Origin of the sequence: Janthinobacterium lyxosi (genome assembly GCF_051380665.1) — a bacterium.
Taxonomy (GTDB): domain Bacteria; phylum Pseudomonadota; class Gammaproteobacteria; order Burkholderiales; family Burkholderiaceae_D; genus Janthinobacterium.
On record NZ_JBNYXM010000029.1, the window covers coordinates 1 to 56,710 of the forward strand.

At 62.4% G+C, this 56,710-nt stretch carries 53 protein-coding genes (1 of these 53 cut by a window edge); 34 read left to right on the forward strand and 19 right to left on the reverse strand.

All coding sequences use genetic code 11. The features are described from left to right. Window positions 1-144: 144 nt before the first annotated feature. From ACQ4WP_RS23315 to ACQ4WP_RS23360, 10 genes are all read left to right on the forward strand, one after another. A complete protein-coding gene (locus ACQ4WP_RS23315) occupies window positions 145-1,032 on the forward strand; it encodes a LysR family transcriptional regulator (protein ID WP_436524791.1) in 888 nt (295 codons plus the stop codon). 292 nt (window positions 1,033-1,324) lie between these two features. After that, window positions 1,325-2,269, forward strand: coding sequence for an ABC transporter substrate-binding protein (locus ACQ4WP_RS23320; protein ID WP_436524900.1), 945 nt, complete (start codon window positions 1,325-1,327; stop codon window positions 2,267-2,269). 231 nt (window positions 2,270-2,500) lie between these two features. After that, complete coding sequence (locus tag ACQ4WP_RS23325) at window positions 2,501-3,304, forward strand: cytochrome C assembly family protein (protein WP_436524793.1); 804 nt, start codon at window positions 2,501-2,503, stop codon at window positions 3,302-3,304. Then, complete coding sequence (locus ACQ4WP_RS23330) at window positions 3,301-3,561, forward strand: PP0621 family protein (RefSeq protein WP_436524795.1); 261 nt, start codon at window positions 3,301-3,303, stop codon at window positions 3,559-3,561. The genes ACQ4WP_RS23325 and ACQ4WP_RS23330 overlap by 4 nt, the downstream gene beginning before the upstream one ends. 114 nt (window positions 3,562-3,675) lie before the next feature. Continuing rightward, window positions 3,676-4,737 carry a sigma 54-interacting transcriptional regulator gene (locus ACQ4WP_RS23335; protein WP_436524797.1) on the forward strand — a complete coding sequence of 354 codons (1,062 nt, stop codon included), beginning with the start codon at window positions 3,676-3,678 and terminating at the stop codon, window positions 4,735-4,737. Continuing rightward, a complete protein-coding gene (ampD, locus tag ACQ4WP_RS23340; RefSeq protein WP_436524902.1) occupies window positions 4,737-5,348 on the forward strand; it encodes a 1,6-anhydro-N-acetylmuramyl-L-alanine amidase AmpD in 612 nt (203 codons plus the stop codon). Before ACQ4WP_RS23335 ends, ampD begins: the two co-directional genes overlap by 1 nt. Window positions 5,349-5,730: 382 nt before the next feature. Continuing rightward, window positions 5,731-8,694 (forward strand): ribonucleoside-diphosphate reductase subunit alpha, encoded by a 2,964-nt coding sequence (locus ACQ4WP_RS23345; protein WP_436524799.1) that lies wholly within the window; start codon window positions 5,731-5,733, stop codon window positions 8,692-8,694. A 118-nt stretch (window positions 8,695-8,812) separates the two neighbouring features. After that, a complete protein-coding gene (locus ACQ4WP_RS23350; protein ID WP_436524801.1) occupies window positions 8,813-9,964 on the forward strand; it encodes a ribonucleotide-diphosphate reductase subunit beta in 1,152 nt (383 codons plus the stop codon). A 783-nt stretch (window positions 9,965-10,747) separates the two neighbouring features. Then, window positions 10,748-12,022 (forward strand): transcriptional regulator, encoded by a 1,275-nt coding sequence (locus ACQ4WP_RS23355; RefSeq protein ID WP_436524803.1) that lies wholly within the window; start codon window positions 10,748-10,750, stop codon window positions 12,020-12,022. An 83-nt stretch (window positions 12,023-12,105) separates the two neighbouring features. Beyond that, window positions 12,106-12,639, forward strand: coding sequence for a YggT family protein (locus tag ACQ4WP_RS23360; protein ID WP_436524805.1), 534 nt, complete (start codon window positions 12,106-12,108; stop codon window positions 12,637-12,639). A gap of 50 nt (window positions 12,640-12,689) precedes the next feature. On the opposite strand, the gene ACQ4WP_RS23365 is transcribed toward ACQ4WP_RS23360, so the two are convergent. The 8 genes from ACQ4WP_RS23365 to ACQ4WP_RS23400 form a co-directional block, all read right to left on the reverse strand. Continuing rightward, window positions 12,690-13,628 (reverse strand): carbohydrate kinase family protein, encoded by a 939-nt coding sequence (locus ACQ4WP_RS23365; protein ID WP_436524807.1) that lies wholly within the window; start codon window positions 13,626-13,628, stop codon window positions 12,690-12,692. An 11-nt stretch (window positions 13,629-13,639) separates the two neighbouring features. Then, a complete protein-coding gene (locus ACQ4WP_RS23370) occupies window positions 13,640-14,863 on the reverse strand; it encodes a DUF3426 domain-containing protein (protein ID WP_436524809.1) in 1,224 nt (407 codons plus the stop codon). 8 nt (window positions 14,864-14,871) lie between these two features. Further along, complete coding sequence (gene prmA, locus ACQ4WP_RS23375; RefSeq protein WP_436524811.1) at window positions 14,872-15,816, reverse strand: 50S ribosomal protein L11 methyltransferase; 945 nt, start codon at window positions 15,814-15,816, stop codon at window positions 14,872-14,874. Continuing rightward, a complete protein-coding gene (gene accC / locus ACQ4WP_RS23380; RefSeq protein ID WP_436524813.1) occupies window positions 15,813-17,228 on the reverse strand; it encodes an acetyl-CoA carboxylase biotin carboxylase subunit in 1,416 nt (471 codons plus the stop codon). Before accC ends, prmA begins: the two co-directional genes overlap by 4 nt. A gap of 101 nt (window positions 17,229-17,329) precedes the next feature. After that, window positions 17,330-17,788 (reverse strand): acetyl-CoA carboxylase biotin carboxyl carrier protein, encoded by a 459-nt coding sequence (accB, locus tag ACQ4WP_RS23385; RefSeq protein ID WP_436524815.1) that lies wholly within the window; start codon window positions 17,786-17,788, stop codon window positions 17,330-17,332. Between the two features lie 90 nt (window positions 17,789-17,878). Further along, the gene (gene aroQ / locus ACQ4WP_RS23390; RefSeq protein WP_034746628.1) at window positions 17,879-18,316 is read right to left on the reverse strand and encodes a type II 3-dehydroquinate dehydratase; all 438 of its coding nucleotides are present in this window, start codon (window positions 18,314-18,316) and stop codon (window positions 17,879-17,881) included. An 82-nt stretch (window positions 18,317-18,398) separates the two neighbouring features. Further along, a complete protein-coding gene (locus ACQ4WP_RS23395) occupies window positions 18,399-18,953 on the reverse strand; it encodes a TlpA family protein disulfide reductase (RefSeq protein ID WP_436524817.1) in 555 nt (184 codons plus the stop codon). A 19-nt stretch (window positions 18,954-18,972) separates the two neighbouring features. Beyond that, window positions 18,973-19,611, reverse strand: coding sequence for a hypothetical protein (locus ACQ4WP_RS23400; protein WP_436524819.1), 639 nt, complete (start codon window positions 19,609-19,611; stop codon window positions 18,973-18,975). Window positions 19,612-19,726: 115 nt separating this feature from the next. Here ACQ4WP_RS23400 and mpl point away from each other — a divergent pair, with 115 nt between their 5' ends. The 7 genes from mpl (at window position 19,727) to mtgA (ending at window position 26,947) form a co-directional block, all read left to right on the forward strand. After that, window positions 19,727-21,115, forward strand: coding sequence for a UDP-N-acetylmuramate:L-alanyl-gamma-D-glutamyl-meso-diaminopimelate ligase (gene mpl, locus ACQ4WP_RS23405; protein ID WP_426072046.1), 1,389 nt, complete (start codon window positions 19,727-19,729; stop codon window positions 21,113-21,115). Then, window positions 21,112-21,696: a YqiA/YcfP family alpha/beta fold hydrolase gene (locus ACQ4WP_RS23410; RefSeq protein ID WP_436524821.1), complete on the forward strand. Its 585-nt coding sequence runs from the start codon at window positions 21,112-21,114 to the stop codon at window positions 21,694-21,696. Before mpl ends, ACQ4WP_RS23410 begins: the two co-directional genes overlap by 4 nt. Continuing rightward, complete coding sequence (locus ACQ4WP_RS23415) at window positions 21,693-22,307, forward strand: chorismate--pyruvate lyase family protein (RefSeq protein WP_436524823.1); 615 nt, start codon at window positions 21,693-21,695, stop codon at window positions 22,305-22,307. Before ACQ4WP_RS23410 ends, ACQ4WP_RS23415 begins: the two co-directional genes overlap by 4 nt. Window positions 22,308-22,309: 2 nt before the next feature. Further along, complete coding sequence (locus ACQ4WP_RS23420) at window positions 22,310-24,397, forward strand: RNB domain-containing ribonuclease (RefSeq protein ID WP_436524825.1); 2,088 nt, start codon at window positions 22,310-22,312, stop codon at window positions 24,395-24,397. Between the two features lie 137 nt (window positions 24,398-24,534). Then, window positions 24,535-25,392: an energy transducer TonB family protein gene (locus tag ACQ4WP_RS23425; RefSeq protein ID WP_436524904.1), complete on the forward strand. Its 858-nt coding sequence runs from the start codon at window positions 24,535-24,537 to the stop codon at window positions 25,390-25,392. Continuing rightward, window positions 25,389-26,231: a shikimate dehydrogenase gene (gene aroE, locus ACQ4WP_RS23430; protein ID WP_436524827.1), complete on the forward strand. Its 843-nt coding sequence runs from the start codon at window positions 25,389-25,391 to the stop codon at window positions 26,229-26,231. The genes ACQ4WP_RS23425 and aroE overlap by 4 nt, the downstream gene beginning before the upstream one ends. Continuing rightward, entirely contained in the window at window positions 26,228-26,947 is a 720-nt protein-coding gene (mtgA, locus tag ACQ4WP_RS23435) for a monofunctional biosynthetic peptidoglycan transglycosylase (protein ID WP_436524829.1), read from the forward strand. Before aroE ends, mtgA begins: the two co-directional genes overlap by 4 nt. A 64-nt stretch (window positions 26,948-27,011) precedes the next feature. Here the strand turns inward: mtgA and ACQ4WP_RS23440 are convergent, their stop codons facing one another. Further along, on the reverse strand, window positions 27,012-27,170 hold the full coding sequence (locus tag ACQ4WP_RS23440) for a hypothetical protein (protein ID WP_436524831.1): 159 nt from the start codon (window positions 27,168-27,170) through the stop codon (window positions 27,012-27,014). On the opposite strand from ACQ4WP_RS23440, the gene corA reads away from it, so the two are divergent. Then, window positions 27,169-28,134 (forward strand): magnesium/cobalt transporter CorA, encoded by a 966-nt coding sequence (gene corA, locus ACQ4WP_RS23445; protein WP_034746658.1) that lies wholly within the window; start codon window positions 27,169-27,171, stop codon window positions 28,132-28,134. The two genes, ACQ4WP_RS23440 and corA, sit on opposite strands and share 2 nt — an antisense overlap. 307 nt (window positions 28,135-28,441) lie before the next feature. Next, the gene (locus ACQ4WP_RS23450; protein WP_436524833.1) at window positions 28,442-29,158 is read left to right on the forward strand and encodes an HAD family hydrolase; all 717 of its coding nucleotides are present in this window, start codon (window positions 28,442-28,444) and stop codon (window positions 29,156-29,158) included. A gap of 5 nt (window positions 29,159-29,163) precedes the next feature. Here ACQ4WP_RS23450 and hemL read toward each other — a convergent pair whose 3' ends face one another. Beyond that, window positions 29,164-30,453: a glutamate-1-semialdehyde 2,1-aminomutase gene (gene hemL / locus ACQ4WP_RS23455; RefSeq protein WP_436524835.1), complete on the reverse strand. Its 1,290-nt coding sequence runs from the start codon at window positions 30,451-30,453 to the stop codon at window positions 29,164-29,166. A gap of 64 nt (window positions 30,454-30,517) precedes the next feature. Next, window positions 30,518-31,375 (reverse strand): bifunctional hydroxymethylpyrimidine kinase/phosphomethylpyrimidine kinase, encoded by an 858-nt coding sequence (thiD, locus tag ACQ4WP_RS23460; protein WP_436524837.1) that lies wholly within the window; start codon window positions 31,373-31,375, stop codon window positions 30,518-30,520. Window positions 31,376-31,471: 96 nt separating this feature from the next. Between thiD and ACQ4WP_RS23465 the strand changes: the two genes are divergently transcribed. The 7 genes from ACQ4WP_RS23465 to ACQ4WP_RS23495 all read left to right on the forward strand — a co-directional run bounded on the left by ACQ4WP_RS23465 (window position 31,472) and on the right by ACQ4WP_RS23495 (window position 41,451). After that, window positions 31,472-31,624, forward strand: coding sequence for a rubredoxin (locus ACQ4WP_RS23465; RefSeq protein WP_010401308.1), 153 nt, complete (start codon window positions 31,472-31,474; stop codon window positions 31,622-31,624). Between the two features lie 86 nt (window positions 31,625-31,710). Further along, the gene (locus tag ACQ4WP_RS23470) at window positions 31,711-32,133 is read left to right on the forward strand and encodes a response regulator (RefSeq protein WP_436524839.1); all 423 of its coding nucleotides are present in this window, start codon (window positions 31,711-31,713) and stop codon (window positions 32,131-32,133) included. Window positions 32,134-32,168: 35 nt separating this feature from the next. Further along, window positions 32,169-32,534 carry a response regulator gene (locus tag ACQ4WP_RS23475; RefSeq protein WP_436524841.1) on the forward strand — a complete coding sequence of 122 codons (366 nt, stop codon included), beginning with the start codon at window positions 32,169-32,171 and terminating at the stop codon, window positions 32,532-32,534. 11 nt (window positions 32,535-32,545) lie between these two features. Then, window positions 32,546-33,178: a chemotaxis protein CheW gene (locus ACQ4WP_RS23480; RefSeq protein WP_436524843.1), complete on the forward strand. Its 633-nt coding sequence runs from the start codon at window positions 32,546-32,548 to the stop codon at window positions 33,176-33,178. Further along, entirely contained in the window at window positions 33,178-35,415 is a 2,238-nt protein-coding gene (locus ACQ4WP_RS23485) for a methyl-accepting chemotaxis protein (protein WP_436524845.1), read from the forward strand. Before ACQ4WP_RS23480 ends, ACQ4WP_RS23485 begins: the two co-directional genes overlap by 1 nt. 73 nt (window positions 35,416-35,488) lie before the next feature. Beyond that, entirely contained in the window at window positions 35,489-40,771 is a 5,283-nt protein-coding gene (locus ACQ4WP_RS23490) for a hybrid sensor histidine kinase/response regulator (RefSeq protein ID WP_436524847.1), read from the forward strand. A gap of 35 nt (window positions 40,772-40,806) precedes the next feature. Continuing rightward, window positions 40,807-41,451, forward strand: a complete 645-nt coding sequence (locus ACQ4WP_RS23495; RefSeq protein ID WP_436524849.1) for a hypothetical protein — start codon at window positions 40,807-40,809, stop codon at window positions 41,449-41,451. Between the two features lie 39 nt (window positions 41,452-41,490). Here ACQ4WP_RS23495 and ACQ4WP_RS23500 read toward each other — a convergent pair whose 3' ends face one another. Beyond that, the gene (locus tag ACQ4WP_RS23500; protein WP_436524851.1) at window positions 41,491-42,954 is read right to left on the reverse strand and encodes a cryptochrome/photolyase family protein; all 1,464 of its coding nucleotides are present in this window, start codon (window positions 42,952-42,954) and stop codon (window positions 41,491-41,493) included. Window positions 42,955-43,407: 453 nt separating this feature from the next. Here ACQ4WP_RS23500 and ACQ4WP_RS23505 point away from each other — a divergent pair, with 453 nt between their 5' ends. The 6 genes from ACQ4WP_RS23505 (at window position 43,408) to ACQ4WP_RS23530 (ending at window position 48,090) form a co-directional block, all read left to right on the forward strand. Then, a complete protein-coding gene (locus tag ACQ4WP_RS23505) occupies window positions 43,408-44,010 on the forward strand; it encodes a YqgE/AlgH family protein (protein WP_035822086.1) in 603 nt (200 codons plus the stop codon). Beyond that, window positions 44,007-44,405, forward strand: coding sequence for a Holliday junction resolvase RuvX (gene ruvX, locus ACQ4WP_RS23510; RefSeq protein WP_217916667.1), 399 nt, complete (start codon window positions 44,007-44,009; stop codon window positions 44,403-44,405). Before ACQ4WP_RS23505 ends, ruvX begins: the two co-directional genes overlap by 4 nt. A 39-nt stretch (window positions 44,406-44,444) precedes the next feature. After that, entirely contained in the window at window positions 44,445-44,969 is a 525-nt protein-coding gene (gene pyrR, locus ACQ4WP_RS23515) for a bifunctional pyr operon transcriptional regulator/uracil phosphoribosyltransferase PyrR (protein ID WP_436524853.1), read from the forward strand. Further along, on the forward strand, window positions 44,962-45,927 hold the full coding sequence (locus ACQ4WP_RS23520) for an aspartate carbamoyltransferase catalytic subunit (protein ID WP_034746695.1): 966 nt from the start codon (window positions 44,962-44,964) through the stop codon (window positions 45,925-45,927). The genes pyrR and ACQ4WP_RS23520 overlap by 8 nt, the downstream gene beginning before the upstream one ends. 24 nt (window positions 45,928-45,951) lie before the next feature. After that, the gene (locus ACQ4WP_RS23525; RefSeq protein WP_436524855.1) at window positions 45,952-47,253 is read left to right on the forward strand and encodes a dihydroorotase; all 1,302 of its coding nucleotides are present in this window, start codon (window positions 45,952-45,954) and stop codon (window positions 47,251-47,253) included. Between the two features lie 87 nt (window positions 47,254-47,340). Further along, complete coding sequence (locus tag ACQ4WP_RS23530) at window positions 47,341-48,090, forward strand: lysophospholipid acyltransferase family protein (RefSeq protein ID WP_436524857.1); 750 nt, start codon at window positions 47,341-47,343, stop codon at window positions 48,088-48,090. Here the strand turns inward: ACQ4WP_RS23530 and ACQ4WP_RS23535 are convergent. From ACQ4WP_RS23535 to ACQ4WP_RS23565, 7 genes are all read right to left on the reverse strand, one after another. Further along, window positions 48,080-48,844, reverse strand: coding sequence for an ABC transporter permease (locus tag ACQ4WP_RS23535; RefSeq protein WP_436524859.1), 765 nt, complete (start codon window positions 48,842-48,844; stop codon window positions 48,080-48,082). The two genes, ACQ4WP_RS23530 and ACQ4WP_RS23535, sit on opposite strands and share 11 nt — an antisense overlap. Window positions 48,845-48,846: 2 nt before the next feature. Continuing rightward, window positions 48,847-50,091, reverse strand: a complete 1,245-nt coding sequence (locus ACQ4WP_RS23540; protein WP_436524861.1) for an ABC transporter substrate-binding protein — start codon at window positions 50,089-50,091, stop codon at window positions 48,847-48,849. A gap of 17 nt (window positions 50,092-50,108) precedes the next feature. Next, window positions 50,109-50,918, reverse strand: a complete 810-nt coding sequence (locus ACQ4WP_RS23545; protein ID WP_436524863.1) for an ABC transporter ATP-binding protein — start codon at window positions 50,916-50,918, stop codon at window positions 50,109-50,111. Beyond that, window positions 50,915-52,000, reverse strand: coding sequence for an acyl-CoA dehydrogenase family protein (locus ACQ4WP_RS23550; protein WP_436524865.1), 1,086 nt, complete (start codon window positions 51,998-52,000; stop codon window positions 50,915-50,917). The genes ACQ4WP_RS23545 and ACQ4WP_RS23550 overlap by 4 nt, the downstream gene beginning before the upstream one ends. Before the next feature lies 1 nt (window position 52,001). After that, the gene (locus tag ACQ4WP_RS23555) at window positions 52,002-52,556 is read right to left on the reverse strand and encodes a carboxymuconolactone decarboxylase family protein (RefSeq protein WP_436524867.1); all 555 of its coding nucleotides are present in this window, start codon (window positions 52,554-52,556) and stop codon (window positions 52,002-52,004) included. Window positions 52,557-52,685: 129 nt separating this feature from the next. Beyond that, window positions 52,686-53,606, reverse strand: a complete 921-nt coding sequence (locus ACQ4WP_RS23560) for an AraC family transcriptional regulator (protein ID WP_436524869.1) — start codon at window positions 53,604-53,606, stop codon at window positions 52,686-52,688. 93 nt (window positions 53,607-53,699) lie between these two features. Further along, complete coding sequence (locus ACQ4WP_RS23565) at window positions 53,700-54,539, reverse strand: symmetrical bis(5'-nucleosyl)-tetraphosphatase (RefSeq protein ID WP_436524870.1); 840 nt, start codon at window positions 54,537-54,539, stop codon at window positions 53,700-53,702. Between the two features lie 455 nt (window positions 54,540-54,994). Here ACQ4WP_RS23565 and ACQ4WP_RS23570 point away from each other — a divergent pair, with 455 nt between their 5' ends. Next, window positions 54,995-55,303, forward strand: a complete 309-nt coding sequence (locus ACQ4WP_RS23570; RefSeq protein WP_099666551.1) for an H-NS histone family protein — start codon at window positions 54,995-54,997, stop codon at window positions 55,301-55,303. Between the two features lie 93 nt (window positions 55,304-55,396). Next, window positions 55,397-56,710, forward strand: the 5' portion of a protein-coding gene (locus ACQ4WP_RS23575) for a phosphomannomutase/phosphoglucomutase (protein WP_436524872.1). It continues 81 nt past the right edge of the window; 1,314 of the gene's 1,395 nt are visible here — the first part of the coding sequence; its start codon is at window positions 55,397-55,399; its stop codon lies off the right edge, out of view.

A 56,710-nucleotide genomic window follows, 5' to 3' on the forward strand; every position in this document is an offset into this window, starting at 1 on the left:
GGGCTTGAGTCATGAGATGGCGGCTGATTAAGGTTGTGCAACAGTGTACGCAAAACGTGTCTGGCTTTGAATAGCGGCCAGCTACGAAAGGGTACATAATCACACGACTCCAGACACATAGACGTCATTAATTGATGGGTATAAATGGAAAATCTTGGTTCTCTTGATCTCTTCGTACGCGCGGGGGAGGCCCGCAGCTTCACCGCTGCCGGGCAGCAGTTGGGCATCTCTGCATCCGCCGTCAGCAAGGCCATCGCGCGGCTGGAAGAGCGCCTGGGGGTGCGCCTGTTCCACCGCTCTACGCGCACCATCAGCCTGACATCGGAAGGGGCGTTGTTCCTGGAGCGCTGCCGCCGCATCCTTTGCGAAGTGGAGTTGGCCGAAGCCGAACTCTTGCAAACGCAAAGCGCCCCGCATGGCAAGCTGCGCATCAGTCTGCCATCGGTCGGCACCTTGTTCATGCCCAAGTTGGCGGCTTTTCAACGGTGCTTTCCCGCTGTCGCGCTGGACATCGACTGCACGGATCGCCTGGTGGAAGTGATCGAAGAAGGCTTCGATGCCGTGATCCGTACCGGAGAGCCCAGCGATTCCCGGTTGATGGCACGCACGCTCGGCGCTTATCGAAGAGTCATCGTCGGCGCTCCCAGCTATTTCCAACGGGCTGGACTTCCGCAGCAACCTGAAGACCTGGCCAACCACGCCTGCCTGCTGTACCGCTATCCCACTACGGGCAAAATGGACGCATGGCCGTTGAGTAGGAACAGTCAGACCCTTTCCATGGATCTGCCGGGCAGCATGGTAACGAATTCGCTGGACCCACAGATCTGCTTTGCCGAACAAGGCCTCGGTATTGCCTGTGTGCCTGACATCGCCGTGCGTCGTCAGTTGGATGAAGGCCGACTCGTCACTGTGCTGGACGAATACAACCAGGACTGCACCACATTCCGCATATTGTGGCCCTCCAGCAAACATCTCTCGCCGAAGCTCAGGGTGTTCGTGGACTTCATCGTGCAGAACTTGTTTCCGCTTTGACAGTGGGCATGGCGTGATGTGCAGGGCTTTATCTATGTCGTCATACTGGGCAAATGTTGAACTCGCTTAAGTCATTGATAAACCTGGTGTGTCTGGCTGTGGCGTAGTCCAGCGAATTTCCGTGTTGGAGTCATCGTGAAATAAAAAAGATTGCTCCTGGCTCAACACACGGTACTATCTCCCCATAATAAAAAAAGCTGTGTTTTATGCCCTTGCGGGCACACACCAACCACCACAGGAGAACCCGATGCAGACAAAATCAACCTTGAAAACCGGTATCGCCGCCGCCCTGATGCTGGCGTTCAGCGTGGGCGCCGTCCAGGCGCAGGCGCAGGAAGTCGTGCGCCTGGGCAACTTGAAATTTGCCCATTACGGCGCCGTGTCGTACATCAAGGAAATCGCGCCCAAGTGCGGCATCAAGGTCGAAGAGCATATCTTTGCCAAGGGCCTTGATGTCATGCAGGCCATTATCGCGGGCGAGCTGGACGTGGGGGCGACGGCGTCCGAGGCGGCCATTTCCGGCCGCGCGGGCGGCGCGCCCATCTATGTGGTGGCCGGCTTTGCCAAGGGCGGTGCGCGCCTGGTGGGGGGCATGGGGCAAAAGATCGCCAGCGTCAAGGATTTGAAGGGCAAGCGCGTGGGCGTGACGCGCGGCGGCATCCAGGAAGTGCTGCTGCTGGCCGAGCTGTCGCAAGCGGGCCTGACATATTCCGAAACCAAGGGCAAGGACGTGCAACTGGTGTTCCTCGCCTACGCCGACTTGAACCAGGCGCTGATGGGCAAGAATATCGACGCCATGATGCAGTCGGAGCCGCAATCGTCGCAGGCGATCAACAAGGGCTTCGGCACCGAAGTCATCAAACCGTACGACACGCCGATCGGTGAACCCGTGCGTACCATGGTGATGACGGAAAAGTTTTACAAGGAACGTCGTCCCGTGGCGGAAAAATTCATGCGCTGCTTCGTTGAAGCCACCAAGACCTTTATCGAGAACAAGGCGACGGCGGAAAAGTATGTGCGGGAAGTCGTGTTCCGCGGCCAGATCACGAAGGATGACTTCGACGACGCGATCAGCAATTCGCCGTATTCATATGACATCTCGCCCGAACATATCCAGGTGACCACCGATGTGATGGTGAAAACGGGCGTGGGCCGCATGAGCAAGCCGCCCGTGGCCAAGGACTGGGTCAAGACGGACTTGCTGGAGCAGGCGAAAAAGAGCCTGAACGTAAAGTAAACCGGATGTTGGCAGTGCCGATGGCCCGCTTAAGCGGGCCATCATTTTTTTGCGGCATACTCTTATATATGTAGGCGGCGCGAAAGATTGCCGAAATCTTGAGGGTGCGCCACCCCGTCATGCCTCAGGCGCGATATCATGGCAGGCTTGCGGCATTGGATGGCGGCGTCGTGCCTGTCACCCAGGCTGTCGCCTGAATCGCGCTTGTCGGCTATGGTGTAAACTTAAACTATGCAGATCTATTTCTTTTTCATCGCCGCCCTGTTGTACGCGGCGTGCGCGGTGCTTCCCTCGTCCCGTGCCCGGCTCATTGCCGGCCTGACCGGCGTCGCCTGGCTGGCGCACGCCGCCACCCTGTGGTTCGACCTGATGGCGCCTGGCACCTTGCGTTTCGGTTTTTCCGCCATGCTGTCGGCCGCGCTATGGGTCTCGGTGGGCGCCTACTGGATCGAGAACCGCAATTTCAGCCTGGACGGATTGCGCCGCATGGTCATGCCCAGCGCCGTCATCGCCATCGGCCTGGCCTGGGCCTTTCCTGGCAGCCAGGTCAGCATGGAAGGCAAGTCCGCCGTCTTCGGCTGGCATATTGCCGTGGCGGTGCTGGCTTACAGCACCTTGACGATTGCCGCCTTTCACGCCGTGCTCATGGCGCTGCAGGAATCGCGTTTGCATACGCGCAGCGAAAGCAGCGGCTTCATCGGTAGCGCGCTGGACCAGCTGCCAGCGCTGCTGACGATGGAAAAGTTGCTGTTTCGTATGATCGGTCTGGGTTTCATCCTGCTCAGCCTGACCGTGCTGTCGGGTATCGTCTTTTCCGAGCAATTATTTGGCAAGGCGCTTAACTGGGATCATAAATCCGTATTTACCATGCTGTCGTGGCTGCTGTTTGCCGCCCTGCTGGCAGGGCGCCGCTTTCGCGGCTGGCGCGGCAAGACGGCCTTGAGCTTCACCCTGGCCGGTTTCGCCACCTTGCTGCTGGCCTATGTCGGCAGCCGTTTTGTACTGGAAGTGGTTTTACACCGAGGATTCGCATGACACGTGTTTTATTCTGGCTGGCGCTGGTGTTCCTGGTGCTGTTTGCTATCCGCAGCAAGATCCGGGGCATGCAGCAACGGGCCCGCGCGCAGCAACAACAGCAACCGAACCCGTTTCCGCCGCCGGGCCGGCCGCAGGAATTGCCGGATGCCGAGCTGATGCTGTGTTGCGCCCATTGCGGCGTGTACTACCCGGCCTCCGAAAATGTGCAGGCCAAGGGTCACGATTACTGCAGCCACGCGCACGCCACGCTGTAAGGGCAAGCCCGCGCCGCATTGCTCATCCGTATCGTAACGTCCTCCGGCAGCAATCCGGCGTAGCATCTGCAGCAAGCGGTTCGCCACCGCCCTTGCAGAAAGGCGCGCTCCCCTATGTCCAGTCCCAGCCCGCAGACCGCGACCGCCGTCGGCAAGACGACGGCCAGCGGCCTGCCGTCGGCGCCGCAACTATGTGGCAATTCGCTGCCCATGCAGGCGTTGCGCGCGCAGATCGGCCGTATCGCCCGCTGCGGCGCGCCGGTGGCCATCCGCGGCGAATCGGGCACTGGCAAGGAACTGGCGGCACGCGCCATCCACGCGCAGGGTGCGCGCGCCAGCTTCCCGTTTATCGCCGTCAACTGCGGTGCCATTCCCGAAGCGCTGATGGAAGCTGAATTCTTCGGCTGCCGGCCGGGCGCCTATACGGGCGCGCTGCACGAGCGCCAGGGATTGTTCCAGGCGGCCCATGGCGGCAGTTTGCTGCTCGATGAAGTCGATGATCTGCCGCTGGCCATGCAGGTGAAGCTGTTGCGCGTGCTGCAGGAGCGCCGCGTGCGCAAGCTGGGCGGCAGTAGCGACGAAGCCGTCGACGTGCGCATTCTGTGCGCCAGCCAGCATGGCCTGGCGCGCGGCGTGACCGCCGGCACGTTTCGCCAGGATCTGTTTTATCGCCTCAATGTAATCGAGTTGGCGCTGCCGCCGCTGCGTGAGCGGCGCGGCGATCTGCAGGTATTATGTGAGGTAATCCTGGCGCGTCTGGCACCGGGCCGGGCCGTGAGCCTGGCGCCGCCGGTGCTGGCGGCCCTGGCCGCGTATGCGTTTCCCGGCAATGTGCGCGAACTGGAAAATATGCTGGAACGGGCACTGGCCTTTGCCGATGGCGGCGTGATCACGCTCGACGGGCTGGGCCTGCAGTCAGCGGCGGGCATCCCCCCGTTGCGAGCGGCGCCGGCCTTGCCGGAGCGGCAACTGTGCCTGCCGGGCATGGCGGCGTGCGGCGTAGCTCCGGTCTTGCCGCTGGACATGTATTTGCGCCAGGCCGAGCGCGACATGATCATGCAGGCGCTGGTGCAGGCGTGCTATCACCGCGCACGGGCGGCGCGCCAACTGGGTCTCAGCGTGCGCCAGTTGCGTTACCGCATGCAGAAATTGATGATACAGGAAGCGCTACCTTGATGACAGCATGGACGATAGATGATGACGGCTGGTGCGACGGCGCGCTGCGCTATGACTCGCCGTACCAGGATGCGCGCCCGGAAGGTGCGCAAGTCGACTTGCTGGTGATCCATAACATCAGCTTGCCGGGCGGCCACTTTGGTGGACCGCATGTGTCGGACTTGTTTACCGGCCGGGTAGATTATAATGCCGATCCTTCTTTCGCCGACCTGCGTGGCTTGCAGGTGTCGGCGCACTTTTTTGTGCGGCGCGATGGTGCGCTGTTGCAATATGTTTCTGCTGATCAACGTGCCTGGCATGCTGGCGCATCCACATTCGAAGGACGCCCGCAGTGCAATGGCTATTCCATCGGTATCGAAATGGAAGGCACGGACTTTGTCCCCTTCCAGTCGCAGCAATACCGCGTGCTGGCGGCGCTGACGGCGGCGCTGGTGGCGCGCTATGGCTTGTCCCAGGTGCGCGGCCACGAGCATATTGCACCGGGGCGGAAGACGGATCCGGGACCGTTTTTTGACTGGCATTTTTATCAAGAATGCTGGATGGGAACTGCGCGCGGGCAGCCTGCGTTAGCGCTTACTACGCGGGGATTGGGCTTTCCATCCATGCCCTGAAAAGTCAACCGAAATCGTATATGAAAATACAAAAAATTACGTTGGCGGATGCCGGAAAACTATTGCATCGCCTTTCGATGGGCACTACAATTAGTGCATACCTTGGATTTAAAGACTATATGTAGTGCCATCACAGACGTTTTCAGAATTATTACCAAAGCTACCCTGTTTGTTGATATGGCAACGGGAACTGGCGTTTCATCACCCTTGATCGTGTTTCGCGCCAGCCGGGCTGTACAGGTTGGCCGTATGATTTCTGGCTGTGTATTATTTACTATTTGACAACAAACACCTGAAGAAACCCTGACCATCGGGCGTTCTATTCAACAACACACGCGGCAGCAAAACTGCAGGCTGACTTTAGCTGACAACGGGAGCTTCAATGCAATCACCACAAGATATTTCCATCCATCCAACGCCAGTATCGCCAGCGCCAGGCGCGGCCAACAGCGTGGCGAGCACGGGCGCGGCATTGGGCGACTATCGCATCCTCCGTCGCAACGGCGCGGTGGTGGCATTTGAGCCTTCGAAGATCGCCATCGCCATGACCAAGGCGTTTTTGGCCGTTAACGGCGGCCAGGGCGCAGCTTCGGCGCGCATCCGCGAACTGGTGGAACAGCTGACGGACGGCGTCGTCGCCGCGCTGGTGCGCCGCCAGCCGGGCGGCGGCACCTTCCATATCGAAGACGTGCAAGACCAGGTGGAACTGTCGCTGATGCGTTCGGGCGAGCACGACGTGGCGCGTGCCTACGTGCTGTACCGCGCCAAGCACATGGAAGAGCGCCGCCTGCAGAAGGAAGCGCTGGGCGCTTCCGCGCAAGTGACCGCACCCCAATTGAACGTGCTTGATAACGGCGTGCGCCGTCTGCTGGACATGCAGGAAGTGCGCGACCTGATCAACGCCGCCTGCGCCGGCCTGGAAAAGCACGTCGATGCCGACGCCATCCTGGCTGAAACGGTGAAGAACCTGTACGACGGCGTGCCTGTCGAAGAGCTGCACAAGTCGGCCATCCTGGCGGCGCGCGCGCTGATGGAAAAAGATCCGGCCTACAGCCAGGTCACGGCCCGCATCCTGCTGCACACGGTGCGCAAGGAAGTGTTCGGCAAGGAAGTGCCGCAAGCGGCCGCTGCTGCCGAGTACCTGACGTATTTCCCGCAATATATCGCCAAGGGCATCGCCAACGAGCTGCTGAACCCGGTACTCGCCAGCTTCGACCTGGAACGCCTGGCCAAGGCCATCGTTGCCGACCGCGACTTGCAATTCGGCTACATCGGTCTGCAAACCCTGTATGACCGCTACTTCCTGCACATCCATGACGTCCGCATCGAAATGCCGCAAGCGTTCTACATGCGCGTGGCCATGGGCCTGTCGCTGAACGAGGCGGACCGCGAAGCGCGCACCATCGAGTTCTACAATCTGCTGTCCTCGTTCGACTTCATGAGCTCGACCCCGACCCTGTTCAACTCGGGCACCCTGCGCTCGCAGCTGTCGTCGTGCTACCTGAGCACCGTCTCGGACGACCTGGAAGGCATCTACGACGCCATCAAGGACAACGCGCTGCTGGCCAAGTACGCCGGCGGCCTGGGCAACGACTGGACGCCAGTGCGCGCCCTGGGCGCCCACATCAAGGGCACCAACGGCAAGTCGCAAGGCGTGGTGCCGTTCCTGAAAGTGGTCAACGACACGGCCGTGGCAGTCAACCAGGGCGGCAAGCGCAAGGGCGCCGTCTGCGCCTACCTGGAAACCTGGCACATGGACATCGAGGAATTCCTCGACCTGCGCAAGAACACGGGCGACGACCGCCGCCGCACGCACGACATGAACACGGCGAACTGGATTCCCGACATGTTCATGAAGCGCGTCATGGAAAAAGGCGAGTGGACCCTGTTCTCGCCGAGCGAAACGCCAGACTTGCACGACCTGGTCGGCAAAGCCTTTGAAAAGGCTTACCTGGGCTACGAAGCCAAGGCAGCCGCCGGCGAAATCCGCTCATTCAAAAAGATCGCCGCGCTGGACCTGTGGCGCAAGATGCTGTCGATGCTGTTTGAAACGGGCCACCCATGGATTACGTTCAAGGATCCTTGCAACATCCGCAGCCCGCAGTCGCACGTCGGCGTCGTCCACAGCTCGAATCTATGCACGGAAATCACGCTGAACACGGGGCCTGACGAAATCGCCGTCTGCAACCTCGGTTCTGTGAACATGCCGGCGCACATGAAAGAAGGCAAGCTCGATCACGTCAAGCTGGCCAAGACCGTCCGCACCGCCATGCGCATGCTCGACAACGTCATCGACATCAATTACTACGCCGTCGAGAAGGCACGCAATTCGAACATGCGCCATCGTCCGGTCGGCATGGGCGTCATGGGCTTCCAGGACTGCCTGCACATGATGCGCATCCCGTTCGCCTCGGACGCCGCCGTGTCGTTTGCCGACACCTCGATGGAAGCCGTGTGCTACTACGCCTACCTGGCCTCGACGGAACTGGCCGAAGAGCGCGGCCGCTATGAATCGTATGCCGGTTCGCTGTGGGACCGTGGCATCCTGCCGCAAGACTCGGTGAAACTGCTGGCCGAAGAGCGCGGCGGCTACCTGGAAGTCGATTCCTCGTCGGCCATGGACTGGACGCCGGTGCGCGAACGCATCGCCAAGTTCGGCATGCGCAACTCGAACTGCGTGGCGATCGCCCCGACGGCGACGATTTCGAACATCATCGGCGTGTCGGCCTGTATCGAGCCGACGTTCCAGAACCTGTACGTGAAATCGAACCTGTCGGGCGAATTCACCGAGATCAACGGCTACCTGGTGCGCGACCTGAAGGCGCGCGACCTGTGGGATGAAGTCATGATCTCCGACCTGAAGTACTTTGACGGCAGTCTGGTGAAGATCGACCGCATCCCGCAAGACTTGCGCGATATCTACGCCACGGCCTTTGAAGTGTCGCCAAGCTGGCTGGTGGAAGCGGCTTCGCGTCGCCAGAAGTGGATCGACCAGGCCCAGTCGCTGAACATCTACATGGCGGGTGCTTCCGGCAAGAAACTGGACGAGACTTACAAGCTGGCATGGCTGCGTGGCCTGAAAACCACCTACTATCTGCGCACCATCGCCGCTACCCACATGGAGAAATCGACCTCCAAGACGGGCGCCCTGAACGCCGTGGCCGTCGATGGCGGCATGTCGGCCAGCGCACAGAACGCCCAGAGCGCCCAGGCAGCGGTCGTGGCGGCAGCCGCTGCCGCCGTGGTGGCACCCGTGGTGGCAGCGGCAGCGGACGGCGCCGATGGCGAAGCCTGCTACCTGCGTCCGGGAGATGACGGCTTTGAGGAATGCGAAGCCTGCCAGTAAAATTTTAGTTGTCAGCCCAGCGCTGCTGGGCTGATTCAATGTTGTTAATGTCCGTATTGTCCGATTCAACGGGCCTGTTGCGGATCGCCGGCTTGCCGGCATGGAAAGGAAGAAGATTATGTCGTTGTCATGGGATGATGAAACCACGTCGGCAGCTGTGCCGCGTCCGGCGCAGCAAGCGCCACTGGGAAATACCGAATTGAACCTGCCGGCCGGTGCCGAGCCGTCCGAAGCGAACGCCGAGCAAGTGGCGCGCCGCGTGAATGCCGACGACAAGCGCATCATCAACGGCAAGACGGACGTCAACCAGCTGGTGCCGTTCAAGTACAAGTGGGCGTGGGACAAATACCTGGCCGGCTGCGCCAACCACTGGATGCCGCAGGAAGTGAACATGCAGCGCGATATCGAGCTGTGGAAAAACCCGAACGGCCTGACGGACGACGAGCGCCGCCTGGTCAAGCGCAACCTGGGCTTCTTCGTGACGGCCGACTCGCTGGCCGCCAACAACATCGTGCTGGGCACCTACCGCCACATCACGGCGCCCGAGTGCCGCCAGTACCTGCTGCGCCAGGCGTTCGAGGAAGCGATCCACACGCACGCCTACCAGTACATCGTCGAGTCGCTGGGCCTCGATGAAGGCGAAATTTTCAACGCCTACAACGAAGTCAAGTCGATCCGTGACAAGGATGAATTCCTGATCCCGTTCATCAACACGCTGACCGACCCCGCGTTCACCACCGGCACAGTGGAAAACGATCAGAAGCTGCTGAAATCCCTGATCGTGTTTGCCTGCCTGATGGAAGGCCTGTTCTTCTACGTCGGCTTCACGCAGATCCTGGCGCTGGGCCGCCAGAACAAGATGATGGGCGCTGCCGAGCAGTACCAGTACATCCTGCGCGACGAATCGATGCACTGCAACTTCGGCATCGACTTGATCAACACGATCAAGATGGAAAATCCGCTGCTGTGGACGGCCGAATTCCGCGAAGAGATCAAAGTGCTGTTCCTGCAGGCCGTCGAGCTGGAATACGCGTATGCGGAAGACACCATGCCACGCGGCGTGCTGGGTCTGAACGCGCCGATGTTCAAGGGCTATTTGCGCTTCATCGCCAACCGCCGCGCACAGCAGATCGGCATCGAACCGCTGTTCGCCCAGGAAGAAAACCCGTTCCCGTGGATGAGCGAAATGATCGACATGAAGAAGGAACGCAACTTCTTCGAGACGCGCGTGACCGAATACCAGACCGGTGGTGCACTGAACTGGGAATAAGCGTTTTCCCGCCAACACCAAAAGCGCCGTCATCGTGACGGCGCTTTTTTTTCGCTTGCATGGCGGCGAAAAATGCCGTCGCCGCGGGCGGTTAAAAGCGCCTCCAGCGGGATGGCAAAATGCGTGCTTCATTCAGCGATGCGAAGAGGCTTGCGCCAGGTTTTTCGGATGCCGCGAACGGTCGCATTGCCGGCCAAAAAAATCGTTTCCGGAGACGCTGGCGGCGGCATTTGGCACGCGATTGTGCGATAGCACGCGTATCGTGCAAAAAAGGCCGCGAAAACGTGTCGTGCCGGTTGCGCATTGACAAGGTTTTCGTGTACTTTATGAGATTGCAAATGCGAGCGTTAGAATGCGGGGTTTTTTAACCAGCGCGGTAGCGAAGAAACCTCGTAAAACAGGGATACAGATTTACACGGATATGCACAAAACCACACCGTTTTCGTCTGCCGCCGTGCCCGAATTTTTTCAGGCATGGCGGTTTTTTATTTGACGCATGGGTGTTGTGGCGAGCGCGATGCGAGGAGCGAAAAAACGCACGGCATCGAAAACGAATGACCGAATTCAGACTTTGCCACCAGCTGCGAGATAAAGCAGGGTGGCACCGACGATGGCTGAAGTGCTGCAAACGTGAGGAGTTGCAGCAGTTCAGCTGGTGCCGAATTCATTAGCGCAAACGACCGTTTGTGCCGATGAATAATTCGCCTGGCCTATCCCTGTGGTGGGTCGGACGGGTTTAAATCTTGTAGCTTAAATTTCTCATCTCAGATGAAGGAGAGACAAATGGCAACAGCCGCTAAGAAATCAGAAGTAAAGAAACCAGCCGCCAAGGCTGCTCCTGCCGCGAAGAAGCCGGCAGCCGCAGTCAAGACGGTTGCCGCCAAACCAGCAGCCAAACCAGCCGCCAAACCAGTCGCCAAAGCCGCAGCCAAGCCTGCAGTAAAAGTGGCTGCCAAGCCGGTAGCGAAAGCAGCAGCGAAACCAGCGGCCAAGGCAGTAGCAAAACCGGCAGCCAAGCCAGCAGCGAAAGTGGCAGCGAAACCTGCCGCCAAGGCAGCAGCGAAGCCTGTGGCGAAAAAAGCCGTTGCCAAGCCGGCAGCAAAAGCCGCAGCGAAGCCTGCCGCCAAGGTAGCAGCCAAGCCTGCAGTGAAAAAAGCCGCAGCGAAACCTGCAGCCAAGGCAGCAGCGAAACCGGTTGCCAAGGCGGCAGCCAAGCCAGCAGTGAAAAAAGCCGCAGCGAAACCTGCAGCCAAGGCAGCAGCGAAACCGGCAGTCAAAGCGGCAGCCAAGCCAGCAGTGAAAAAAGCCGCAGCGAAACCTGCAGCCAAGGCAGCAGCGAAACCGGCAGTCAAAGCGGCAGCCAAGCCAGCAGCGAAAAAAGTCGTCGCCAAGGCAGCAGCGAAGCCGGCCGCCAAAGCAGCAGCCAAGCCAGCAGCAAAAGCAGCAGCCAAGCCAGCAGCAAAAGCAGCAGCCAAGCCAGCGGTCAAGGCAGCAGCCAAGCCAGCAGCAAAAGCGGCAGCCAAGCCAGCGGCCAAGGTAGCAGCGAAGCCGGCAGCGAAAGTTGCCGCCAAGCCAGCAGCGAAAGTCGCAGTCAAGCCGGCAGCCAAGGCAGCAGCGAAACCTGCCGCCAAGGTTGCAGCGAAACCTGCAGCGAAAGCGGTAGCCAAGCCAGCGGCCAAGGTAGCAGCGAAGCCAGCAGCAAAAGCTGCAGCCAAGCCAGCGGCCAAGGTAGCAGCGAAGCCAGCAGCAAAAGCTGCAGCCAAGCCCGCCGCCAAGGTAGCAGCGAAGCCGGCAGCGAAAGCCGCAGCGAAACCTGCCGCCAAGCCAGCCGCAGCGCCAGTCGTGGCAGCCGCACCAGCAGCAGCGCCGGCCGCAGCTCCAGCGGCACCAGCCGCCGTGGCCGCCAAGCCAGCCGCCAAGAAGGCCGCGCCTAAAAAAGCCGCACCGAAGAAGGCAGCTCCTGTCGCCAAGCCATCGGCACCCATCGCACCTGTAGCAAAAACCGTGTTGGCACCGGCTGCAGCCTGGCCATTCCCAACCAGCACCCGCCCATCGTAATTTCAACGATACGGGTGCCTGGATGAGGCAACACGCCGCTGTGTGACTCAATCACACAGCGGTTTTTTTTTGGAGAATTAGTCGTGCTGATCGTTATCCTTACATTGGTCGTTGATACCATTGCCACCTTGCTGGGCGGCGTGTTGCTGCTGCGCTTCTGGATGCAGGCGGTGCGCGTGCGGCCTCCCTCGTCGGTGGCGCAATTCACGTTTCAATTGTCCGACTGGCTGGTGCGCCCCCTGCGCCGCGTGGTGCCAGGCGTGGGCGGGTATGATTGGGCCAGCCTGATCGGCGCCTTCCTGATCGTGTTGCTGGCCAGCTCGGTCCTGTTTATTTCCGGCGCTCCCGTCGAAGTGGTACTGCTCAAGTCGCTGCAACGCTTCCTGCAATGGATACTCTACGGTTTCATGGCCTTGCTGATCATCGAAGCCATCTTCAGCTGGGTCAACCCGCATGCGCCGCTGGCGCCGTTTGTACGCGCCCTGAACGAGCCGCTGCTGCGTCCTATCCGCAAGGTCGTGCCGCTGGTCGGCAGCCTGGACCTGTCGCTGCTGGTGGCGCTGATCCTGTTGCAGATCGCGCAAGTGCTGGTGGGGATGATTATTGTGGTGAGGTAAAGCGGGGGAGGTCGGCCTGGCGCTGGCGCGCAAGCCGACCGGACTACATATTAATAGCGGTAGCCGAACGCCGCTTCGAACTGGTCGGCAATGCTGGCAGGCGTAAACACATGGTTTTGCGCGCCCTGGGTGGCGATCTTGATGGCGCCCAGCAGGCTGGCCAGGCGGCCGCTGGTTTCCCAGCCCAGGTCGTTGGTGATGCCGAACAGCAAGCCAGCACGGTAGGCGTCGCCGCAACCGGTCGGGTCCAGCACTTCCTTGGCGGCCACGACAGGAATGTCGATGCGCTTGCCGTCCGTATAAATTTCCGAACCTTTTTCGCCGCGCGTGACGATCAGCGCTTCCAGGCGGCTGGCGATGTCCGGCAGGGTCAAGCCCGTGCGTTCCATCAACATTTCCATTTCATAGTCGTTGGCCGACACATACGTGGCTTTGTTGATGAAGTCGATCAACTGGTCGCCATTGAAACGTGGCAACTGTTGACCTGGGTCGAACATGAAGGGGATGCCCAGCTCGGCAAGGTCGGCGGCGTGCTTGAGCATGCCCTGGTCGCCGTCCGGCGAAATGATGGCGACTTTGGCTGGTCCCGCATTGGCGATCGGGTTTTCATGCGCAAACGACATGGCGCCCGGGTGGAAGGCATTGATCTGGTTATTGTCCGCATCGGCCGTGACGAAACACTGCGCGTTGTAGCTGTCGGCCTTGATCAGGATGTTGGCGGTGGAAATGCCCAGCTTGTGCAGGCGTTCCAGGTAGGCGGCGCTATCCTGGCCCATGACGCCGACGATGCGCGGGTCGCCGCCCAGCATTTTCAGGCTGTAGGCGATGTTGCCCGAGCAGCCGCCGAACTCCGTGCGCATGGTGGGCACAAGGAAGGATACATTCACCTTGTGCAACTGGTCGGCCAGCAGGGATTCGCCGAAGCGGCCGGGGAATTGCATGATGGTGTCGGTGGCGAGCGAGCCGCAGATCAGCGATGTTTTGGTCATGATAGTGTCGGTTAAGGGTAAAAGATGGCGATATGGTAGCCAGACGCCGTGAGCTGGTCTAATGCAAAATACAGTTTGATGGTTTGTTCCGAACGCGGCGCAAACCCCTTGCTCACGTCGATCGTGGCCGGCAGGTAGTCGCGCGGCGCGATCACGCGGCGCAAGAGCTGCTTGTCGTTGGTATCGTTGAGTATCAGTTCGATGCTGGGCCAGGCTTGCACGCTGCGGCTCTGGTTGCGCAGCAGCGAGACGTAGGAAAAGGTCTGTTCCTTGAGAGTTTGCAATTCACCCTGTTCGATGGCCAGCGCCTCGATCTGCGCCGGCAAGTCGACCTGGCAGCCACTGAGCTTGCACAGCGCGACCAGGGTTGGCTTCCACTGCGGGAATTGTGCCGCCAGCGGATTGCGGAAGGTGGTCATCACTTGCAGGAATAACAGAAGCAGCAGTACTACCGAGCCGGCTGCCATGGCCAGGCGCAAGGCTTTGCCGCTCTGTTCGCGGCGCCGGCCCTGGGTGACGAAGGCCGGTTCGTCGTCGGCTGGCGGCAGGACTGGCTCCTCCTGATCGTCGGCTGGATCCGCTGCGATGGGGGCGTCCGGCTGCGGTGTTTCTGGCTGGTCGTCGAACGTGGGTTCCCGGCGCGCGGGCGCAGGCTTGTCCAGACTGACTTTTTCGGCTGGGGCAACCGGGGTTGCCACCGTTTCCAGGTTCGGTTCGCGGCGGCTGTCGCGCAAATACGTGGCGAAGGCGGGTGCGTCATCGACCTGGCGGCGCATGAAGGGCGCCATCGGCTGGGGTAGCGGCGCTTCAGGCGGCTCGGCCGGTGTAATGACGGGGATGGCGACAGGCGCCTCGGCCGGCGCTTCGGCAGGCAGGGTGACGTCGAGGTCCAGCTCGATATGTTCGCGGTCGTCTTCGTCTTCCTTGAGCTGCGCCGTTTCCGGCAGGATGCCGAACGGGTCGAACGAGGTGTCGAAGTCGAGAGAATAGATGGGTTCGTCGTCCGTGGCGGACGGCAGGCTGTTGTCGGCCGGATAAGTGATCGACAGCGGGGCGGCAGCGCCGGGGCCAGACGTTAAAAACGGCGATGCGGCAGCTGGATCGACCAGCGCGGCATTGCCGTCAAACACTTCCCTGCACGTGCCACAGCGCACGATGCCCCCACGTAACTTCAACTGGTCAGCAGCGACCCGAAATATCGTGTTGCAATGGGGGCATTTGGTGGCGAGGGCCATTGCTGTGCTTATGCACCTTCCGCGCGGGGCGCAGGCGCTTGCGTGGTGCCCAGGCGGCCATGCAGGGCCACCCAGCCATCTTGCTCGGCCCAGACACCCAGTTCGATGAACGGTGCGTAGGCAGCGGCCACTTCTTCCGCCTGGCGTGCCAGCACGCCGGACAGGATCAGGGCGCCGCCGTCGGCGACGCGACCCGACAGCATCGGCGCCATCAGCTTCAATGGGCTCGACAGGATGTTGGCGACGACGATGTCAAATTTCGCCGTGGCGTGTGCCGAAGTGGCAAACGTGTCTGGCAAGAAATATTCGATCTCGCACTGGTTGCGTTCGGCATTCTCGCCAGCCGATTCGATGGCTTGCGGGTCGATATCGACGCCGACGACAGTTTCCGCACCGAGTTTCTTGGCCACCATGGCCAGGATGCCGGAGCCGCAACCGTAGTCGAGCACGCTCTTGCCAGGGGCGGGATTGGCTTCCAGCCACTCCATGCACAAACGCGTGGTCGGATGGCTGCCCGTGCCGAAGGCCAGGCCCGGGTCCAGTTCCAGGATCAGGCCGTCAGGATCCGGTGCCTCGTGCCAGCTGGGCACGACCCAGATATTCTTGCCGATGTGAATCGGCGCGAATTGCGACTGGGTCAGGCGCACCCAATCCTGCTCTTCCACGGGGCGCATGGTAAATGCCGGTACCATTGCCATGCCGACAGCTGCGGCGGCTGCGGTCACGATGGCGGCCTGGTCGGCGTCGACGTCGGTCAGCGCCACCACGCGGCTGCGTTCCCACGCCGCTTCCTTCGGTTCCATGCCGGGCTCGCCAAACAAGGGCTGCTCGGCATCCGTGCCTTCATCGGCGTCTTCCACCGAGACCGACAGGGCGCCCGCTTCCATCAACGCGTCGGACATGGCCTCGGCGTTGTCACGGGCGATTTCGATGACGATTTCCGTCCAGCTCATGCGCCCGCCTTGATTTCGGACTTCTTGGCGATGCTGGGGCTGCCGCCATTCAGGTTCTTGCCCAGGTCCGGCATGTCGGCCAGTTTCTGTTCCAGATAGTGAATGTTGGTGCCGCCTTCGATGAAGCGCGCGTCGATCATCAATTCGCGGTGCAGGGCGATATTCGTGTTGATGCCTTCGACCACCATTTCGGACAGGGCGATCTGCATGCGGCGGATAGCTTGCTCGCGCGTGGCGCCGTAAGCGATCACTTTGCCGATCATCGAGTCGTAGTGCGGCGGCACGTAGTAGCCGGCATAGGCGTGCGAGTCGACGCGGATGCCAGGGCCACCCGGTGCATGCCACGACACGATCTTGCCTGGCGATGGCGTGAACTTGAAGGGATCTTCGGCATTGATGCGGCACTCGATGGCGTGGCCCGACAGCAAGACGTCGCGCTGGCGGAAACGCAGTTTTTCGCCGGCGGCGATGCGGATCTGTTCTTGCACGATGTCGATGCCGGTGATCATCTCGGTGACGGGATGCTCGACTTGCACGCGGGTATTCATTTCAATGAAATAGAACTCGCCGTTTTCGTACAGGAATTCGAACGTGCCGGCGCCGCGGTAGCCGATCTTGCGGCAAGCTTCCGCGCAACGGTCGCCAATTTTCTCGATGAGTTTACGCGGGATGCCCGGCGCTGGCGCCTCTTCGATGACTTTCTGGTGGCGGCGCTGCATGGAGCAGTCGCGCTCGCCCAGCCAGACGGCGTTCTTGTGTTCGTCGGCAAGGATCTGGATTTCCACGTGGCGCGGATTTTCCAGGTACTTCTCCATATACACTTCAGGGTTGCCGAAAGCGGTGCCGGCTTCCGTCTTGGTCATCGACACGGCGTTGATCAGGGCAGCTTCCGTGTGCACCACGCGCATGCCGCGTCCGCCACCGCCGCCAGCAGCCTTGATGATGACCGGATAGCCGACCTTGCGGGCAATTTGCACGATCGCTTTCGGATCGTCCGGCAATGCGCCTTCCGAGCCGGGCACGCAAGGCACGCCAGCCTTGATCATGGTTTGCTTGGCCGACACTTTGTCGCCCATCAAACGGATCGATTCGGAGCGGGGGCCGATGAAGACGAAGCCCGATTTCTCGACGCGTTCGGCGAAGTCGGCGTTTTCCGACAGGAAACCATAGCCAGGGTGAATCGCTTGCGCATCCGTCACTTCAGCGGCGCTGATGATGGCGGGCATGTTCAGGTAGCTCAGGGACGACTGTGCCGGTCCGATACAAACGGATTCATCGGCCAGCTTGACGTATTTCGCGTCCTTGTCGGCTTCGGAGTGGACTACAACCGTTTTAATGCCCATTTCGCGGCAGGCGCGCTGAATACGGAGGGCAATTTCACCACGGTTGGCAATCAGGATTTTTTCAAACATGGTAGGTTCGCGTATGTCTGTGAGAGCCGGCGAGCCGGCGAAACAACAAGTGTGAGGGGCTAAAACTGCAAACGGCCGTTGCCGGCCGTGTGGACTGGGTTTTAGCCGATCACAAACAAGGGTTGACCGAATTCGACCGGTTGGCCGTTTTCGACCAGGATCTGGGTCACGATACCGGCTTTATCGGTGTCGATTTCATTCAGGAGCTTCATCGCTTCGATGATGCACAGAGTATCACCTTCCTTGACGGTCGAGCCCACTTCAACGTACGCGGCGGTGCCAGGAGCGGAGGAGCGGTAGAAGGTACCGACCATCGGCGACTTGACCACATAGCCCGTTGGCTCGGCGGCGACGACTGCGGCAGCCGGCGCAGGTGCGGCCGGCGCGGCTGGCTGGTAGTGGGCTTGCATGCCTTGCGGCTGCATCATGACCATCTGGTTTTGCGGCATGGCCGACGATTTGACGATGCGAACCTTGCTTTCGCCTTCGGTAACTTCCAGCTCTGCGATATCCGATTCGGCGACCAGGTCGATCAAGGTCTTGAGTTTTCGTAGATCCATGTAAAACCCCTAGGAATGTAGTTTGTTTTATGAGTGATGCGGTGATGTCCAGAACCTATCGCCGCGCTAAATGCGTGCAGATCGCGTAGATTAACGTTTTTTAAGCGCAAAGTCGATGGCAAACCGATATCCATCGATACCTAGCCCGCAGATCGTCCCCTGCGCGATCGCGCTGAGAAATGAGTGATGTCGAAACGTTTCGCGTTGATAAATATTCGAGATATGGACTTCCACAAACGGGATGGCGACCCCGGCCAGCGCATCGCGCAAGGCAACGCTGGTATGGGTCAGGCCGCCCGGATTGATGACGATGGCATCGATCCCTTCCGCTCGCGCGGCATGGATGCGGTCGATCAGCGCACCTTCATGGTTGCTTTGAAAGCAGACCAGGTCGGCACCGGCCGCCATGGCTTGCGCCATTGCTGCCTGCTCGATATCGGCCAAGGTGCTGGCGCCGTAGACCTCAGGCTCGCGCGTTCCCAGCAAATTCAGGTTGGGACCGTTGAGCAGAAGGAGGTTTTTTGCCATGTATGGAAGACCGTTTTAGCGAAAGTTCCGCATTTTGCCGCCAAAGATACGCATTGGCAAGAGAAAAAAGCACGCTCCGAATTTACAATTTATCCAGATCGGCGCGCAACTGATCAAATTTCAAGCGGCCCAGATAGGTCTTTTTGACTTCGCCATCGGCGCCGATCAGCACAGTAAAGGGCAAACCACCCGTGGCGTTGCCAAAATGACGCGACAGGTCAGTGCCGCTCAAGCCGGAAACATACACGGGATAGGCGATCTTGAACTTGCTGGCAAAAGTGGCAATATTGCTGGCCGAATCGATGCCGATGCCGATGACCTGCAGGTTTTTCGCCGCGTAGTGGCCTTGCACTTCGGATAACTCCGGCATTTCTTCCACGCATGGCGGGCACCATGGGGCCCAGAAATTGACCAGCAAATTCTTGCCTTTCCATTGCGACAAGGCTTGCGTGGCGCCAGCCGCGTCTGGCAGCGACAGTGCATACAGTTCGTTGACGGGACCCGTCGCGCCTGGCGCGATGGTCGTCGTCAGCGGTCCCGCTTCTTTCGCCTTTTCCTTGCTCAAACCGACGTAGGCGCCCATGCCTCCAAACATCAGCGCCACGATGGCGCAGGCGATCCAATTCTTTTTTGTCATAACTTTATCTATATCAATGTTAGTCGGCAGCCGGCACGCCATCGGCGAGGCTGGGGGCCAGCAGGCTGCGCAGCCCCGCGATATCGGTGCGCAGCACTTTGCCGTCCGCCTTGGCTTTCAGTGCGCCGCGCATATCGTCGAGCTCATACATGGCTGCGTGCACGCCTTCGTTTTTCCATAAGAAACTGGCCGTCTCGACCGCATCATAACGCGCTCCCTTGAAATGCGGGCTTTCCGACATGTCGAGCACGACATTTTTATTGAGCAGGAAGATATGGATTTCCTTGGCGCTCTCGGCAAACAGCTGCAAATAGATCTCGTCGTGCGGGCCGGCCGTGCCATTGAGCACGGGGCCGCTGAGCAGGGGATGAAATTGTTGCAACGCTTCCATGACCTGCAGAGCAATTGTGCGCAGCTGGAACAGACGCGCCGGCTGGCTGTTGGCCAGGAACAGGGCATTGTATTGCCGCAGCTGTTCCTCGATCATGTCGTTATCGGGCAGTACATTGGGCCGGTTCGGCGCATCGCCGAGTACTTGCCGCGCCGCCTTGCGCTTGGCACTGCCATAGTCGGCGCCATCCTGCGCCACCAGGCGCGCGGCAGCGGCGGCGATTTCCAGGCGCAACTGCGCGCTATCGTCAAATGCATCGTTCGTCATGAGCGAGATGATACTCCGAAGCGGAAAAAGTCATGGCGTCAGGTAAAATCCCACACTTGCTCTTTTTTATCTCACCGTCTTACTTACTTAAGCGTGCAACTTTCGCACTGATCACATGCATATTCATATTCTCGGCATTTGCGGTACCTTCATGGGCGGCCTGGCCGTGCTGGCCAAGGAAGCCGGCCATAAAGTCACAGGTTGCGATGCCAACGTCTATCCGCCGATGAGCACCCAGCTGGAATCGCAGGGAATCGAACTGATCCAGGGTTTTGATCCGGAACAAACACAGCTGAACCCGGATTTGTATGTGATTGGCAATGTGGTCTCGCGCGGCAATCCGCTGGTGGAAGAAATCCTCAACCGCAGCCTGCCGTATGTCTCCGGCCCGCAGTGGATCGGAGAACACATCTTGCGCAACAAGTGGGTGCTGGCCGTGGCCGGCACGCATGGCAAGACGACCACCTCGGCCATGCTGGCCTGGATACTCGAAGACGCGGGCTACGCGCCGGGCTTCCTGATCGGCGGCGTGCCGATGAACTTTGGCATTTCCGCCCGCCTCAGCGGCAAGATCGACGGCAAGAGCGCCGATTCTGACTTCTTCGTCATCGAAGCCGATGAATACGATACGGCCTTCTTCGACAAGCGCAGCAAGTTCGTGCATTACCATGCGAAGACGGCCATCATGAATAACCTGGAATATGATCACGCCGACATCTTCCCCGATCTGCACGCGATCGAGACGCAATTCCACCATCTGGTGCGCACCGTGCCCGGCATTGGCCGCCTGGTGTTCAATGGCGACGAAGCGTCGCTGCAGCGCGTGCTGGCGCGCGGTTGCTGGAGTGAAAAGGAAAGCTTCGGCCAGGATGCCAACTGGCAACTGCAAGAGCAGGCCGATGGCAGCTTCGACGTGTATTTCAATGGCCGGCAGGAAGGCCATGTGGCGTGGGCGCTCACGGGCAAGCACAACCGCAGCAATGCGCTGGCGGCCATCGCCGCCGCGCGTCACGTGGGCGTGCCCATTGCCCAGGCGTGTGCCGCGCTGGCCACGTTTGACAGCGTCAAGCGCCGCATGGAAGTGCGCGGCGTGGTCAACGACATTACCGTGTACGACGATTTCGCGCATCACCCGACGGCCATTGCTACCACCGTGGGCGGGTTGCGGCAAAAAATCGGCAAGACAGTTGATAATAAGGGCCGTATCCTGGCCGTGCTGGAACCGCGTTCGAACACCATGAAGCTGGGCGCCATGAAAGATGCGCTGCCGGGCAGCCTCAAGGATGCCGACCTGGTCTTCGGTTTCGGCAGTCATGCCGCGCTGGGCTGGAGCCTGGGCGACGCGCTGGCGCCGCTGGGCAAGATTGCCAGCGCCTATGAAGACATCGATACGCTGGTGGCCGCCGTGGCCGCTAGCGCCCGTCCCGGCGACCAGATCGTCGTCATGAGCAACGGCGGCTTTGGCGGCGTGCACCAGAAATTGCTGGAGGCGCTGGGCCGATGATTCTGTACCTGCATGGATTTCGCTCGTCGCCCCTGTCGATGAAGTCGCGCCTGCTGGCCGCGCAAATGCAGGCGCTGGGCCGCGAGGCAGAGTGGCTGTGCCCGCAATTGCCGGCCTCGCCCAAGCTGGCCATCGCACTGGCCTTGTCGCTGGTCAAGGATGTGGCGCCAGCCGAATTGACGATTATCGGCTCCTCGCTGGGTGGCTATTACGCCACTTGGCTGGCCGAGCAACTGGGTTGCCGCGCCGTGCTGCTCAATCCCGCCATCGTGCCCCTGATCGACCTGGAACAGCATGTGGGCGTGACGACAGAGTTTCATTCTGACAAGCCATTCGAGTTCAAGCGCGAATACATAGCCGAGCTGGGAACCTTTGCCGTAGAGAAAATTACTGAGCCGCAACGTTATTTCCTGATTGCCGCCACCGGTGATGAAGTGCTCGACTACCGCGACATGCTGGCGCATTATCAGGGGACGCAGCAGTGCGTCATCGACGGCAGCGACCATGGCATCAGCGAATTTGCCGCATACCTGGCGCCCGTGCTGGCCTTTTGCGGCATCCCTGCGGACGCCGCCCGGTGAGGCCGGGTTCGCTGCGCCAGGCGCAATGGCATGCGCACGTCAACGCCATCAATGCGCCACCGGCCCTGCGCCACTGGCTGACGGGCGGCGGGTCGCTGACGGCCAAGCTGAAAGCGCATAGTCAGGCGTTCCGCGTGCAATGTTTGCATCAGGAAACGGCGCGTTGCCTGAGCGACGAGGCGGCCAGCATAGGCTTGCACCGCGCGGGCCGGGTATGGGAACGCGAAGTGCTCTTGCGTTGTGATAACAAACCGGCCGTGTTTGGCCATACCGTCGTGCCCATGCAGGCGACGGCCACGGACTGGCCCTTGTTTTCCGCGCTGGGCGAGCGTTCGCTGGGCACGACCCTGTTTGGCGACCGCATGGTACGCCGCGGTACACTGGAATTTGCCCGCTTGCGCGCCGGGCACCCGCTGGTGCAGCGGGCGCAGGCGGCGCTGGCGCGGGAAGGGCCTCGCGTCGACGAACAGGCGCTGTTTTTTGCCCGCCGCTGCCTGTACCGGCGTCACCAGGGCTTGCTGCTGGTAACCGAAGTATTTTTGCCGGCGGTGCTGGAGTTGACGTCCCTTACTCGCACCGTTGCAACCGACACATTAATAAACAAAGCATAACAATGAATCTATTTTTTGAAGAATCCGGCGATTTCAAGGTCTGCACGGTCCTGTCGCAAGCGGGTGAAGCGTACCAAGTGGAAATGGCCAGCGGCAAGCGCACCAAGGTCAAGATCAAGGACGTGCTGCTGCAGTATGAAAAGCCGGCCCCGGCCGAGCTGCTCGAGCAAGCCAAGGCTGTTGCTGCCGAGATCGATCTCGATTTCCTGTGGGAAGTGGCGGGCGAAGACGAGTTCGGCTTTGCCGAGCTGGGTACCGAGTATTTCGGCCATGCCCCCTTGCCGCCGGAAGCGGCCGGCTTGATCCTGGCCCTTCATTCGGCGCCCGTGTATTTCTACAAGAAGGGCCGTGGCCGCTACAAGGCGGCGCCGGAAGCGTCCTTGAAGGCGGCGCTGGCCGGCATTGAAAAGAAAAAGCAGCAGGCGTTGGTGCAAGCCGCGTATGTGGAAGAGCTGAAACAGAATCGCTTGCCTGCCTCGATGCAGCCTATGGTGCTGCAACTGCTGTTCAAGCCGGACAAGAACACCATCGAATACAAGGCGCTGGAAGCGGCGTGCACGGAATTGCACACGACGCCGCCGCGTTTGATGCTGGCCGTGGGAGGCATTGCTTCGCCGAAAGACTTGCATCTGTCGAAGTTTCTCTTTGAAAATTTCCCCAAGGGTGCCGGTTTTCCGAGCGTGCCCGTGCCGAGCGTGACGGCCAAGCTGCCGCTGGCGGACGTGGCCGCTTTCTCGATCGACGACGTGACCACCACCGAGATCGACGATGCCTTCTCCGTGCAGCCGTTGCCCGATGGCACCGTGAAAGTGGGTATCCACATCGCCGCGCCGGGCCTGGGCATCCGTCCGGAAGACGTGATCGACAAGATGGCGCGCCAGCGCATGTCGACCGTCTACATGCCGGGCGACAAGATCACTATGCTGCCGGACGAAATCGTGAATGCTTTCACGCTCGCGGAAGGTACGACGTGCCCGGCCCTGTCGCTGTACGCGACGCTGGACCCGAAAGCCGACTGGGCCGTGGTCAGCACGCAGACGCGCGCCGAGCTGGTGCCGATTGCCAGCAATTTGCGCCACAACCAGCTCGATGACCTGGTCAACGAGGAAACCCTGGCCAGTGGCGAAGGCGAGTACCCGCACAAGGCCGATTTTGCCGTGCTGTGGCAATGGGCGCAGCAGCTGGAGCAAGGCCGCATGAAGAAACGCGAAGCGTTCGGCCTGAAGCCGGAACAGAATAACCGCGTCGATTTCAACTTCTATGTGGAAAACGACATTGTCAGCGTGGCGCGCCGCAAGCGTGGCGCGCCGCTGGACAAGATCGTTGCTGAACTGATGATCTTTGCCAACAGTACCTGGGGCAAGATGCTGCACGACCATGGCGTGCCCGGCATCTATCGCAGTCAGGGTGGCGGCAGTGGCAATAGCTGGGCGGCAAAGATGCAGGTGCGCATGGTTACCCATGCGGCGCCGCACCAGGGTCTGGGCGTGGATCAGTACGCGTGGAGTACCTCGCCCTTGCGCCGCTACACGGACCTGGTGAACCAGTGGCAAATCATCGCCTGCGCCGAGCATGGCGTGACGGCGCCCCTGGTGGCGCCGTTCAAGCCGCGTGACGCCAACCTGTTCGCCATCGTTTCGGCCTTCGATGCCGCGTATGCCGCATATGGCGATTTCCAGTCGAACATGGAGCGCTATTGGTGCTTGCGCTGGCTGCACCAGGAAAACGCGCGCCAGGTCGATGCCGTCGTGCTGAAAGATGAAATCCTGCGCCTGGTCGACATTCCGCTGGTCATCAAGCTGCCGGGCATGCCATCGGTGGCGCGCGGCGCCCAGGTGAAACTGGACTTGCTGCGCTGGGATGAAGTCGACCTGAGCATTGAAGCGCGCCTGCTGGAAATTGCCACCGTGCCGGACGCGGCGGCCGATGCCGAACTCGACTACGAGGAAGAATCGGGTGACGAAGGCGCCGACGAGGGCGACGCGGCGCCGGAAGCATCGCCGGAAGCGGCAAACCAGGTCAGCGACGCCGATGCGGAAGTGGCTGAACTGGCCAGCGAAGACGTGGTCAGCGAACCCGAGGTCAAGTAAGGCGCCAGGCAGGCCACCAAGGCGGTGCTGAAAACTGTTGCCGGCATCGCCCTTTGACGTAAAATTCAGCCATCTTGTATCTTGTGTTGTAAGGAACTGGGTTGCGCGTGAAGTCTTTCCGAGAGAATCGTTTCCTGATGATTGCCGTGGCGGTATCGCTGCTGGCGCACGGCGCCTTGCTGGCGATGCATTTTGTCGCCCCGGCACCGCAGCGGGCCGTCGCCACCGATCCCGGCCTGGAAGTGATCCTGGTTAACGCCAAGCATGCGAATAAACCCTTGAAGGCCGAGGCCCTGGCGCAAGCCAACCTCGACGGTGGTGGCCAGACCGACAAGGGCCGCGCCAAGTCGCCCTTGCCCGACATGCGCAAGGTGGAAGAGGGTGATAGCGTCAAGGCCAGCGCCCGACGCATTGCCGAACTGGAACAAAAACAGCAGGAATTGCTGACGCAGGCGGCCAAGCCGACGCCTTACAGCGCCGCGCCCGTCACGGAAAAGGACAAGCCCAATCCGCTCGCGTCCGGTTCGGACTTGATGGAAAGCAGCAAGGCCATCGCGCGCATGGCGGCCGAGATCAGCCAGACCGTGGAAGACCAGAACAAGCGTCCCCGCAAGACCTTCATTACCCCCAGCACGCAGGAGGTCGGCTATGCCATGTATTACAAGACCTTGCAAAAGCGCATCGAGGAAATCGGCACCCTGAATTTCCCGCAAAAGAATGGCCGCAAAATGTATGGCGAACTGGTCGTCTACATCCCCATCTTCCAGGACGGCACGATTTACCAGAAGGACGGCGGCGCCCGCGTGGAGAAAAGCTCGGGCAACCCGGCGCTGGATGCGGCGGCCCTGGCCATCGTGCGCCGCGCGGCGCCCTACGGTCGTTTTCCACCGAATATGTTGTCGAGTGACAAGGATGACCTGTGGGTCGTCATCACCCGTTTCAAATTTACCCGCGAAGAAAAAATGGAAGCTAACCTGACTGGCGGCAGCAATTGAGCAAGCAAAATATTAATCCTGATCAATATTGCGTCTTCGGTAATCCTATTGCCCACAGCAAGTCCCCCCTGATTCATGCCGCGTTTGCCCTGCAGACGGGCGTAGCCATGGTCTATGAACGCCGGCTGGCGCCGCTGGACGGCTTTGCCCTGGCGGCCCGCACGTTTGCCGCCGAGGGCGGCAAGGGCGCGAATGTGACGGTGCCGTTCAAGCTCGACGCGTGTGCGCTGGCCACTGTCCTGACGCCGCGGGCCAGGGCGGCCGGCGCCGTGAATACCCTGCGTTTCGATGGCGAGACCATTCTTGGCGACAATACCGATGGCGCGGGCCTGGTGGCGGACATCGTGCGCAACGCAGGCGTGGCCATCGCCGGCAAGCGCATCCTGCTGCTGGGCGCGGGCGGTGCGGCGCGCGGCGTCGTGCTGCCCTTGCTGGAGCAGGGGCCGCAGGAAATTTTCATTGCCAACCGCACCGTGGCCACGGCCGAGGCGCTGGTGGCGCAGTTTGCGGATGCGGCGAGTCACGCTGCCCAGCTGCTCGCAGGTAGCTTCGCGCAGGCGGACGGCCAGTTCGATATCGTCATCAATGCCACCTCGGCCAGCCTGGCGGGCGACCTGCCGCCCGTGCCAGCGCATATCTTCGGCAGCCACACCCTGGCGCTGGACATGATGTATGGCGCGCAAGCCACCGTTTTCATGGACTTTGCCGCGCAGCATGGCGCGCAGGTGCGCGATGGCCTGGGCATGCTGGTGGAGCAGGCGGCCGAAGCATTTTACGTGTGGCGCGGCGTGCGACCGCAGACGCAGGATTTGCTGGCGCAATTGCGGGGCAGCCTGTGAGCGCCGGCAAGAAAAGCGCGCGCCGCAGCCGCTACGGCTGGATCAAGTGGCTTTTCATCGTGCCCGTACTGGCCTTCATCGTCGTGCAACTGTATTTCTTCCTGCAAATCTGGTGGTGGATCGACCACAATCCGTCCAGCACGGCCTTCATGCGCGAACAGTTGTCTGTCTTGCAGGACAAGAATCCCAATGCCACCATCCAGCAGACGTGGGTGCCATACAACCGCATCTCGAACAATCTGAAACGGGCCATCATCGCATCGGAAGACGCGAATTTCTCCGAGCACGAAGGCGTGGACTGGGAAGCCTTGCAAAAGGCGTATGAAAAAAATAGTAAAAAACAAAAAGTCGTGGCGGGCGGCTCCACCATCACGCAGCAATTGGCGAAGAATCTGTTCCTGTCCGGTTCGCGCAGCTATGTGCGCAAGGGCCAGGAACTGATCATCACGTACATGCTGGAAAGCCTGATGGAGAAGCAGCGCATCTTTGAAATTTATTTGAACGTGGTGGAATTTGGCACGGGCATCTTTGGCGCCGAAGCGGCCGGGCGCCACTATTACCGGGTCAGCGCGGCCGGCCTGAGCGCCGGACAGGCGGCGAAACTGGCCGTGATGCTGCCGAATCCCCGCTTTTATGACCGTCACCGCGATACGGGCTATCTGAACCGGCGCACCAGTGTCATCCTGCGCCGCATGGGGGCGGCGGAACTGCCTTGATGGCAACCGGCTTTCTTTGCATAAAATCAAAGCTGCCTGATTGGCACTATTGCGACGCAGCATCTTAATCGGCCCGGTTGGTGCAACGCCGCACTTTTTCCGTGAAAAAGCGCTGCCGGGGGTGGTCGTGAAAAGGCCTTTGCGGGTACACTTGCGCTGTTTTCATTTTTGGCGCCAGCGCCAGCACATCACGATAACCCAACATCCGGCTGAGAGCGCGCATGATCAATGTCTTTGTATTACAGAATGGCCGGCTCAACCAGGTGCCGATCGACAGCCGCGCAGACCTCGAAAATGCCGAACCGGTGTGGGTCGACCTGACCGACCCTACCGATGATGAACGGGCCTGGGTCAAGGCCATCTACAACGTCACCCTGCCGGGCGAAGACGAAGTCAAGGATATTGAAGCGTCGGCCCGCTATTACGAAGCGGAAAACGGCGACTTGCACCTGCGCACGGATTTCTTGCGCGAAGAAGACGATGGTCCCTCGCGCGTCATCACCGTGGCCTTCATTCTGGCCCGCAAGATTCTGTTTTCCATGCATACGGACGACCTGCCCGTGTTCCGCCTGGTGCGCATGCGCGCCCGCTCGCGGCCAGGCTCGATTGCCGACTACATGGACGTGCTGCTCGACCTGTACGCCACCGATGCCGAATATTCGGCCGACGTGCTCGAAGGCATCTACCAGAACCTGGAAGAAGTCAGCACGCGCGTGCTGCAAAAGGAATTTACCGATGCGCACGCGGCCGAAGCGCTGAATGCCATTGCCCACGAGGAAGATTTGAATGGCCGCATCCGCCGCAACATGATGGATACGCGCCGCGCCGTCAGTTTTTTGATGCGCGGCCGGCTGCTCAATTCCGAGCAGTTCGAGGAAGCGCGGCAGATTTTGCGCGATATCGAATCGCTCGACGGCCATACATCTTTCCTGTTTGACAAGATCAACTTCCTGATGGACGCCACCGTCGGTTTCATCAACATCAACCAGAACAAGATCATCAAGATTTTCTCGGTGGCCAGCGTGGCCTTCCTGCCGCCGACCCTGATCGCCAGCGTGTACGGCATGAACTTCAAGCTGATGCCGGAACTGGAATGGTCGTTCGGCTATCCGTGGGCCTGGGGCCTGATGATCACCAGCGCCATCGCGCCCTTCCTGTACTTCCGCCACCGCGGCTGGCTGAAATAAGCCCTCTTCGCCGGGATGCGTCAGCACCCCGGCGGCGCCACCGGATCTCCCCGGATGTCAAGGCGAGCGCAGCAATTTCAAAAATCAGCGATAATCACTGGTATTGCGTGGTATTGAATTGGTATTTTCGCCTCGACGCTTGCCTGGTGCCCGATTCGCCCCCGTTGGCTGCTTTTTGCAGAAAAGTATCGTCATTGAGACGTTTTCTGCGTGGTAGCGTCCGCCTGTTCCACCTATGATCGTTGCGATGCCCGCCTTGGCCGGCTGGCCGCCGCATTTCCCGTCACCGTTGCCTTCTGGAGAGTCCATGCCTGATACCGCCACCACCCCACCGCGCTTTACCCATTTGATCAGCGACTGCGATGGCGTGCTGATCGACAGCGAAGCTGTGGCCCTGCAGGCGCTGCTGGAATTGCTGGCGCCGCGCCTGCCCAACCTGCCCGAGGGCGTTACCCTGCAAGGCTTGATTGAGCCGCGCCTGGGCCAGCGCCTGGTGCCGCTGATGCAGGATATCTACAAGGAACTGGGCTTGCCGCAATTGCCGGCCGATGACATCATGGCCATCGGCAATGCCGTCGATGCGGCCTGCGATGCGCAATTGCGCGCCGTCCCCGGCGTGGCGCAGGCGCTGGCCGCCATTCCCCTGCCCAAGGCCGTGGCCTCGAACAGCGTCAGCGCGCGCGTGCTGTCGGCGCTCGAGCGCACGGGCATGGCGCCGCTGTTCGACCAACGCGTGTTTACGCCAGACCTGGTCGGCCATGCCAAGCCGCATCCGGGCGTCTACCTGGCGGCGGCTGCCGCATTTGGCGTGCCGCCAGGCCAATGCCTGGTGCTGGAAGATAGCGTCACGGGCGTGACGGCCGCCGTGGCGGCAGGCATGACGGTATTGGGATTCATCGGCGGCGGGCATATCGCGCCCGGCCAGGAAGCGCGCCTGAAGGCGGCTGGTGCGCATGTCGTGTTCAACGACATGGCCAGCCTGCCGGCTCTGGTGGTGGCGGTGATGGAGACCGCGACCGTATAGCAGGCTTACGCGAGTTTTGCGAACACTTTGCGCGCAGCGGCGATGGTGGCGTCGATGACGGCATCATCGTGCTGTGCCGAGACGAAGCCCGCCTCGAAGGCGGCTGGCGCAAAGTACACGCCTTCGTCCAGCATGGCGTGGAAGAAGGCGTTGAACTTGCTGCGGTCGCCCGCCATCATTTCTGCATAGCTGGTCGGCGGCGTGGCGCTGAAATAAATGCCAAACATGCCGCCGATGTAGTCGGCGCAGAAAACCACGCCCGCCTCTTTGGCGGCGGCCGTCAAGCCTTCGGCCAGGCGCTTGGCGGTGGCGCCCAACTGCTCGTAGAAGCCTGGCTGCTGGATCAGTTTCAAGGTGGCCATGCCGGCTGCCACGGCGACCGGGTTGCCCGACAGGGTGCCCGCCTGGTAGACGGCGCCCAGCGGCGCCATGTGGTGCATCAGCGCCGCGCTGCCGCCGAAGGCCGCCACCGGCATGCCGCCGCCAATCACCTTGCCCAGTGCGGTGAGATCGGGCTTGATGCCGTACAGCGCCTGCGCGCCGCCCAGGGCCACGCGCAAACCGCACATGACTTCATCGAAAATGAGCAGGGCGCCGTGCTGCGTGCACAGCTCGCGCATCGCCTGCAGGAATTGCGGCGTGGCTTTCACCAGGTTCATGTTGCCGGCCACCGGTTCGACGATCACGCAGGCGATCTCCGCGCCGAAGCTGTCGAAGGCGTCTTTCAGCTGTTCCACGTTGTTATAGTCGAGCACCAGGGTGTGCTTGACGAAGTCTTCCGGCACGCCGGCCGAAGTCGGGTTGCCGAAGGTGAGCAGGCCGCTGCCCGCCTTCACCAGCAGCGAATCGGCGTGACCGTGGTAGCAGCCTTCGAACTTGACGATCTTGTCGCGTCCCGTGGCGCCGCGCGCCAGGCGCAGGGCGCTCATGGTTGCTTCCGTGCCCGACGAGACCAGGCGCACCTGCTCGATCGATGGCACCAGGCGCGTGATTTCCTCGGCCATCAGCACTTCGCCTTCGGTCGGTGCACCGAACGACAGGCCCAGCGCGGCCGCATCCTGCACTGCCTTGACTACTTCGGGGTGGGCGTGGCCGACGATGGCCGGGCCCCACGAGCCGATGTAGTCGATATAGCGCTTGCCGTCCGCATCCCAGAAGTACGGGCCTTCGGCGCGCGTGATGAAGCGCGGCGTGCCACCGACGGAGCGGAAGGCGCGCACGGGCGAGTTGACGCCGCCTGGCGTGGTTTTTTGTGCGCGGGCAAACAGGATGTCGTTCTGTGAAGTCGTCGTCATGATAATCGTGCCTTGAAAGTGGATCGTTGTCTGTGTCGTCTGGTCTGTCTGGTCTACTACAGAATTATTGGCCGCCGCGCTGGCGCTGTTGCTGGAATTGCCGGTTCGGCACCAGCTTGCCCATGCCGTGGCGCTGCGCGTGGGCCAGCGCACCGTTGGTGAATTCCTGCGCCGCCACGACTACCTGCGGCACATCGTCTTCGTTTTCAGCCAGGGCCAGCAGGGCGGTGGCCGCCGCCGACAGGGTGCTGCCGGCGCCGTTGAAGATGCCCGGCAGGTGCTGCCATTGGTCGTGGCGCACCACGCCGTCTTCGCCGAACAGGGTATTGGCGCGCAACTTGCCTTCGGCCGTGCCGGACTTGCTGGCGTCGGCCGGCATGCCGGTGACGAGCACGTATTCGCAGCCCAGGGCTACCAGGTAATCGACATCGTTTTGCAGGGTGTCGTCCGGGTCGGCGTCGCGCCAGGTTTCGGCCAGGCGCTCCAGCTCCACCGGCGAGAGCACCAGCAAGGTCGTTTGCGGGATCAGCAACTGGCGCACGGCCGTGAGGATGTCTTCGTCGTCCATGCCCTGTTCCGGCAGCGCCGAAATGAAGGGATCGAGGATCAGCGGCACGTTCGGATAGTCGGAGACGATTTCGGCGATGGCCGTGACGTTTTCCACGCTGCCCAGGGCGCCGATCTTGATGGCCGAGACGGACATGTCTTCCAGCAGCACGCGCGCCTGGTCGGAAACCCAGTCCGGGTCGACCGCCTGCATGTCTTCCACGCGCGCTGTATCGCTGATCAACAGGCCCGTGGTGACCGACAGGCCATGGCAGCCGAAGGCTGAAAACGTGGCCAGGTCGGCCTGGATGCCGATTGCACCGACCGGATCGGACACGCCGAAGCTTAATATGAGGGGAGAAGTTTGGTTTTGCACGGCGGGTAGATTAAGATACCTAATTCAGCATTTTACTTGATTGAAGGGTGGCAGAACGTGAGTAGCAACGAAACAACGCAGCAATTCCAAACGTGGATGTGTCTAATTTGCGGCTGGGTTTATGATGAAGCGGCCGGTCTGCCCGACGAAGACATCGCTCCCGGCACGCGTTGGGCCGATGTTCCGATGAACTGGACCTGTCCTGAATGCGGTGCGCGCAAGGATGATTTCGAGATGGTGGCGCTTTAATTCATCCAGATCCGTGGGATGGTGCTGCCAGCACGCTGGTATCGCGGCAGCCTGTGCTATGGTATGAAAGATTGTCGAATAATCACATGACGCGTCCCTTCCTGCCCGAGGCACCGTCCGATGCCGTGTACGCCAGCGCCACGATACTCGTCATCGACGACAGCGCGACGATACGCAGCGCGGCCGCGAAGATACTGGGCGAGGCAGGTTATCGCGTAGTGGTGGCGGAAAATGGCTTCGAGGCCCTGGCCAAGATCGCCGATTGCCAGCCGGCGCTGATCGTGTGTGACATTGTGATGCCGCGCCTGGACGGCTACCGTACCTGTGCGCTGATCAAGGCCAGTGCGGCCTTTCATGCCACGCCGGTGCTGATGCTGTCGTCGAAGGAAGGTTTGTTCGACCGCGCGCGCGGCGCCATGGCAGGCGCCAGCGCCTGCCTGGTCAAGCCGCTGGCGCGCGAGGCACTGCTGGAGGCCGTGCGGCTGCACCTGGCCAGGCATTTTGAGTAAGTGGTTTATTGATTGACAACGCAGCAAGGAAGCAGATGGCCATACACACAATTCTGATCGTCGATGACTCGCCGACAGAACGCTATTACCTGAGCGAGATACTGGTGCGTGCCGGTTATGCCGTCGTCACGGCGCAGGACGGTGCCGACGCGTTGGCGCAACTGAAGCACTCCAAGCCCGACCTGATCTTGATGGATGTGGTGATGCCCGGTGCGAATGGCTTCCAGATCACGCGCGCGATTGCGCGCGATCCCGAACTGCAGGACGTGCCGGTGATTATCTGCTCCAGCAAGAGCCAGGAAACGGACCGCATCTGGGGCTTGCGCCAGGGCGCGCGCGATTACCTGGTCAAGCCGGTGGTCGAAGCCGAGCTGCTGGCCAAGATCGCTGCGATTTCCTGAGAATGCAAACGATGCCAGGTCACGGCGTTTCCACAGCGGCCTTCCCGCCTGCCGCTGCCGCCATGCCATCCTTCGAGACGGGCGCGCGGCAAGGGCGCTTGCGCCAGTATCAGCTGCAATTGATCGAGCGGATACAGGCCGCGCGCAGCGGCGCGCTGGCGGCGCGCAAGGAACTGGGCGTGATGCTCGGTGGCCGGCCGTGCCTGCTCGACCTGACGCAGCTCGGTGAAATCGTCATTGCCACCGGCGTGCAGATCCAGGGCGTGCCGCTGGTGCAGGACTGGTATCTGGGCCTGGCGGCCATGCGCGGACGCCTGACGGGGGTCGTCGACCTGGCCCGCTACATGGGTGAACCGCCTTGCGCGCCAGGCAATCACTGCCGCATCATCACGTTTTCTCCCCGCCTGGGCATCAATTGCGCCGTGCTGGTCGAGCGCGTATTGGGCTTGCGCCAGCTGCGCACGCTGCAATCCGTGCCCTTGCCGCCTGCACCGCTGCGCGCGGCGCCATCCTGGGCGGCGCAGGCGCTGCGCGACAGCGAAGGGCAGCAGTGGCTGCGCCTGGACCTGGCGCAACTGGCGCAAGCGGAACGCTTCCTCGATGCCGGTTTTGGCGGCCGGGCCGCACACAAGGATATTTGCTGATGGGCGCCCATTCCCCTATCCTGGCCGCCGGCATGCCTGACGCGGAACACGCTGCTGGCGAGCCGGTATCGGCGGCCGACCTGCCGCTGCGCCTGCGCGACGCGCTGGGACGGCGCAAGTCGCTGGCCAAGGCACCGGTCAGCGACTTGAAGCTGCCGCTGATCGGCGATTTGCCGCTACAAAAGCAATTGAGCATCCTGTCGACGGTGATGGCCCTGAGCCTGGCCGCCAGCCTGCTGTTCGTCGGCCTCAACACGCGCAGCGGCAATATCGCCTCGGCGCAGACGCAGCTGGCCAGCGACGCGCTGATGCATTCTCAGCGCATCGGCAAGGCTGCGCCGAATGCCGTGCAGGGCAATCCGGAAGCCTTTCGCCAGCTCGAGGAAAGCCGCAATGAACTGAACCAGGATTTTCGCCTGATGCTGCGCGGCGGGACGTATCACGGGCGCGATATCGGCGAGTCGCGTGCCGGCCTGCTGGCGGCGGTGGCCGACGCGCGCAAGAAGTGGGCCAGCAGCGACCGCGCGGCCAGCACCATCTTGCGCCTGAAAACGGAGCTGGGTGAATTCGACAATACCTTGCAGCAATTGAACGCGTTGTCGCCGGCGCTGCTGGCGCAGACGGAGGAAATCGCGGCGCTCAAGGTACAGCACGGCGGCAACGCGCGCGACCTGGCCGTCATCGGCCGCCTGATGATGCTGAGCCAGCGCATGAGTCGCAGTGCCAGCGAGTTTCTGTCATCGGGCAGCATCAGCTCGGAAACGGCATTTTCGCTGGGGCGCGACACGACGTATTTCCGCACCGCCGTCGAAGGCTTGCTCAATGGCAGCGTGGCGCTGCAATTGGCGCCCACGCGCGACGCCGAATTGCGCGACCGGCTGGTGGCGCTGAAAGCCAGTTTCGACACTTACCAGAAACTGGTCTCGTCGATACTCGACCGGCTGGATAAATTCAGTTCGGCCAAAAGCGCCGAACAGCTGATCTTCAACGAAAACGAAGACCTGCGCCAGCGCTTGACCCTGCTGCAGCAGATGTACCATGTGAACCAGGAAACGCTGGGCATGGCCTTCTGGATGATGGTCGGCGGCGTGTTGCTGACTCTGATCGCGGCGGCCGGCATTGGCCGCGTGCTGCTGCAGGACTCCGTCAACCGCACGCGCGACGCCGAGCGGCGGCGCCAGGAAGCGGAAATCCTGCGCCTGCTGTCGCAGGAAAAGGAAGCGCAGGCCAAGGCCAAGAATGAGCAGAACCAGGCGGCCATCCTGCGCCTGATGAACGAATTGCAGAAGGTCGCCGATGGCGACCTGACGGTGCAGGCCACCGTGTCGGAAGACATCACGGGCGCCATCGCCGATTCCGTCAATTACACGGTGGAGGAATTGCGCGGCCTGGTGGGGCGCGTGACGGCGACGGCCGAGCAGGTCAACCGCGCCTCGACGCAGGCGCAAGGCATCTCCAGCAAGCTCCTGATCGCTTCGCAGCAGCAGTCGCGTGAAATTCAGGGCGTCAGCGCCACCGTGGTCAAAATGGCCAATGCGATTACCGACGTGTCGAAGTCGGCCAGTGTCTCGGCCGACGTGGCGCGTCAGTCGGTGGCGGCGGCGCAGCAGGGGGCGACGGCGGTGGAAAACGCCATCAAGGGCATGCATGAAATCCGCGAGCAGATCCAGGATACTTCCAAGCGCATCAAGCGCCTGGGCGAATCGTCGCAGGAAATCGGTGAAATCACCGAGCTCATTTCCGACATCACCGAGCAGACCAACGTGCTGGCGCTGAACGCCGCCATCCAGGCCGCCTCGGCCGGCGAGGCGGGGCGCGGCTTCTCGGTCGTCGCCGAGGAAGTGCAGCGCCTGGCCGAACGCTCGGCCGCCGCCGCCAAGCAGATCGGCGCGCTGGTGCGCACCATCCAGGCCGACACCCAGGACGCCACCCGCGCGATGGAAAAGTCCACGCAGGGCGTGGTCGAGGGTGCGCACCTGTCCGACGCGGCCGGCGCGGCCTTGAACGATATCAGCCAGGTGTCGAAACACTTGGCTGAACTGATTCAGGGCATCTCGTTTGCCACCGGCACGCAGGCCGGCTCGGCCAGCGGCGTGGCCTTGAATATCCAGCATATCCTGAGCGTGACGGAGCAGACCCAGGACGGCACGCAGCAAACGGCGCAGTCGATCCACAAGTTGTCGATGCTGGCGCAGGAACTGAAAAACTCGGTGTCGCGCTTCCGCGTCGCCGCCTGAACGCCGCGCCATTCCAGGCGCGGCGTGTTGTGCGTACCGATTTTTGCGCTACGATTTCTTTACCGAGGCATGCATGAGCACACCTGATAGTCCACAGCAGTCCAAGCCGTTCGACAGCGAACCTTTGTCGTGGGTGATGGTGGAAATCCGCGAAGCGCTGGGCCGCTCGAAAACGGCCCTGTTCGAAGCGGGTGGCCGCGAGCGCGAGGAACGCGCCACGGCCCTGCAGCATGCACGCTCGCACCTGCACCAGGCGCATGGGGCGCTGGTGATGGTGGACGTGGCCGGTGCCAGCCTGCTGACGGATGGCGCCGAACAGGCACTGACGCGCTTTCGCGACGGTAGCCTGGAATACACGCTGGACCATGCGCAGATCGTCGCCGGGCTGTATCAGGCCCTGATCGAATACCTGGAAGACCTGGTGGCCGGCACGCCGCCGCAGCCGACGCGTTTGTTCCCCTACTACCGCGATCTGCAAGCCATGCTGGGCGCCGAACGCATACACCCGGCCGACCTGTTTTTCCCGCCCCCGGCTATGCTGGAAGGGCATGCCATCGCGCTGGCGGACGCCTCCCTGGTGGCCGACTATCCGGCCTGGCGCGGGCGCTTTGAAAAGTCCTTGCTGCCCTTCCTGAAAGCGCAGGATGATGCGGCGCGGCGCCAGCACGCCAGCGACTTGCACGCCACCTTGACCCTGGTGGCGGACGCGCAGCAAGAAGCGCCGGCGCGTACCTTCTGGTTCGCCATGCAGGCGTTTGCAGGACTGGCGGCCAGCGGCGAGGGCATGGGCACGCTCAACGTCAAGCAGCTGTTCGGTTTGATCAATCTGCAGTTGCGCCGTCTGGCGCAGGGGACGGCCAGCCTGCCCGCATCGATGCTGCGCGACGCCTTGTTCTTCATCGCCGCCGCCGCCGAGCCGACGCCGGAGGCGCGCCAGCTGCGTGCCGCTTTCGCGTTGGACGGGCAGGTACCCGCCGACGTGGAAACGCGGCGCTACGGCCAGGTCGACCAGGATGCCTTGCAAGGCGCGCGCACGGCATTGGCGCAGGCGCGCGCCAGCTGGAGCCGTCTGGCGCAAGCCGACCTCGATCCTGCCTTGGGCGAAGCATTCGAACAGTCCTTGCAGCAGGTGGCGGCGCAGAGCGAGATCCTGAAGCAGCCGGCCCTGGCCAGCCTGCTGCGCGAATGCGCGGTCGTGGCGCGGCAAGCCGTGGCCAGCGGGCGCAGTGCTGCCCTGGAGAACGAAATCGGCATGGCGCTGCTGTTTGCCGACACGGGGCTGGAGCAGGTGCGCCGCCTGCCCGACGATTTCGCCGGCAATGCGGAAACCATCGCCGCGCGCCTGCAGGCACTGCTGGCTGGAGAAGCGCCGCCGCCCGGCACCGCTGGCGAGTTGTCGCGCCAGATCGAACAGGGTCAGACCGTCGCCGCGCTGGCCGAGGACATGAAGACGGGCCTGCGCCAGGTGGAAAAGGTGCTTAACGCGTATTACGCGGATGCCTCGCGGGAAGCTGCTCTCGACGGCGTCGCGCCCGTGCTGGAGCAGTTGCAGCAGCAACTGGCCGGGCTGGGACAGGAAGACGCCAGCGCCGCCGTGCTGCAGGTCGACGCGGCCGTGCAGCAGCTCGCCGGTGGTGACGCCAATGCGGAGGCGCATGCCGAGGCGCTCGACGAGATCGCACAAAATGTCAGTGCGCTGGGCTTTTTTGTCGATATGCTGGGCCGCAACGCGCAAGCGGCCAGCGGGCGTTTCCATTTCGATGCCGCCGCCGGCACCTTCCGCGCCCTGCCATTTGAAAAAGTCGCCGCCGCCGGTGTCGTGCCGGTACCCTTGCTCGACCAGGCTCTGGCGCCCGCCGCGCCTGCCGGCGTGGATGCCGCGCCGGCAGTGAGCGATGTCGATGCGGAGATGCTCGATATTTTTATGGCCGAAGCGCGCGAAGTGCTGGCCTTTATCGACACTACCCTGGCCCTGCCGCGCGAGCAGGCCGCCAGCGGCGACCACCTGGCCATGCTGCGCCGCTCGTTCCATACCCTGAAAGGCAGCAGCCGCATGATCGGCCTGGCGCAGTTTGCCGAAGCGGCCGGCGCCATCGAGCGCGTCATGAATACCTGGCTGGCCGAGGCGCGTCCTGCCAGCGACGATTTGTTCACCCTGCTCAATTACGGCTGGTACCAGCTCAGCGAATGGGTGGCCGAACTGGAAGGCGGCGCAGGACGCGAGCGCGAGGCGGGCATGCTGTTGGCGGCGGCCGAGCGCGTGCGCGAAGGCGGGCCGTTCGAACTGCGCAAGCCGCGCCCGGCCGCTCTGGTGGCCAGCAATGGCAATGTGATCGGCTTTCCGTCCGCCACGGCGCCCGCCGCGCACGAAGCGCCTGACGATCACCTCAAGCATGTCGGCGAACTGCGCATCAGCCTTCCCTTGTACAACATTTACCTGGCCGAGACGGATGAATTGCTGCGCGTGCTGACGCGCGACTTCGGCGAATGGCGCCATGAACAGCGCGCCGTCAGCGTGGAGGCGCTGCAAGCCGTGCATACCCTGGCGGGGACGTCCGGCACGGTCGGCTTCCAGTCCTTGCGCGACCTGGCGCATGCGCTCGAGACGGTGATCGAGACGCTGGTGCCGCCGCTGGCCGGCCTGCGCGCCGAGCAGCACGACGTGCTGGAACAGGCCACGCAGCGCATTGCGCAAATGCTGCAGGCGTTTGCGCTGGGCGACCTGGCGCCATCGCAGCCGGACATGATCGAAGCGCTCAACACTCTGTGGCGCGCATTGACGGCGGCGCCAGGCGAGAGCAAGGAAGAGCGGCTCGACATCCTGTTTGCCGCCGCTTATGCCAGCATCGTCGGCACGCCGGTGCAGCCTGCCGAAGCGCAGACCAACGCCTTGGCCGATATCCCTGCGGCGCAGCTCGAGACCTTGTTCGAGGCGACGTATGCGAGCATCGTCGCCGACGCACTGCAGCCCGCCGCGCTGGCGCCGACGCAGGCACACGACCGCGGCGCCAGCGATGACCTGTTCGACGCCGGCTTCGAACATGCGCCGCCGTTGGAGCATGCGGCGCCGGAAGCGCCGGCGCCGGCCATCATGCCGGCCGATGCTGTCGCGCTGCTGGCGGCGAGCGCCGGCATCAGCGATGAACTCGACCTCGATTTGCTGTCCGTTTTCCTGGAGGAGGGCGCCGACCTGCTGCCGCAGATCGGCGAGGCGCTGCGCAGCTGGCAGCAGCAGCCACACGACAGCGGCCAGGCGCAGATGTTGCTGCGCACTCTGCATACCGTCAAAGGCAGCGCGCGCATGGCCGGCGCCATGCGTCTGGGCCAGCATGCGCATGAAATCGAGACGCATATCGAAAACATGCTGCACGCGGGCACCGCCACGCCGCAGGCCTTCGAGGAATTGCTGGCCCATTACGACCATGCGCTGCACCTGTTCGAGCAGTTGCAGCAACCCTTGCTGCCCTTGCCGGGCATGGAAGATACGCCGGCGGCCGAACCGAAGGCGGCCCTGGTGCGCGTGCGCGCCGATATCCTCGACCGCCTGGTGAACCAGGCCGGCGAAGTGTCGATCACGCGTTCTAAAATGGAAAATGAAGTCGGTGTGCTAGGCGCCTCGTTGTCCGAGTTTTCCGACAACCTGGCGCGCCTGCGGCGCCAGCTGCGCGAAGTCGAAATGCAGGCCGAATCGCAGATCGCCTCGCGCATGGCCGTCGGCAGCGAGCGCGATTTCGATCCGCTTGAATTCGACCGCTTTACGCGCTTGCAGGAACTCACGCGCATGATGGCCGAAAGCGTCAACGACGTGGCCTCCTTCCATGAAAACCTCAGCCACAGCGTCGATGCGGTGACGGACGACCTGGTGCTGCAGGCCCGGCTGACGCGCGAGCTGCAGCGCGACCTGATGCAGATCCGCATGGTGCCGTTTGCCAGCATCGCCGAACGTCTGTTCCGCGTGGCGCGGCAAAGCGCCAAGGAAGTCGACAAGCGCGTCAACCTCGACATCCGCGGCGGTGGCGTGGAAATCGACCGCAGCGTGCTCGAACGCATGGCGGCGCCGTTCGAACACCTGCTGCGCAACGCCATCGTGCATGGCGTCGAGCCGCGTGACGCGCGTCTGGCCGCAGGCAAGAGCGAGACGGGCGAGCTGCTGGTGCAAGTCAGCCAGCAGGGCAATGAAGTGGCGATCGCCTTTTCCGACGATGGCGCCGGGCTGGACCTGGAGCGCATCCGCGCCAAGGCGCACGGCGCCGGCCTGGTGGCGACGGATGCGCCTTTGACCGACGCGCAGGCGGCCGAGTTGATTTTTACGCCCGGTTTTTCCACCGCCGACAGCCTGACGGAACTGGCCGGACGCGGTTTTGGCATGGACATCGTGCGCTCCGAAGCGCTGGCCCTGGGCGGACGCGTGGAAACGCTGACGCAGGCCGGGCTGGGCATGCGCTTCACCATCCACTTGCCGCTGACCCTGGCCGTGACACAAGTGGTGCTGCTGGCGGCGAACGGCAAGACGTATGCCTTGCCATCGGTGCTGGTGGAGCAAGTGCTGCACCTGAAAGGTGAGCAGCTGGAGCAGGTGCGGGCGGCCGGGCGCATCGAGTCGCACGGGCAGTCGCTGGCGCTGCACCACCTGTCGGCCATGCTGGGCGAGACGCCGGCGGCGCAGTCCACGCAGCGTTATGCTCCCGTGCTGTTGTTGCGCAATGGCAATGACAGGCTGGCCTTGCAGGTCGATGACGTGGTGGGCAACCGCGAGGTCGTGGTCAAGCATGTGGGGCCGCAGCTGGCGCGCATGCCGGGCATCGCCGGCGCCACGGTGCTGGGCACGGGCGATATTGTGCTGATCCTCAATCCGGTGGCGCTGGCACAGCACCTGGAACATCATCCGGAACTGCTGTCGCAATATGCGCTGGCCAGCAGCGAGCAGCATGCTGCCTCCAGCGCACTGGCCGTGCCAGCCGTGCGCGTGATGGTGGTCGACGATTCGCTGACGGTGCGCCGCGTGATGCAGCGTTTGTTCGAGCGCGAAGGCTACCAGGTGCTGCTGGCCAAGGATGGCGTCGATGCGCTGGAGCAGCTGCATGCGCTGGAACCGGCTACCATGCCGGCCCTGCTGCTGGTCGACGTGGAGATGCCGCGCATGGACGGTTTTGACTTGACGCGCAATGTGCGCAGCGACGACAAGACGCGTGCCATCCCCGTCATCATGATTACCTCGCGCAACGCCGACAAGCACCGTGCGCACGCATTCGAGCTGGGCGTGAATGCGTATTTCGGCAAGCCGTTCCAGGAAGATGAATTGCTGGCCGAAGTGCGGCGCTTGCAAACGGGGGGTGGTTCCGAAACACCTCGGTAACCATGACAGGCGTGTATCGCCAAACCAGGAAAATAATGAGCCTTCACGCCAAACTGAAAAAACTCGAAGACAAAGCCACGACCAAAGGTGAGCATGCGGTCGCCGCGGCTGCCGCCCATCTGTTGCAGGATATCGGCTCTGTCGACAGGCAAATCAACCTCGTCGGGGCGCTGCACGAAGTGGGCTATCTGCAAAACTCGCTGAAGCCCTACTGGCATGCGTTCAGAGCCGACGAGTCAGCATGGATAGAACGCTGCCTGGCCAGGCTGCTCATTTCCGATCATGACTATTGGGCACTCGCCGCGCTGCTGGGATGCGATGGCCCGGCCACCATCGCCATCGCCATGGCCAAGGGATTCAAATTCGCCGCGACGAGGCTGTATGAGCGGTTTGATAAACCCGATGTCCATGTCGACACCTTGTATTTGGCAGGTGTGGGGAGGGTGCTGCATCCCATATTGGAAGTCGGCTACGACACCAGGGAAATGATCAATGTCGACGTGGGAAGGGCGCGGGCACTGAGTTTAGATAATAAACTGGACAATAAGCTCGACAATCAGCCATGGCAGCCAGGTGAGCCGCTGGGAACGGGCGGACTCTCCCTTTCCATGCAGGCGAAACTTCCGCACGGCGCCTGGCGGTCGGTCTGGACGCAGTTCACGACACCCGATGCCACCTGACGGCAGTGGCGGCGCCCGGCTTTGCTCCCGCCAGCTGCCTTATTTGACCACTTTGACCACTTCATAACGTTCCAGGGTCTGCTTGCGCGCGGCGTCGTGCTGCACCAGCGGTTCCGGATAGTCGCGCCCCAGCACGAGGTTTTTTTGCTCGAGCAGCATGCGCGGCACCAGCCAGGGCGCATGGATTTCCTTGTCGCCCAGCGCCTTCAGTTGCGGCAGGTAGCGGCGGATGAAGCGCCCGTTCGCATCGAATTTTTCCGATTGCGTGATCGGGTTGAAGATGCGGAAGTAGGGTTGTGCGTCGCAGCCGGACGAGGAGGCCCATTGCCAGCCGCCGTTGTTCGAGGCCAGGTCGAAGTCATTCAGGTGCAGCGCGAAATAGGCTTCGCCGCGGCGCCAGTCGATGCCCAGATCCTTGATCAGGAAACAGGCCGTGACCATGCGCAGGCGGTTGTGCATATAGCCCGTCTGGTTCAGCTGCGCCATGGCCGCGTCCACCAGCGGATAGCCGGTGCGCCCCTCGCACCAGGCGGCAAACGCGGCATCGGCTTCGGGTCCCGTTTCCCAGGCGATGGCGTCGTAGGCCGGTTTGAAGGCGCCGCCTTCCACGTGCGGGTTCTGGTACAGAATCATGGCGTAGAAATCGCGCCAGGTCAATTCGGCCAGCCACACGGGTGCGCCATCGCCGCCGCTGCCCCGGTCCATCAGGTCGACCACGGTGCGCACCAGATAGCGCAGCGACACGGTGCCGAAGCGCAGATGCATGGATAGATACGACGGCCCCTTCAGGGAAGGAAAATCGCGCGCCACGTCATAGCGGGCCACGCGCGCCAGGAAATCCTCGAATAGCGTGCTGGCGCCGGACATACCCGTGGGAATGGCCAGTGCGGCCAGGTTGCTCGCTTCGAAACCCAACTCGCCCAGGGTGGGCAGGGGGGGCGGCGTGCCGGCGCGCGGCGGCGCCAGGCTGGCCGCGTGCGGTTCGATAGCGAACGGCGCCAGGCAGCCGGGTTCGGCGCGCATTTTCTTCAGCCAGGCATTCTTGTACGGCGTGTAGACCGTGTACGGCTTGGCCGAGAGCGTCAGCACCTCGTCCTTTTCAAAGATGACCTGGTCCTTGAAACTGAACCACAGGCGCGTCTCGTGCGTGAGCGCGGCAGCTACCCTGGCGTCGCGGGCGATCGCTTGCGGCTCGTAGTCGTGGTTGGCAAACACGGCGTCGGCGTTCAGCTCGGCGGCCAGGCGCGGGATGGCCTCGGCGGCGTCCGCGTGCAGCACGATCAGGTCGCCGCCCAGCTGGCGCAGCTCGTCGGCCAGCTCGGCCACGCTGGCATGGATGAAATCGACCCGCCGGTCGCGGCGCGGCAGCGCTGCCAGGATGGCGGTGTCGTAGACGAAGACACAATGCACGGCCTGGCTCTGGCGCAGGGCGTGATGCAGTGCAGCATGGTCAAATGCGCGCAGATCGCGCCGGAACCACACCAGGGAAGTGTTGATTGTCATTATTTTGCGTGTTCAGGGTCAAAGATAGGCTATTTTTTGCCGCCAACAGGGCTTTATGGCCGCGCGCGTCGTGCCTTTGGCGTCGCTGCGGCGGCAATTCAGTGTAAACTAGCGGGTATGTTCGTGGTGGTTTATGTGCGACAGCGATTGTGCAATCAATTTTACAATTGGCATGGCCATGCGCCCGCAAGCAGGGCGATATTTAATATTGCACAAGTTGCAAAGCGTGCATGGCGTAAGCGCATGGCCAAGCGAATTGATGACGAATTTATAATAAATTTACAACATAACAAGAATAGCGCCTGGCATCACGGTGCGCGCCGCCCAACATTCGCGGCAGCTTGCGCCAGGCGTACGATAGCGGGGTAAGCGAGACTTGCCAGCAAGCCCACAGAGAGAGCATCGCGAATGAAAAAGAGTAAAATCGACCAGACTCTACCAGGGCATCGTTTGATGCAGGGTGTGGGAGAGCCGGCCGCGACCGGTTCCTCCACCTTGAATCTGGCCAACCATTTCCTGATCGCGATGCCGGCCATGCAAGATCCGATCTTTGGCGGCACGGTCGTGTACGTTTGTGAGCATAATGAAAACGGCGTGCTGGGCGTCGTCATCAACAAACCCACCGACATGACCATGGAAGTGCTGTTCGACCGCATCGATCTGAAACTGGCGGCTGGCAGCGACACGCCCATCATCAACGAACCGATCATGTTCGGCGGCCCCGTGCAGGACGACCGCGGCTTCGTGTTGCATACGCCGGGCGCGCGCTATTCCTCGTCGCTGACGGTGACGGATGAAATCGCGTTTACCACCTCGATCGACGTGCTCGAAGCCGTCGCCAAGGGCGATGGTCCCGAGCGCATGCTGGTGTCGATCGGCTATTCGGGCTGGAGCCCGGGTCAGCTGGAAGACGAGATTGGCCGCAATGGCTGGCTGACGGTGGGTGCCTCGGCTGACATCCTGTTCGACTTCCCCATCGAGCAGCGTTACGTGGCGGCCATCAAATTGTTGGGCATCGATCCCCTCATGTTGGCGAGCGAGGCTGGCCACGCATGAGCGGTGACGCCATCGACACCATCCTCGCCTTCGATTTCGGTTTGAAACGCATCGGCGTGGCCATCGGCAATACCATGATTTGCCAGGCCAAGCCGCTCAGCGTGATCACGGCAACGGCGAATGAGCCGAAGTTTGCCGCCATCGATAGCCTGATCAAGGAGTGGGGCGCGAGCCGCATCGTGGTGGGCCTGCCCAGCCATCCGGATGGCACCGAACACGAGATGAGCGCGCGTTGCCGCCGTTTTGCCAACCAGGTGCATGGCCGCTTCAACCTGCCGGTGGAACTGGTCGACGAACGGTATTCCTCGGCCGTCATCGCCGCCCGGCGCGGCGAAGTCATCGACGACCGCGCCGCCGCCATCATCCTGCAACAGTATTTCGACGCGAATTATTAATCTGACCTTAGCCCCCATCCCTGAATGATTAAGAACTCTATGCCGCATCCTACGAATCCTTCCCAACTCGACGCCGAGGCCCTGTACACGGTCTTGCTGCAGCAGGTGCAGAGCGGCCTGACGGGCATCCCCAACGTGGCCATCGTCGGCATCCATTCGGGTGGCGCCTGGCTGGCCGAACGCCTGGCGCGCGACCTGAACCTGCTCGACCGCCTGGGCGTGCTCGATGTGTCGTTCTACCGCGACGACTTCGCCCAGAAGGGCCTGCATGCCGACGTCAAGCCGACGCAAATCAGTTTTGACGTGGCCGGCGCCACCATCCTGCTGGTCGACGACGTGCTGTACACGGGCCGCACCACGCGCGCGGCCATCAATGAATTGTTCGACTATGGCCGTCCGGCCAAGATCATGCTGGCCGCCCTGGTCGACCGCGGCGAGCGCCAACTGCCGGTAGCCGCCGATTTCGTGGCCGCCTTCACTGCCGTGCCGCCTGGTCAGGCCCTGGTCCTGAAGCAAGCCGACGATGGAAAATTCACGCTCACCCTAGATACCCACCATGCTTAATCCGCAACTGAATAAACACGGCGAATTGCAACATCTGCTGACGATTGAAGGCTTGCCGAAGTCTATCGTCAACCACATTCTCGATACCGCTTCCTCGTTTGTCGGCATTTCCGACCGCGATGTGAAAAAGGTCCCGCTGATGCGCGGCAAGAGCGTTTTCAACCTGTTCTTTGAAAACTCCACGCGCACCCGCACCACCTTCGAAATCGCCTCGAAGCGCCTGTCGGCCGATGTCATCAACCTGAACATCCAGGCGTCGTCGGCCAGCAAGGGCGAGTCCCTGCTCGACACCATCGACAACTTGTCGGCCATGCATGCGGACATGTTCGTCGTGCGCCACGCCCAGTCCGGCGCGCCCTACCTGATCGCCAAGCACCTGATCGACACCAAGCAGCCGCACGTCCATGTCGTCAACGCGGGCGACGGACGCCACGCGCACCCGACCCAGGGCTTGCTCGACATGTACACGATCCGCCACTACAAGAAGGATTTCACCAATCTGACGGTGGCCATCGTGGGCGACATCCTGCACAGCCGCGTGGCCCGTTCCGACATCCACGCGCTGACCACCCTGGGCGTGCCGGAAGTGCGCGCCATCGGCCCGCACACCCTGCTGCCGGGCGGCCTGGAACAAATGGGCGTGCGCACCTTCACCAACATGGATGAAGGCCTCAAAGGCGTGGACGTGATCATCATGCTGCGCCTGCAGAATGAACGCATGAGCGGCGCGCTGCTGCCATCGGCGCAGGAGTATTTCAAGAGCTATGGCTTGACGCCCGAGCGCCTGGCGCTGGCGAAACCGGATGCCATCGTCATGCATCCGGGCCCGATGAACCGCGGCGTGGAGATCGATTCGGCCGTGGCCGATGGTCCGCAGGCGGTGATCCTGCCGCAGGTGACGTTCGGTATCGCCGTGCGCATGGCGGTGATGAGTATTTTGGCTGGTAATCAGGGCTGATAGCCCAAGGACGAGTAAGCGAGCATGACGACACTACATATCAAGAACGGCCACCTGATCGACCCTGCCAACGGCATCGATGGCTTGCAAGACCTGTTTATCGCCGACGGCAAAGTGCTGGCCGTGGGCAGCGCCCCGGCCGGCTTTATTGCCGACAGCACCTTTGACGCGGCCGGCCTGGTGGTTTCCCCTGGCCTGGTCGACCTGTCTGCGCGCCTGCGCGAGCCGGGCTACGAATACAAGGCGACCCTGGAATCGGAACTGCAGGCGGCCCTGCAGGGCGGCATCACGAGCCTGGTCTGCCCGCCCGACACCGATCCCGTGCTCGACGAGCCGGGCCTGGTGGAGATGCTGAAATACCGCGCCAAGACGCAGAACAAGGCCCACGTGCACCCGCTGGGCGCGCTGACCATGGGCTTGAAAGGCAAGTCGCTGACGGAAATGGCGGAACTGACGGAAGCGGGCTGCATCGGCTTCGCGCAGGCGGAAGAGCCAATCGAAGACACCATCGTGCTGCTGCGCGCCATGCAGTACGCGAACACCTTCGGCTACACGGTCTGGCTGCGCCCGCAAGATCCGCACATCGGCCGTGGCGGCATCGCCCACAGTGGTCCGCTGGCGTCGCGCCTGGGCCTGTCCGGCGTGCCCGTGATGTCCGAAACTATCGCCCTGCATACGATCTTTGAATTGATGCGCGCCAGCCGCGCGCGCGTGCACCTGTGCCGCATCTCGTCAGCGGCGGGCCTGGAACTGATCCGCGCTGCCAAGGCCGAAGGCTTGCCCGTCACCTGCGACGTGGGCGTGCACCATGTGCACCTGACGGACGCCGATATCGGCTTTTTCGATTCAAACGCGCGCGTCACGCCGCCGTTCCGCAGCCAGCGCGACCGCGATGCGATCCGCGCCGGCCTGTTGGACGGCACGGTGGACGCGATGTGCTCGGACCATACGCCAGTCGACGACGATGAAAAGCTGCTGCCCTTCGGCGAAGCCTCGCCGGGCGCCACGGGCCTGGAACTGCTGCTGTCGCTGGCCCTGAAATGGGCTGACGACTATGCGCTGGCGCAACCGCAAGCCGGTGCCCGTCCGCTGGCGCGCGCCGTGGCCAAGGTTACGTCCGATGCTGCCAGGGTCGCTGGTATTCCGGCCGGCAGCCTGGCCGTGGGCGAAGCGGCCGACATCTGTGTCTTTGATCCGGCCGCGCGCTGGACGGTGTCGTCGTCATCGCTGGCCAGCCAGGGCAAGCACACGCCTTTCCTCGGCTATGAGCTGAGCGGCATCGTCAAGGCGACCATCGTGGCTGGACAGGTGGCGTTTCGGCGTTAAAAAATCAGATCCATGGACCGGGGTACGCTGCCCCGGCATCCCTTGTCTGCTCCCGGATTTCGGTTCTGGTTTATTTGTTGGTGTGATTTGAAACTTCTGCTTACCTACCGCCTCGCGCGCATCGCCTTCCACCTGAGCTGCGGCATGGCCAAGAGCGCCGTGCTCTTTCCCTGGCTGGACCTGGAAGGGCGCAACCGGCGCATCCGCCGCTGGTCGACGCAGCTGCTCGATATCTGCGGCGTGCATGTGGCGCAGCCGGCCGCCAGCATGCCGGCCCTCGCGCATGCGATGGTGGTGGCGAACCACGTTTCGTGGCTCGACATCTTCGTCATCAATGCTGTCCACCCCTGCCGTTTTGTCGCCAAGGCGGAAATCCGCGCCTGGCCCATCCTGGGCTGGCTGGCGGGACGCGCCGGCACCATCTTCATTTCGCGCGGCAGCAAGCGCGACCTGCGTTTGATTTTCCAGGGTCTGGTGGATAAATTGACGGCGGGCGAGCGCATTGCGTTTTTCCCCGAAGGCACGACCGCCGCGCAAGGACAGATCCTGCCGTTTCACGCCAACCTGTTCGAGGCGGCCATCGACGCGCAAGTGCCGGTGCAGCCGTTCGCGCTCGTGTATGTGGATGACAAGGGGGAGTTGCATCATGCCGTCGACTTCATTGGCGACATGAGCTTTGCTCAAAGCATGGTGGCGATTTTGAGCGGCCCGCCCATCACGGCGCGCCTGACCTGCTTGGCGCCAGTGGAGACGGTGGACGCGCACCGCCGCGAACTGGCGGCGGCAACGCAGGCGGCGGTGGCCGCCGCGCTGCCGCTGGAGCAGCTTAGTTCTTGACGTGCAGCCAGCGCGCGTGGGCGGCGCGGGCCAGGTAGTCGAGGATAAAACCTAAAATCCCGATCAGCACGATGGCAGCCATCAGTTCCGAATACGCCAGGCGGTCGCGCGTGTCGAGGATGAAGTAGCCGAGACCGGCCGACACGCCCAGCATTTCCGCCGGCACCAGCACGATCCAGATGATGCCGATGGCCAGGCGCACGCCCGTCAAAATATCGGCCGTAATGCCCGGTAAAATCACCTTGAAGACGATCTCGCTGCGCGTCGCCGACAGGCTGCGCGCCAGCAGCAGCCAGTTCGGATCGAGGCGCGCCACACCGGCCGCCGTATTGAGCAGGATCGGCCAGACGGCCGCAAACGCCAGCAGGAAGTAAACGGGCGCATCACCGACGCCCAGCACCATCACGGCAATCGGCATCCACGACAGCGGTGAAATCATGCGCAGCAGCTGGAACAGCGGCATGGCCGCGCCGGAAAAACTTTTCGACATGGCCACCAGCACGCCCAGTGGCACGCCGATGACGATTGCCAGCCCCAGGCCCACGGCCACCCTTTGCAAGCTCAATACCACGTGCAGCCAGATATCCGAACCGCCCAGCATTTCCTTGAACGCCAGCGCCGTGGGCAGCGGCGCAAAGGCGGTGGCGATGGGCGTGGATTTCTCCAGTGCCGTCACGCCCATGGACCACAGCAGCAAGGCACAGGCCAGCCCCGCCAGGGGCAGGCCGAACTTCGTGAACAACTTGCTTGCCATCGTCAGACCGCCACGGTTTCGCTGCGCAGCAGGTTGGCCGGCAAGCCGAAGGCGGCCGGGCCGCCCACGGCGGTGATGGCCTTGCGCACGAAGCGGTCATCGACCAGGTCGCGCGCGGCGAACTTCGGATCGAGCTTGGCCAGGAAGCGCGTATCGCCTTCGACCTTGGTGCGGCCGATGGCGCGCACCAGTTCTTCCGTGTACGAAGCAAACGGATACGGCTGGAAGTCGATGCGGCGCTGCTGCCAGTTCTTGTGCACGATCAGGCCCTGCTTTTCATAGCCGGCGTAATCGGTGGTTGCCAATACCTTGGTCAGCACCTGCAGCGGATGCGGCGTGTAGCGGTGCTCGCCCACGTTCGACAGCAGCTTGGCCGTATCGACCTGGTTCGAGCGCGTCCACAGCTGCGCCTTGACGATGGCGTTGGTGACTTTCTGCGCCCATTCCGGACGCGTGTTGATGTCGCGCTCCGACAGGAACGTGACGCAGCACGCATGGTTTTTCCACACGTCGCCCGAGAAGCGCAGGATCTTGCCGATGCCGGCATTTTCCGCCGCCGCATTGAACGGTTCGGCCACGATGTAGCCGGCGATAGACTTGCTGGCCAGGGCCGAGACCATTTCGGCCGGCGCCAGCACGATCAGGTTGACTTCATTCGATTTGATGGCCGCGTTGCGCGCGCGCGTGACCGGGGTCAGGCCATTCGAGGACAGGATTTGCTGCAGCAGGATGTTGTGGATCGAGTACCAGAAGGGGATGGCGACCGTGCGCCCGCCCAGCTCGGAGACCTTGTTGATCTCGTTGGCCACCGTCAGCGCGGAGCCATTGACGTGGTTCCACGCGACGACTTTCGCCGGGAACTTGGCGCCGTAGCGCACCCACAGGGTGGCGGGCGACAGCAGATGGATGACGTTGACCTGGCCGGCCACGAAGGCTTCGATGATTTGCGCCCAGCTGCGAAACAGGCGTGGCGTTTCCGCCTGCAAGCCTTCCGCTTCAAACATTTTGCGGGCGTGGGCGACGAGTAGCGGGGTGGCGTCGGTAATCGGCAGGTAGCCGATCTTTACGGGCTGGTCGTCGCCTTTCGGACCTTGCTGGGCCATGGCGTCGCCGGCGAACAGCAGGGGTGAGGCAACACTGGCCGTGGCCAGGGCCGACATGCGCAGGAAGTCGCGCCGCGTCAGGCCGCAGTCGCAATCGGAAGAGGCGCAGATGTGCAGGGGTTTGTTTTGATCTTCGAATGTCATGGGAAGGTTCCGGTCGATTAATTGGGAGCAAAGGCGGGCGTTTGATCCTGCTTTTGCAGCGCCTGCAAGGCGTCGAGGATGTCCATCTTGAGGGCGATCACCTCGGCACTGTGGCCGCGGTGGCCGATTCTGGGCTGGGCGATGGCGACGGGCCATTCGCGCACGATGTTGCCCGGCTTGCCGCCCATGAGCAAAATGCGGTCGGCCACCAGGATGGCTTCATCGATATCGTGCGTGACGAGCAGCACGGCCGTGTGCCAGCGGTGCACCACGTCGACCAGCAGCGATTGCATCTCGGCGCGCGTGATGGCGTCGAGCGCGGAAAACGGCTCGTCGGCGAACAGCAGTTCCGGTTCGCGCGCCAGTGCGCGGGCCAGCGCCACGCGTTGCGCCATGCCGCCCGACAGCGCGGACGGGTACAGTTTTTCGCGGCCATTCAGGCCCACCGCTTCGATGGCTTGCGCCACGCGCGCCTGGTGCGCTTCGCGCGTCAACTGCGGCTGGTGCTTGAAATCCAGGCCAAAGCCGGCGTTGCCCGTGACATTCAGCCAGGGCAAGAGGCTCGCCTGCTGGAACACGAGGGCGCTGCGCGGGTCCGGTTCGCGCATGGACGCATCGAGAAACTGGATCTCTCCCGTCGATGGCGGCTGCAAGCCGGCCAGCACGCGCAGCAGGCTCGATTTGCCGCAGCCGCTGCCGCCCAGCAGGCAGACGATTTCACGCTTGCGCACGCCCAGCGAGACATGCTGGAACACGGGCGCCGTGCCGGGATAGGCGTAGCTGAGATCCTGCGCTTGCAGCGCCCAGTCTTGCGCCGCTGCCGTCATGCGGGCGCTCCCGCGGCCTTGGCCGCCTGCTGGCTGTCGAACAGTTGCAAGGCTGCCTGCAATTGCGTCAGACTGGGGGTGACGATGGGGATGAATGACGACTCGCGCCAGCGGCGCGCAAAGCCCTGCTGTTCGGCATTCAGGTAGGCGCGCCCGCCCATGGCCTGCAGTTCCAGCATCAAGGCTTGCTGCAACAATTCAGCCAGCTGTATGCGCAGGCGGAACATGGCCGGCGCCTGTGTCTTGAAGCGGCCATCGTGCACGCCCGCCAGCAAGGTAGCGACAGCCGCCTCCAGGGTCGCTTGCAGCGCTTCGATGCGCGGCGTGAGCTGGTTGCGCGAGCCGGCCGAGATCTGCGCCGCCTGCGCCAGGCTGGCGCGCGCCAGGCCGATCGACAGGCCGCACTGCATGCCGAGGAACGATGGACGCACTTGCGGCAGCCAGGCTGGCGCATTGTCGCTGATGATATCAACGGCGGGGATGTGCACCTGCGTCAGCTTGATGGAGGCGGTATTGCTGCCGCGCAGGGCGATCAGGTCCAGGTCGTCGCTGCGTTTGACGCCTGGCGTGCTGCTGTCAAAGGCGACGATGACGGGTGGCGCGCCGTCGTTGGGCGCCACGGCGGCCGCCGCGACAAAGCCCGCCTTGCGTAAATTCGTCACCCAGGCCAGGCCGCCGTCGACCAGCAAGCCGTCATCCTGGCGCGCGCCCGTGATTTGCAGCTGCTCGATGCCGGACAAGAATTTCATGGCGTTCGACAGGCCGCTGGCGCCCGCCTGCGTGCCTGCCAGGAGGCCTGGCAAGCGGCGCTCGGCCAGCGCGCGGTTTTCGCTTTGCAGCAGGAATTCGATGAAGCAGCGCTGGCCCCAGAAAACAAAAGCCGCCGTCACCGATTGCTCGGCCACGTTGGCGATGGCATCGATGGCGTCGCGCACGTCGCCGCCCGCGCCGCCATGTTCCTGCGGCACGCCGCTGGCCAGCAGCTGGTCGCCGGCCAGCGCCGGCAGGATGGTTTCAGCCAGTGCCGATGATTGGTCGAGCTGGTCGGCATGCGTGTGCAGCCAGTCTGTGAGCTTGCCCATGTCAGACGGCGCCGGGCAGGTAGGGCGTCAATTGTGGATTGACGGGCGTGCCGGCCAGGCTGTTGGAAAAATTGCACAGGGTGGCCAGGCTGATGCCCAGCACCACTTCCAGCGCCTGCTGCTCGTTGTAGCCGACGGCCAGGAAGGTTTGATATTCGGCGTCGCTGACGGCGCCGCGCGTGGCGATGACGGCCGTGGCGAAGGCGGCGACAGCGTCCAGCTTGGCGTCGCCGGTCGGCTGGCCATGCTGCAGGGCGCGCACGGTATCGGGCGTCTGTCCCGCTTTTTTCAGCGAGATGGCGCTATGGCCGGCGATGCAGAAGTCGCAGCCATGGATGCGCGCGGCCGTGATCTGCACCACTTCGCGTTCCATTAACGTCAGGCTGGCGCGCGCATTGATGCCGGAGACGGTCAGATAGGTTTCCAGCGCCAGCGGGGCATTCGCCAGCACGCCGATCAGGTTGGGCAGGAAGCCGTTGTTGGCGATGGCCTTTTCCACGAAGGGGCGGCTATCGGCCGGGGCGGTATCGAGAGTGTGCAGCGTCAGACGGGACATGGGGTACCTTGCTAAGTTAGTAAGTCACCCAGCCATTATATCGGCCATGCCGTGCAGGCAACAGACGTCAGCGTCGTCCTTTTGTGCTTGTTCGTCTTTGATTGCGCAAACCTTGAGGTCAGATGAACCTCAGCTGGCCAGTTGACGCTGGCGCTGGTCGCGCCGGTAGGCGCCCGGCTGCTCGCCCGTGACCCGCTTGAAGGCGCGCGTAAAGGCGGCGTGCGAGCGGTAGCCCACCAGTTCGGCTGCGCGTTCGACGGAGACGCCATCGTGCAGGCGCCGCGCGGCGATCTTCATACGCAGCAGGAGCAGGAATTGGGCCGGCGAGTGGCCGCTGGCGCTGGCGAAATGCTTGCAGAAGCTGGCGCGCGACATGCAGGCGGCCTTGGCCATGTTCTCGATCGACCAGTCGTCGGCAGGGGCGTCGAGCATGCGTTCGAGCAGCGGCGAAAATGCGGGCTGGTGCAGCAGCGACAGCAGGCCGGCCGCCATCTGCTCACCCTGCGCCACATGGCGGATCAGGTAAAAAAACAGCAGTTCGACCAGGCGCGCGATGAGCGGCGACGGCTGTTCCGGATCGCCGCCGGCCTCTGCCAGGATCAGGTCGAACAGCGCGGCGGCGGCACTGAAGGCGGGCGCGTCGCCGCGTATCAGCAGATACGGCGGGAAGGAGTCGACGATCAGCGCGGAAAGGGCACCGCGAAATTGAAAGAAGCCGCAGGCCAGCGCCGTCGCCGGCTGCTCCGTGAGCGCCTGCAGCGGCAGCATGGCTTGCGCGCTTACCGTCTGCAGCGGATCGCTGTGGGGGCTGAGGAAGTGCGGCAAGTCGCGCAGCAGGAAGACGCCATCGCGCGGGCCGAGCGCAATCGGCGCCGCCCCATCGAGATGCAAATAGCAGTGGCCATCGAGCACCAGGTGAAAGCTGCCCAGTTCCCGGCCCGCCGTGGAAGCGCGCCAGCGGCCGCAGTACTGGCCCACGTGCAGGACGGCGGTGTCGAGCTCCAGGCTGCCGAGCAGCCAGCGCGCCAGTCTGTCGGTATCAGGATGCATGGGATGGCAAAGGCAAAAGCTGCATCATACGGGGCTTGGGCGGAAAGGCAAACGACCGATTTCGACTAAGCATATGCGCGCCATGCGTACCACTTACCGCTTGCCACTGTGCTGCTGGAAGGCGGGACAGCCCACTTGCAGCAGCGAGCGGTCTTCCAGGCACACGGCGGAGAGTTTTCCACCCCAGACGCAGCCGCTATCGAGGCCGATCAGGTCGGGCCGCAACTGCAGTCCCAGCGCCGACCAGTGGCCAAAGACGATGGTGTCGCCGGCGCTGCGCCGGCCCGGCACGTCGAACCAGGGCAGCAGGCCGGAACCCGGCGGCGCGCTGCCGCTCTCCTTCATCTTGAAGTCCATCACGCCGTCCGGCGTGCAAAAGCGCAGCCGCGTCATGGCGTTGACGATGCAGCGCAGCCGGTCAGCGCCCTGCAGGTCGTCGCGCCAGGCGGCCGGCTCGTTGCCGTACATGCTGCGCAGGAACGCCACCCAGCCATCGCTGCGCAGCATGGCGGACACTTCCTCGCCCAGGGACAGGGCCTGGGAGGCGCTCCATTGCGGCAGCAAGCCTGCATGCACCAGCACATGGCCCTGGTGTTGCAAGGCGAGCGGACGGTGGCGCAGCCAGGTGATCAACTCGTCGCGGTCGGGCGCGTCGAGGATCTCGGCCAGCGTATCGGACGCATGCTCGGGCCGGATGCCGTTGGCCACGGCCAGCAGGTGCAAGTCATGGTTGCCCAGGACGCTGTCGGCCAGGCCCTGCTGCGCCAGCGCATGCACGTGGCGCAGGGTGGCCAGCGAGGCTGGGCCGCGATTGATCAGGTCGCCCGCGAACAGCAGCCGGTAAGGGCCATCCGCTGCCGCCTGGATCCGTTCGATCAGTTCGACGGTTTGTGCATGGCAGCCTTGTAAATCGCCGATAAAGTAAGTTTTCATATGTGCCGGGGTGAAGTGAATTACGCGCATGCATTATAAGCATGGCTGCCCTTGGTCGTTGGGTGCATTCTTGGCAGGCGCCTGATTGCGCGAACGGCTGGCGGGAAGGAAACAGCTGGGCGCGGCTTATTCTGTGTCGATATTTATTTTTGGCCAAATGTCCCGCAGTCTTATATCGATAATAGTTTTCTGCTGCGCCTGTTGGTATGGGCGGCCACCCCAGGCAGTCTTTGCGAGCAAGACGCTCAGGCATGCCGGAAGGTCAATCATCCATGTTTATTTATTTTCCACGCGCGACTACGACATATTCTTCATTGAATCTTAATGTTGAACAGGTAAATGAATTCAGGTCCGTGATTCCAGTGACGAGGGATTATGCAACGGTGCGCAAATGTTTATGCAATGTAGTATATTCCACGTGATTTTATTATTTAACAATGTAAAGGATATACCGGATGGATCTGTCAACGATGACGATGCTGGAATTGCGCAAGCTGGAAGATAATGTGAAGCAGGAATTGAACGGCCGCGAGCGTGAAGACTTGAACAAGGCGCGCGAACAGATCATGGCCATCGCGCAGCAAGCGGGCATTCCGCTGAAACAGCTGATACTCGATGGTTTGCACCCGCGCACGGGCAAAGTCGCGGTGCGTTACCGCCATCCTGACAATGCCACTGAACAATGGACAGGCCGTGGCCGCCAGCCGCTGTGGGTCAGGCAGTGGGTGGAATCGGGCAAGTCCATCGATCTGCTGCGCGTATAATTCGGTATACTCTTGGCGCAGTGGCAAGCTGCCAGTCGCGTGCTGCACCTTGCCAGGCACCCTATTGATACCCTTACTTATAGCGCCCATACCATGCTTCCATTGTCCAGAACGATCTTCAAGGCCTACGATATTCGCGGCATCATCGCTAAAACCCTCGATGCCAGCGTGGCCTTCAAGATCGGGCAGGCATTTGGCCAGGCGGCCCTGGCCAAGGGCGAGCAGCGGGTCGTGATCGGCCGCGATGGACGCCTCTCGGGGCCTGAATTGACGGCGGCGCTGGCGCAGGGCTTGCAGGCCGCCGGCGTCGACGTGATCGACCTGGGCGTGGTGGCCACGCCGATGGTTTATTTTGGCACGAATGTGCTCGACACGCGCTCCGGCATCATGGTCACGGGCAGCCACAATCCGCCTGATTACAACGGTTTCAAGATGGTGCTGGCGGGCGAAGCGATCCATGGCGAAGCGATCCAGGCGCTGTACCACAGCATCGTGGCCCACGACGGCAGCGCCAGCGCCAAGGACGTTGCCAACCCGGGCAGCTACACCACGCACGATATCCGCGCCGCCTATCTGGAGCGCATCCTGGGCGACGTCAGGCTGGCACGCCCGATCAAGATCGCCGTCGATTGCGGCAATGGCGTGGCCGGCGCGTTCGCGGGCGACCTGTTCCGCGGCATGGGCTGTGAAGTCATCGAACTGTTCTGCGACGTCGATGGCCATTTCCCGAACCATCACCCGGACCCGGCGCATCCGGAAAACCTGCAAGACCTGATCCGCTGCCTGGCCGAGACGGATGCGGAAATCGGCATCGCCTTCGACGGTGACGGCGACCGCCTGGGCGTGGTCACCAAAGATGGCCAGATCATCTACCCTGACCGCCAGATGATGCTGTTCGCTGCCGACGTGCTGACCCGCCATCCTGGCGCGCAAATCCTGTACGACGTGAAATGCACGCGCCACCTGGCGCCGTGGATCAGCAAGCATGGCGGCGTACCGCTGATGTACAAGACGGGCCACTCGCTGGTGAAAGCCAAGCTGCGTGAAACGGGTGCGCCGCTGGGTGGCGAAATGAGCGGCCATATCTTCTTCAAGGATCGCTGGTACGGTTTCGATGACGGCCTGTATTCGGCTGCGCGCTTGCTGGAAATCCTCACCCGCGAAGCCGATCCTTCGGCCCTTTTGAACTCTCTGCCGCAGTCCGACAGCACGCCGGAACTGCATCTGGAACTGAAGGAAGGCGAGAACGTCGCGCTGATGGACATGCTGCGCCGCGATGCCGTCTTCCCCGGCAATGAACAGATCATCACCATCGACGGCTTGCGCGTGGAGTATGCGGACGGCTTTGGCCTGGCCCGTTCGTCGAACACCACGCCGGTGATCGTCATGCGCTTCGAAGCGGAAACG

Bases quoted from the DNA above. Each gene is read 5' to 3' on its own strand.
- mpl (WP_426072046.1), top strand. From the start codon at position 19,727: ATGCATATTCATATTCTCGGCATTTGCGGTACCTTCATGGGCGGCCTG.
- ACQ4WP_RS23525 (WP_436524855.1), top strand. From the start codon at position 45,952: ATGACGACACTACATATCAAGAACGGCCACCTGATCGACCCTGCCAAC.
- ACQ4WP_RS23350 (WP_436524801.1), top strand. From the start codon at position 8,813: ATGTCGTTGTCATGGGATGATGAAACCACGTCGGCAGCTGTGCCGCGT.
- accB (WP_436524815.1), bottom strand. From the start codon at position 17,788: ATGGATCTACGAAAACTCAAGACCTTGATCGACCTGGTCGCCGAATCG.
- ACQ4WP_RS23475 (WP_436524841.1), top strand. From the start codon at position 32,169: ATGGCCATACACACAATTCTGATCGTCGATGACTCGCCGACAGAACGC.
- ACQ4WP_RS23440 (WP_436524831.1), bottom strand. From the start codon at position 27,170: ATGCGCGCTCTCAGCCGGATGTTGGGTTATCGTGATGTGCTGGCGCTG.
- ACQ4WP_RS23490 (WP_436524847.1), top strand. From the start codon at position 35,489: ATGAGCACACCTGATAGTCCACAGCAGTCCAAGCCGTTCGACAGCGAA.
- ACQ4WP_RS23560 (WP_436524869.1), bottom strand. From the start codon at position 53,606: ATGCATCCTGATACCGACAGACTGGCGCGCTGGCTGCTCGGCAGCCTG.
- ACQ4WP_RS23325 (WP_436524793.1), top strand. From the start codon at position 2,501: ATGCAGATCTATTTCTTTTTCATCGCCGCCCTGTTGTACGCGGCGTGC.
- ruvX (WP_217916667.1), top strand. From the start codon at position 44,007: ATGAGCGGTGACGCCATCGACACCATCCTCGCCTTCGATTTCGGTTTG.
- corA (WP_034746658.1), top strand. From the start codon at position 27,169: ATGATCAATGTCTTTGTATTACAGAATGGCCGGCTCAACCAGGTGCCG.
- ACQ4WP_RS23555 (WP_436524867.1), bottom strand. From the start codon at position 52,556: ATGTCCCGTCTGACGCTGCACACTCTCGATACCGCCCCGGCCGATAGC.
- ACQ4WP_RS23570 (WP_099666551.1), top strand. From the start codon at position 54,995: ATGGATCTGTCAACGATGACGATGCTGGAATTGCGCAAGCTGGAAGAT.
- ACQ4WP_RS23370 (WP_436524809.1), bottom strand. From the start codon at position 14,863: ATGGCCCTCGCCACCAAATGCCCCCATTGCAACACGATATTTCGGGTC.
- ACQ4WP_RS23505 (WP_035822086.1), top strand. From the start codon at position 43,408: ATGCAGGGTGTGGGAGAGCCGGCCGCGACCGGTTCCTCCACCTTGAAT.
- ACQ4WP_RS23365 (WP_436524807.1), bottom strand. From the start codon at position 13,628: ATGACCAAAACATCGCTGATCTGCGGCTCGCTCGCCACCGACACCATC.
- ACQ4WP_RS23420 (WP_436524825.1), top strand. From the start codon at position 22,310: ATGAATCTATTTTTTGAAGAATCCGGCGATTTCAAGGTCTGCACGGTC.
- ACQ4WP_RS23520 (WP_034746695.1), top strand. From the start codon at position 44,962: ATGCTTAATCCGCAACTGAATAAACACGGCGAATTGCAACATCTGCTG.
- ACQ4WP_RS23545 (WP_436524863.1), bottom strand. From the start codon at position 50,918: ATGACGGCAGCGGCGCAAGACTGGGCGCTGCAAGCGCAGGATCTCAGC.
- pyrR (WP_436524853.1), top strand. From the start codon at position 44,445: ATGCCGCATCCTACGAATCCTTCCCAACTCGACGCCGAGGCCCTGTAC.
- ACQ4WP_RS23345 (WP_436524799.1), top strand. From the start codon at position 5,731: ATGCAATCACCACAAGATATTTCCATCCATCCAACGCCAGTATCGCCA.
- ACQ4WP_RS23330 (WP_436524795.1), top strand. From the start codon at position 3,301: ATGACACGTGTTTTATTCTGGCTGGCGCTGGTGTTCCTGGTGCTGTTT.
- ACQ4WP_RS23335 (WP_436524797.1), top strand. From the start codon at position 3,676: ATGTCCAGTCCCAGCCCGCAGACCGCGACCGCCGTCGGCAAGACGACG.
- ACQ4WP_RS23485 (WP_436524845.1), top strand. From the start codon at position 33,178: ATGGGCGCCCATTCCCCTATCCTGGCCGCCGGCATGCCTGACGCGGAA.
- ampD (WP_436524902.1), top strand. From the start codon at position 4,737: ATGACAGCATGGACGATAGATGATGACGGCTGGTGCGACGGCGCGCTG.
- ACQ4WP_RS23500 (WP_436524851.1), bottom strand. From the start codon at position 42,954: ATGACAATCAACACTTCCCTGGTGTGGTTCCGGCGCGATCTGCGCGCA.
- ACQ4WP_RS23425 (WP_436524904.1), top strand. From the start codon at position 24,535: ATGATTGCCGTGGCGGTATCGCTGCTGGCGCACGGCGCCTTGCTGGCG.
- prmA (WP_436524811.1), bottom strand. From the start codon at position 15,816: ATGAGCTGGACGGAAATCGTCATCGAAATCGCCCGTGACAACGCCGAG.
- aroQ (WP_034746628.1), bottom strand. From the start codon at position 18,316: ATGGCAAAAAACCTCCTTCTGCTCAACGGTCCCAACCTGAATTTGCTG.
- ACQ4WP_RS23480 (WP_436524843.1), top strand. From the start codon at position 32,546: ATGCCAGGTCACGGCGTTTCCACAGCGGCCTTCCCGCCTGCCGCTGCC.
- ACQ4WP_RS23495 (WP_436524849.1), top strand. From the start codon at position 40,807: ATGAGCCTTCACGCCAAACTGAAAAAACTCGAAGACAAAGCCACGACC.
- ACQ4WP_RS23410 (WP_436524821.1), top strand. From the start codon at position 21,112: ATGATTCTGTACCTGCATGGATTTCGCTCGTCGCCCCTGTCGATGAAG.
- ACQ4WP_RS23540 (WP_436524861.1), bottom strand. From the start codon at position 50,091: ATGACATTCGAAGATCAAAACAAACCCCTGCACATCTGCGCCTCTTCC.
- ACQ4WP_RS23320 (WP_436524900.1), top strand. From the start codon at position 1,325: ATGCTGGCGTTCAGCGTGGGCGCCGTCCAGGCGCAGGCGCAGGAAGTC.
- accC (WP_436524813.1), bottom strand. From the start codon at position 17,228: ATGTTTGAAAAAATCCTGATTGCCAACCGTGGTGAAATTGCCCTCCGT.
- ACQ4WP_RS23465 (WP_010401308.1), top strand. From the start codon at position 31,472: ATGTGTCTAATTTGCGGCTGGGTTTATGATGAAGCGGCCGGTCTGCCC.
- ACQ4WP_RS23395 (WP_436524817.1), bottom strand. From the start codon at position 18,953: ATGACAAAAAAGAATTGGATCGCCTGCGCCATCGTGGCGCTGATGTTT.
- ACQ4WP_RS23315 (WP_436524791.1), top strand. From the start codon at position 145: ATGGAAAATCTTGGTTCTCTTGATCTCTTCGTACGCGCGGGGGAGGCC.
- ACQ4WP_RS23400 (WP_436524819.1), bottom strand. From the start codon at position 19,611: ATGACGAACGATGCATTTGACGATAGCGCGCAGTTGCGCCTGGAAATC.
- hemL (WP_436524835.1), bottom strand. From the start codon at position 30,453: ATGACGACGACTTCACAGAACGACATCCTGTTTGCCCGCGCACAAAAA.
- ACQ4WP_RS23565 (WP_436524870.1), bottom strand. From the start codon at position 54,539: ATGAAAACTTACTTTATCGGCGATTTACAAGGCTGCCATGCACAAACC.
- ACQ4WP_RS23550 (WP_436524865.1), bottom strand. From the start codon at position 52,000: ATGGGCAAGCTCACAGACTGGCTGCACACGCATGCCGACCAGCTCGAC.
- ACQ4WP_RS23535 (WP_436524859.1), bottom strand. From the start codon at position 48,844: ATGGCAAGCAAGTTGTTCACGAAGTTCGGCCTGCCCCTGGCGGGGCTG.
- ACQ4WP_RS23470 (WP_436524839.1), top strand. From the start codon at position 31,711: ATGACGCGTCCCTTCCTGCCCGAGGCACCGTCCGATGCCGTGTACGCC.
- ACQ4WP_RS23450 (WP_436524833.1), top strand. From the start codon at position 28,442: ATGCCTGATACCGCCACCACCCCACCGCGCTTTACCCATTTGATCAGC.
- ACQ4WP_RS23355 (WP_436524803.1), top strand. From the start codon at position 10,748: ATGGCAACAGCCGCTAAGAAATCAGAAGTAAAGAAACCAGCCGCCAAG.